This window comes from Exiguobacterium sp. s130 (assembly GCF_018619055.1).
Classification (GTDB): domain Bacteria; phylum Bacillota; class Bacilli; order Exiguobacteriales; family Exiguobacteriaceae; genus Exiguobacterium_A.
Window position 1 is genome coordinate 1 of record NZ_JACSNI010000009.1, and the last position, 57,671, is coordinate 57,671.

The window sequence follows — 57,671 nt, forward strand, 5'->3', positions numbered from 1 at the left end:
CCGGGGACTCCACAAAATGTATCTCGAATTTTGGAATATTGCAGGGAAAGAAGGCTTCCAGCGAAAGTTTTCTGTTGCTAGCGTTGAACAATTAATGCAAGAACACATACGTGAACTAGAAGAATGGGCTGAAAACAATAATCTCTTAATCCATACGTATCCACATTGGGGACAAAAGACTAAGAATCAACGAACAACGACCATGCGAACTGATATCCTCATGGTTATTGGTGAAGTGGCTAAGGAATTAAAACGTGCACAACCAAAAGCACATGTAGCGACGTCTACCTCGATCACCGTACCGTTCTTCGGTCTAGCAGATCGTATGAAGAACACGACCGAGAAGTTTAACCAAGGGGAAGGAACTTTGACGGACCTTTCACTAGACTTGCATGATTACTCAGCCGTCGTACCTAAATACAAGCAGGGTGTACCAAATAACCTCTCCGTCCTCGTTAGCAACGAGTTCCTTGCCGAACTAGATGGAAAGGTACCTGATCTTGATTCACGTGATTTTGAAGCGTTCAACGAAATTCTTTCTTATCGCGATCTGACTTTCCAAACGAATCGAAAGATTGTGTTCCCTATCTCAAAGTTGGTCAAGAAGATTTATGGGAATGACAGTGGGAAGAGCTATACCCTTACAACGCAGCGTCTCGTTAAGTTAGGTTACTACCGGGTCGCCGTACGTAATGAGGATGGTGACCTTTCCATCTTCGGTCTATTTTCGTCCGTCAAAATCAGTGGAGCATCTGCTATCCAGCGCGACACGCAAATCACTGTGACTGTCTCGGAAGAGGTCTATGACGATCTGCTCAAGCAACAGATTATCAGCATCTACGGAGAGCAAATCGAACGATTGAAGGGCACGTTCGCTTATCATTTGTCGTTCGTCTTACAAAAGGAACGTCTCAACTCCTTCCAACTCAAAGAGGAGATGCCTGCGAAGCGGCACTGGCGACAGTTCACGCACTCTATCCGGTTCAATAAAAGTCGGAAAGCAGAAAACTTAAAAGAACTCGAAACGAATCTTGATCGAATTAAAGAACTCGATTTTATTATTCAAGACTGGCATCGTTCAGGAGATTACTACTTTCTTTACTTCCACCCCTTAGAACGATGGGAACTCGATGATCGCAGCAATGTTCTTTCACTGTAAAAATAGAAACATTAAAATAGGTATAGAACAACTTAATCTAATCGTATTGTTGCCAATAGTACATGGGCAGTAACGTATTGACTGAACGTCAATACGGAGAGGACTATGCAATCATTAATACAAGCAGGACTAATTTTTTTAATTATACTTTTGATTCTCAGAATGAAGAAAAAGGGGACTTTGAAACTTACAAGAAAAAAGGTATTCGTTGGAATATTAATTGGTCTATTAGTTATAAATCTTGTAGTAACTATCCTCTCATAAAAAATAAATGGATACTTAAAGTCATTAGATTCAGTTCACAAGAAAGAAATAACTTATATAAAAGATTCAAAAACGCTTTTATAATTTTGGAGATTTAGTCTTATCAAAATTATAAAAACGTTTTTTTGTATGAAAAATCTTCATACCATTTATCTTGTATACTAACTGATCAATTCAAAATGTACCTTTATATCGAATTTTGTCGAAAAACGACCATTTTTTAATTTTGACAATAGTTTTTCGTCATAGATTTGCATATTTCTAATAATGAATAAGTAGTTTGGTCGTTTTGAACCGTACTGAAACGACATTTATAGTATTTTGGTCGTTTTGAACCGTACTGAAACGACATTTAAGTAGTTTGGTCAAAAATTCCCGTACCAGAATGACCTTTAACAAAAATTATCACTTTTTTTTAATTTATTTTTGAGCACTATTTTCTTTAAATGGTCGCTTTTTACCGTACCGAAGTTACACTTTTATATGTTTTGGACGAAATATCCCGTACTAGAACAACACTTTATTAGTTTTGGTCGTTCTTTACCGTACCGAAACGACATTTACTTAGTTTAATATCATGAAAAATTATGATTCTAGGTGCCATGAGTGGCGCTACGAAGGGATTATTGATGTTTTGGTCGTTTTAGACCGTACTGAAATAACACTTTTTTTGTAGCTGAAAATGGCTTCATATCAACGTTTTTTATAGGTTGGTCGTCATTTACCGTACCAGAAACGCGTTTTGACAGTTCTTTTACGGAAATGGATACTAGGTGTAGTAATTCATAGTAGAGGAGGTGTAGGTATGTCAATGAATCAAGAGAATCGACATGTATTAGTCGCAAACAAATTACTCATTGCAATGAGCGGATTAACTCGTTGGACAAAGCGACAAGAAGGTTTTTTGTATGAGCAACATCACTATAATATCCCTAAGCCCTTTTTAGATTTGAAATGGACAAAGTCTCGTATTCGCCATCTTTTGACTCTTCTATCTCATTGCGATGATCGAGGTGTTATTTCACTTGTTGAGAATGATATGTTAGCTAACTATGCTCGAACTTCAGTTCGTTCATTACATAATAACCTACGCCTTTTTGAATCAGTTGGACTCATTCGTTACTCCGTTCATTTCTCTGGCGTTGTGACAATTGAACTCATTGACTATCTTGAAAACTATCGTGATCTTTTTGAAGAAGCCGGTACATATCGCTCTAAGACCGGCTATACTTCACTTTGGTGTGGAATGGTTCGACAACTGATGGATATTGATCATGTCAATATTCTCCGAGTAGCATTACGTGCACTCGTACAAGTAGAACGAGATATCCATGTTCAGTCGCAAGACAGAGCGACACTCACGTATGATGAAGTTCGTGGGTTCTTACCACGCTATTGTGGTCATCGTCTCGCGGTGAAGAGTATGCTTGATCAACTGTCGCGCTTCTTCAACGTTCATCTTGTTGAAAATACAAAAGACTTCCTATCTGCTGTGAAAGAAAATGCTACACTTAAACGCCGGATGCATACCGTTACTCGTCCGCTTATGTTCCACGTGAAACTAGAAGCTCAAGTGGATAGTAAAAAAATCCGGGAAACTGAACGTGCAAGTACACTCATTAGCTGGTTTGATCTTCGCGAAGTAGCGCGTGACTATATCGATTTTGATCGACTTGAAGTATCTTCTTCTTCTCTTCAGTCGCTTAGTGACACTTATGGTTTCGCAGCATGCGATGAAGTATTGCGCGCAATTCGCAATGACTTCCATCAATACGGTGAGCTTCTTCAAGAATCAGACATTTATCAGCTGTTTTTTGAATCACCTATACTGTACCTCAATGAGCATTTGCGTAGACGTACAGAAAAATTGGCTATCGCATGATAGTCTATTTGTCGTGTTCTTTTATGAAAAAAATCATGAAAACCACTAATTTTTCATTGATTTAGCCTAAGATAGGATTACATGACCATATTTTTTTTCAATAGTTTTATATTTTTACTTAATAAGACAACGTTATACCTTTTAAGAAAAAAAACAAATTTATTGAACAAATAAAAAAGTAAATTAGCTAATTAAACAAGAGACTTTGAAGTAACTCAAATTTAATACTATCAAAAACAAATAACAACGAATTAATGCAAATTATTCTACTCGTTTCTAAAGTATTAAAATATCCGATATTTATTGCTACAACAGGCTTTCTGGATGTTTCACTTTTTCTAATTCTTTTAATTCTTATTTAATTTCTTTAATCATTTTTAATATATAAAATAATAATAATTTGGAGCGATACTATATTTTCACATAAAGCCATCTATCGTTTAAACAGGTATAAATACTTTCAGTTGTTATAGGATGAATCCAGATCAGATTATTTGAATACATCTGAAAAGTATTTAATGAGAAAATACAAATAATGTTATTAAGTAAAAAAAACTTTACTTATAGTAAAAAAAACTTTACTATGAAATTAAGAAGACAACTAAATTTTTTGAAAGGAGGATTCATTTGGGGATTAAGTCAGAAAGTAAAATCAATAATCGTTTATTAATTCTTAGAATGGAAAAAAAGTTATCTCAAAAAGAACTTGCTGCTAAAGTTGGAGTTAGTAGACAAACCATCATTTCACTTGAAAATAATCGCTACAGTCCCTCTTTAATTTTAGCCTTTGAAATTGCATATATATTAGAAAAAGATATAAATGAAGTTTTTCAATTTATTAAATCGGAGGAATAATTTATGACACTACTTAATATTCTAATAATCCCAGTTTTTTTAATATGTTTATATAGTTCATTAAAATTTATTTGGGGAAATGAAGGTAAGGATGAAAGAGGAAAAACAATTTCTACAACTTCATATTTATATTCTTTTCCTATATTCCCTATAGGTTGGCTATTAATTGAATTTTATCATAAGTATATTAATGCTTTTGATTTTGATCTATATCGAAGTTTAATTGGAATATTAATACCCCTTACTTTTATTGTTCAAGGTATTATAATAGCTACATTAAAAAGAAAAATTTAAATTTTTCTTTTTAGACTGAAGACAAAGTGCAATTTTTCTCTAACGAGAAGAATTGCGCTTTTTTGTTCGTCTCGAATCGTTTTCCTGGGACAAGCATTACTTCACTTCGCTGCAGGGTCGCTCTTGCTTGTTTTCCCTAGGAAGCGATTTCAAGTGAACAAAACGCTTCTCTGATCCTTCTTCCAGGTATAAAAAAGTAGAAAAGAAGAAGGAGGATTTCCTATGATGGGTAAGAGAGATCACCATTATCGCTCAGAGAATGTCACCATCATATTGGAACAACTGGTCTCGCAGGACCATCTCGTCCGAAAAATCGATACAGTCATCGATATCGACTTCATCTATAGTGCCGTAGAGAACTTGTATAGCGAAAACACAGGAAGACCAAGTGTCGATCCCGTTCTGTTAATCAAGATGGCGCTTCTTCAATATGTATTTGGTATTCCCTCTATGCGGCGTACCATCAAAGAGATTGAAACCAACGTGGCATATCGTTGGTTTTTAGGTCTTGGTTTGGATGAGAAGGTGCCGCATTTCTCTACGTTCGGCAAAAACTACGTCCGGCGTTTTCAGGATACAGACGTCTTTTAGAGTATTTTTTATCGGGTCCTCACGCAAGGAGTCGAAGCCGGATTCGTGGACCCATCGGTCCTCTTCACTGACTCCACCCACATCAAGGCAAATGCGAACAAATGGAAGTATAAGAAGAAGTTCGTTCGACGCGCGGCACAACAGTACAAAGAAGAACTAGACCAAGAAGTCAACGAGGATCGGATTTTGCATGGAAAAAAGCCTTTCACCCCCAAGATGAAGAAAGTTGAAGAACACGAGACGAAGGAGAGTACGACAGATCCGGAGAGTGGCTATTACGTGAAGGGGGAGCGTGAAAAGCAATTCGCCTATTCGTGCCATACCGCCTGTGATCGGCATGGCTTTGTCCTCGGGATGATTGTAACGCTCGGAAATGTCCACGATAGTATCGTCTTTCCTGCACTTCTTCAAACTGTTACGCACCATTTCGGACAACCATTCGCAGTCGTCGCCGACTCTGCCTATAAGACTGTTCCAATCGCCCATCATCTTCTCAAACCCCAGAGGGGTGAAAGGAATGTTAAAAACAAAAGACTTTTACTATGACGAACATTATGACTGTTATTTATATGAAAACAATCAAGTTCTCCGTTACCGAACGACGACGCGAGACGGGTACCGTGAATATGTCTCGAATCCTTTTGTATGCAAGACATGTCCTCTCCTCTCTCAATGTACGCAGAGTCGCGACCATAGAAAAGTCATCCATCGACATCTTTGGCAAGAGGCGATGGATGAAGTGGAGCACCTCAGACATACAGTGATGAATCGTGCGTTGTATCGAAAGCGTCAGGAAACAATTGAGCGTGTCTTCGCAGACACCAAAGAGAAGCATGGCATGCGTTGGAGCCGCTATCGAGGGCTGAAAAAAACAACACCTTAAACCTCAAAAAGCTTGCGGAACGGTCATGGGATTCCCCAGGGAATCCATGTCTTCACTACGTTTTAATAGGGAGTATATACAACAAACCCTCATTCAATTACGAAATGAGGGTTTATCTACAATCTAAAAAGAAAAATTTAAATTTTTCTTTTTAATGTATTTTTCCTGTTTTAAGTATTAAAAATTGATTTTACACTCTTGATCACATTGATTTACTGGAATAATCGTTCTTTTACTAGCAATATAATTATAAGTTTTATCTCCTAATCCTAATAGCTTCAGAGTATACATTAGAGGTGCAAAAGGAATAAACAAAGGTAAGAAAAGAGTAAATCGAATAAAGGAATCAAATCCTTTTAACATTTTACCATTTTTTACGTTTAAACTATGCATTTCTAAAGCTACTTTGGAAGCATCAAGCTTATATTTACTCATAACTTCAGGATCTCGAAATGAAATAAATTCAAATTTTCGTAAAAAATCAAACTTAGTAATGGTTTTTTTTGTTTTTTTACATAGAGGACACCATCCGTCATAAAATACGATTATCTTATTTTTTTCCATTAGAATACCTCCCTTCAATAGTATTTAATTTAACATAAAATCTATCAAAGGTTAAATATACTATAAAATATATAATAATCCTAAAATGGTATTAATATCAAAAACGTTTTTTAATTTTTACATAAAATGTAGATATGATTACACTATTCATGCTATTAATAAGGGGCAACACAAAAAAACTTTTTGGAGGGAATTATTTAATGAAGAAAACAGTTATTGGAGTAGTACTTGGAACAGGTGTTTTATTAACAGGAAGTTTTGTAAATTCTAACATTGCAAGTGCAAATACAAATCACTATGTTAGTAATAGTCAAAATAAAGCTGTTTCTCCTGATGGATTAGTGAAACCTCAAAATGCATTTGCTGCTGGAGTACTTGCTGGAGTTGTGTCAGCTGCAGCTTATGATGCAGCGAAAGCATCAGGTGCTTACTTAGCTAGTCAATATAACAAAGCTACATCTAGAGGAGCGTATAAAGCAGCGCCTAAATCAAGTTATGCTTCAGCTGGAGGACGTGTTACTGCTAAAGCAATTACTATTGACCAGATTCCTGTAAAAAATATTAAAGAGTTTGGTAGATAATTTACTTATTAGAAATGAAGGGGAGTAATCCCCTTTCTTTTTTCAAAGTAAATTGAGGAGGATAGAAAAATGAAGGTAAAGAAGAGTATAGCGTTATCTTTAATTTTAATTTTTACGTTATTTCATTGTGTAATTACATTTGCTTATAATATGCCAATCAATCCAATCAGTCATAAATCAGCTAAAATAATAAATAATTACATGGAACCTTTATTTTCGCAAAATTGGCATTTATTCGCCCCTAATCCTGTAAGTACAAACAATTGTGTAATTGTAAAAGGTACATACTTTGATGAAAAAGGAAATAAAAAAGAGACTGGATGGCTAAATTTAACCGAAAAATATATTAATACATATCAAGTAAATAGATTTGATCCTAAACGTCCACATCTTAGTGCAATTAGAACTGCAGAAGGTGAAATAACACCTCAATTAATGGACAATCCTGACTACTTTAAAAATAAAGATAAATTATCAAAAGATGTAAATGTGAATATTTTGAAAAATATAGCTCTAAAAGAAATGAGTTCTGATTTTGATATATCTAAATTCAAGTCATTAGAGATAAAGATTTCTATAGAGTCATTCCCTGAATTCGGGAAAAAAGAAAAATCTAAATTTGCATACTTACTTTTACCTAAATTACAACTATAAAAATATAGGGGAATATATATGTCAAATACATTTAATAGTCTATTAAAAGTTAATGATTTTTTATTTAAACAAAAACACTTTTTAATTGGCACCAGTATTTTAAGAATAGTTGCTGGAATACACATAATGTTTACTTATGTAATCTATTTTTTTGAAAGAGACAGTATATGGGGAAATAATTCATTTATTCCGCATGAAGTAAAAATGGATTATATTACTTTGTATTCTCTAAATACTTCTTCATTTTATTTTGAGAGTATTTTTCTCTTAGGTCTTGTAATTAATGTATTGTTTACAGTTGGATACTACACAAAAATGGCATCAATCTTTAATTTTATTTTTGTCTATTCGTTATATAATGCGAACCCGTACATATTAGATGGAGGAAATAATATACTAATGATCATATTATTTTTTATGATGTTCATTAAATTAGATAGTTATTTTTCTGTTAAACCATCTGTAGAAAGAAATAATGAATACTTAAACTTAATACATAACTTTGCTGTTTTTTTATGCTTATTTCAAGTATGTATATTGTATTTTTTTGCTGGATTATTTAAAGCACAAGGAGATATGTGGATACATGGGACAGCGATTTATTATATATTGAATGTTGACGAATTTACTCAACCGTTCCTAGCTAAATACATATTAATGTTTCCGTCCATAGTCGCTATATCATCTGTTAGCGCTGTATTCTTTCAGATTTTCTTTCCGTTTTTAATTTTTAATAAATATACTAAGATACCTATGCTTTTCGCATCTATATGCTTTCATTTAGGTATAATATTTATTATGGGATTGATTCAATTTGGTTTAATAATGATTGCATTAGATTTATTATTTGTAACTGACAAAGAACATAAATCTGCAATAAAGTTTTTAAAGAAAGTATTTAAAAAAGATGTTATCGATGATAAGCAAGAGTCTATAAACTATAAAGAGATCATATAATAAAAAGGACTTGAAAAGATATTGAGTTGCTATATATGATATTGATTATTTTGAGTAGAATTTAAACCATTTACAAAAATTAAAATTATTTATGATTGATTCCTCCAATTGAAACATACATTTGTTATCGATTAGAGAACTATAATCTAGTAGAACTGTTTAAAATATTTTAACGATGATTTCGATATCGTATCGAAATCATTTTTTTATATAAATTTCTTTAATCTAGATTAGGAGTGTTTTTTTATGCTCTAAGATACTTTACGTTAATCTCGATAGTCTTTCTCTGTAATTATTATTGGATAATCAACATATTTTATCTATTTAATTGATAACGTAATCATCTAAAAAAATGATAATAACTCAAGCGGGATGACTTACTTAGAATAAACGTGAAGTATCTTTTCGAACTTATACCAATCTTCCGGTGAGTTTCTTAACCACTGTATGGGTAAGCCATAGTTTACATTAGCATCTAAAGTTCCTCCAATGTATTGCTTAGCCCCTCGAGTAGGATTCTTCAAGATGTTAAGCAATTCATGTTGAAATTCTGAATGACTATATTTTTTATTATTTAGATTGTTACTTCTGTTTTTTCCTTCAAGATTTTCAAGGATCCAAGGATTATATAACTTTTCTCCTTTTTTATACTCGATCCATCCTCGTCTTGTTATTGGATCTACTAAATCTCGATTCAATGCGTAACCGAGTATACTTACTTTCCAATCGTGATCAATGAATTTATATGGATTTTCTTCAAATTCTTTTCCTTCAGGTATTCCTTTTAATATGCCAATAACATAAATTTGCGTTCCGAAATCCGTTATTTTTTGTTTTTCAACTAAAAGCCATTGTGAAGAACTTCGACTACCTTTAATATCTGTTTTAAATTGAAAAGTTCGTTTTTCTTTATTTACTATAATAGTAGACATATCATGTCCATTATCGTGAATGTGAGGATCGTTCCAAATTTCAAAATCAACGCGAAAGCTAATATTAAAATTTTCTTCTAAAAAGTGTTGAAAACCGTATTCGACTACTTTGCCAATGACATGGTCTGCAATAAAATCATTCTTATCTCGAATTATGTCTTTTCGTCCAAATTGCTTCGTACTTGCTGCTTTTAGAGTATATAATTCGTGAGCAAAAGCAAAACAATTGTTTACTTCTTCTCTAGAGATATCAAGTTCCTTTTTAAAAGGATTAGTTTTCAAAGGTAATATCCTCCGCTTTTTTATTCGATTATACAATAAATACCATAGGGAAGTGTTGATACTTGATGTGATCGGATAAGATTACATTATTTTTGAAAGAAATATTAAAAAGGGCTGAAAAACAGCCCTTTATTCTACTACTTATTTGTTAAATGATCTTCATGTGTTTTGATTAAAAATGTTATGTTCGTCCCTGCCAAATTAAGTGCATACTGCGTCAAATGATCAGGTATTGCAATGATGCTCATACCCTGACCATGACTAGCTTCTTTATTCCTAATTGTAGGTAGTCCTTCTAATGTTGTTTTTAAGGAATTAAGTTGTGTTTGATAATAACTTGGTAAGAAGTCATTAGAGAACAACGCATTAATTAAAGCTGAAGCAGTTCCCTTTCCATAATCCCAATGATTGAAGTCACAAATACTCTTCATCGTACTCTCAAATGCCTTTGCTACGGAGAGAATAGTTGCCTTGTTATCTCTATTTTTATAATGGTTATACGCTTCTTGGTACTCGTCTAACGCTCCGCCAAATAAAGGATTATGCATCAGGATCAAAGCAGGTTTTACAGCCTCGTTATAAAGTACTGTTGAGCTAATAGGAAGTATTCGATCTTTTACATAATCTAAGCCTATGCCGTTTTCTTTAAACCTTGTATTTAACTTATCAATTACATATTCTTTTGAGACTCTAAATATATATTCACGCTTTTCGAGCTGAATATTTGTTGTAACTAGCAACTCAATGATATCTACTATCCAATCGTCTTCCTCACAATTTAAAATAAACTCTAGGCAACTTTCGACCGGATCATACTCATGTTCAGTACAACCTGGAGCGTTATCAAATGAGTAAAGAGCATGATCCGAACAGATTATGTCATGAACCCACTTAAATATATCGGTTATATATCTAGAATTCATTGGATTATTTGTAGAATATACTTCTTTAATTAAATGATATGCTTGAACTCTAAATCTCTCTGAAAGCCCTGAATAAGGAAGTATTTCGATTTCTCGTGGATTATTTCTTTGTGAAAAAAGCATGATATACCTCCACTAGCTTAAAGTATTAAACTGTTTGAATCTTAGGTAGTTGCTTTGTTGTCTTTAAATTCTGAAGTTGTAATTTAGCAGTAGGATCGATTGATTCATACTCGATCCCAGCAAAAGTTTTTAAGATTGCTTCAAAAACAATTTGAGCACCCGCTGGAGGAACTGCCATTCCAATTTGCTTCCGAACCTTTTCTTTACTACCTACAAAGTAAAAATCATCTGGGAACGTTTGAAGTCTTGCCCGCTCTCGGTTTGTGAGAGCTCGCGGTTCTTCCCAATGGTACATATGAGTACCACCACCACCGCTACCTGTCACCGTGTATGCTGGACGATTTGGATCGAGACGTTTGTAGATTGAGCTCAAGCGCGCACCTTTAACGTTCAATCGGAGGTGCTCCGGAATCCCCATAAACCAAGCATTTTCACCTGCTGGAATATGCGTTAGCATCTCTACCACCTTAGCGTTGTGTCTAGTGAGTTCATTATTTAATGCATCTTCTGGAATCGGTGGATTCAAAATCGCTTCACTAGATGTTTTCATATTATCTAACGTATTGAGTGGAGCCGGTACTTTAAAGACAATACCTTCTTCTGCTAGGTCATTTCGAATTCCAACGATAATGATACGATGACGCGCTTGAGGGACGCCGTAAAGTTCAAATTTATAAAGGTGAGGTGTGAGTACATATCCGCACTCTTCTAACTCCGTTAAAATTTGAATAAACGCTTTTCCTTCATTAGCGCTTTGTAGACCACCAACGTTCTCAGCTACAAAAAACTTCGGTTGGTATTCTTTTAAAACCTTTACACCATAAGAATATAAAGGACCGAACGTACCGTTTAAACCTTGTTTCTCGCCGACTTGGCTATAGTCATTACAAGGAAAACCGAATGCAAAACAATCAATTTCTCCAAGAATGGACTTATCACCAATCGGAAGTTGTTCTACTGGTCCGTGATGAACAGACGAATCTTCAATGTCTTCGCATATATTGTATCGATAGGTTTTACATGCTTGTTCGTCATAGTCATTTGACCATTCGTGAACAATCCGAAGTTCCTCTTCTGTTTCTGGGTGAATCACTCTAGCATTCTTAGCCCCTAAAGATAATCCACCAGGACCGTTAAATAATTCGCCTTTTTTAAATATCATGTGAAAACTCCTAACTATAAAATCGAAAGTGTGTTCTGGCATACTCCTATGCTAAACATTGTACACATGTTATTCAAAAAATGCAGCAACTAATACTCAAAAAAACAAAGAGCTATGAATAATAAATCATTCAATCTTGAATGATTTATTATTCATAGGCTGTTGTAAATTAAATATAGAGGTTGAAAGGAGGAAATAAATGGGGGATGACAGTCTTAAAAATTTAAAAGGCTTAATGGAAATGTACGTGAGCTCCATGCTGTTAAATAGAGAATTTATAGATCCTTTACGATCCTACCTTCCCGACAAAACAATTCGGAAGCGTTTAGCTGAAGAAACAGGTAAGGACATCAATTCAATTTATCGAGATGAACGGACTGGAACGATTTATAACGGAATCATGCTCTTGCGGTATTGGAGAGCATTTCTAGTAATTCATGAGGAAGTAGCACAAGGGAAATCGGAACCGAAACGGATCGAATCCATTCTTCAAACATATGAAAGTCATCTCAAGATGATTTCTGAAATCGAAGGAGAAGTGGATGTTCAAAACGCAATCGAACGACATCTCCCGTGTATTTTAGATGTCATCCAACATTTTGAACGACATCCACTTCCTCAAAATCGAATAGTGAAAATCAAGTTATTAAAACAACTACAAATGAATGAACAAGTAATAGCGGGCTTGAAGCACCGTAGACGAGAGAGGATGACAAGCATTGACTGAACGAAAAATTTGGTTTATCACACGTCCGGAACGAGATCCGCGATATCATGCGGAAGCAATGAGCGCTTTGCAAGAAGCAACGAACAACTTCACATTGAAATGGGAAGGAAACCGGGAGTTGCATAAACATTACGAGGCAGTTCTTGCTTCGCACAAATTGAAGCGAAACAATATTAGTAACGATGGTTCAGGAGGACGGACATGGTGCGCCTTACTTAAGACCTTTGCGTACTGTTACATTGATAAAAATGGTGTTGTTAAACCGACTAAAGTAGGACAAGCCCTTGTAGATGGTATCAAAGAATACGAGAACGTAAAAAAGCAAATTCTCACCTTACAAATTCCGAATGCCTATTTTTTAGAGCGAGGTTTTCGACCTAAATTTGAAAGTAGCTTTCGTATCCGCCCTGCGCGCTTTTTAATCAAACTTGTACAACGAGAAGATCTTCAGTACTCGATTAGTAAAGAAGAGATTACCTACTTTGTCTTAACAGCTCAAGATGATCGTGAAGTAGAAGAAATTGCAAAAAAAATTCTCCTGTATCGTCAGTCGTCACCAGACGAGCAAGAGCAACTGAAGCAAGAAATTGCGGTTCAATACGATCATCGCGCGCGCAATGATAAGGCAGCACGTGACTACTACCAGGCACATTCTGATGTCGCGCACACCTTTATGATGTTGTGTGAGTATACCGGATTAGTAGAGTATGTACGTGGAGATAGCATTTTAACGACACAGCCCGACCTAGTAGAAGAGGCATTACGTGTACTGAATGAATATGATCGTCGTTATCCGTTTAATACTCGTTATCGTATTTCGATTGAACGAATGGCACAAAATAATGGATTAGATGTGGATAGCTACAAATCGAACGATTATGGCGACGTGAAGCCAGCCAACAATCTAGGGAAGCGACAAGGGAAGATCGATGCGATTTTAGGGAAAATGCCAAACTGGACCATGCAATCCGATGAAGAGTTAATTCAAGTGTTCACAGAGTCTTTTGGTCCTAGGGATGCAACTCAATTGGTTTCTATTCTACGAAAAGAGCAACCTGCGCTACTAAATGTTTCGGAGCAGTTTGTCGAGTCTTACTTGGGGCAAATGACACCCTTAGAATTTGAGAAACTAACAGGAGATATTTTCAAAGAGCTTGGATTTGATGTAGTGTATCAACCGAAGGTGCAAGGGACGAGAACAGAGATTGAATTATTGGTGAAGTACGGAGACCATTTTGGAATCATTGATACAAAGTATTACGAGAGTGGATTCCCGTTATCACAAAATTTAGCGAACTACATGGGATCGGAGTACATTCCTAACTACTTAACCTATGGTGATGCTCGGTTATCTTTCTTCGGTTACGTCACGTCAGCCGGTTACTCAGGAGAAAAAAAGCTACACTCCATTACGAAGTTAAGTGAAAAGTTAGTGGGAGAATCGATTGAAGGATTCATGTTAACGCGGGAAGTACTTCTTGGCTTCCTTGATTACTGTATCGAAAATGAAATTCCCAAAGAAGAACGGATTCAACTATTCATAGATCGTATTCAAAATAAAGCATTTAGTGATCTGAAGCTCTATCTGTGAATCGAAATGAAGGGGGCTATCTATTTATATGATAGAAACAGTACTAAGTGAATTTCGAAGTCTCTCTAAAGAGTATTCCAAAACACATTTTCGACCTACTCAAAGGACACTTTCATTTAAGGTTTATTGCTGCTCTATGCTTTCGTTCTTTGTTTTATTATTGATTACATCATGGGCACTTTTTCACGCATATAGCTTCAATATAATTGTAAGCTATTTTGTAGTTACCGTTATATTGTTGGGAATTGCCTTGATATCAGAGAAATTTTCCAACAAACATCTTGCTACGTATCGCCTCAAAAAAAATCATTATATAAAGTCTCGCTTAAAAGAGTACTTAAGAAATGATCATCGTATAGTTCAAGCGGAGCAAATGAAGCATTTGTCTGCTATGATTTCGAAAACAATTCAAATTCAAAAAAAGCACTACAAGTTTAATCCGAGCTATTTTTCGATAGTGTTGGCAATGATTTTTGGATTTTCGAAGTTTTGGGACGATGGAACTCTTTTAGTTGCTCTTGGTCTTTGTATTTTGTGCATGTTCCTTTTTGCTATTACACATTTCTTCCTTACTGCCCGAACTAATTACCTCAATTTTAAAGTCGAAACATGTGAGGAAATGCTAAGCCTTATTGATGAAATTACACTCGAGATGCTAATTGATCATCAAAACGAAAAGTCAGTTGTCGCTAAGAAGAAAAGATTCCGCTTGTAGTAGTATTATCGGTAACGAAAAAATCAGTAAAGTACTGGAGGCGCACGAGATGTCCATTCCTTTTATAAAAAATCAAATTTATCAACGAAAAGCGATTCATGATGAGTTTGGTGGTAGTCGTGAGCGTGGAATCAGTATGTCTGCTAAATCTCCGATGATTTTTATTTTTTCGAGCGAAGCAGGAGCAGATTTTGGTTACAAAAATGGATGGAATAATGAGCGTGATCTTTTTTACTATACGGGCGAAGGACGCAAGGGTGATCAGGAATTTAAGATGGGGAATAAGGCGTTACGCGATCATGTTGCAAATGGAAAGGACATCTATCTTTTTAAAAATGTTTCAAAGGGAATGTTTCGTTTCGAGGAACAATTAACTTTAGTAGACTACACCCTTTCTCCGGTTTCGAATGAATCAGGAGAGGTACGAGATGTAATCATTTTTGCTTTTACCGTTTTTGAGAATGCAGTAAATACGAATACCATCGAGTTAGGAACGTCAGGTACGCTACAAGAATTACGAGAACTGGCATTAATGGATACCTCTAACGGGGATGAAACTATTCAACAGAAGAAAGTGCACGTTCGGAAGCGTTCAGAAGCGATCAAAGCATATGCGCGTAAAAGAGCATCTGGTATGTGCGAACTGTGTGAGATGCCTGAGCCATTTCAAGCAAAATCAGGAAGTGCTTTGGATGTCCATCATTTGCTACGACTATCGGATGGAGGTCCAGATCATCCTGAACATGTTGCTGCGATATGTCCTAATTGTCATGCTCATATTCATCGTGGTGTAGAAGGATATAACTTGAATCAAAAGCTGATTGCTAAAATAAGAGGAAAAGAAGAGACACATATAAAAGGTTAAAAAAAAATTAAAAGAGTAAAAAGATCTATCGCATATAAAAACGATAGATCTTTTTACTCTTTAGTTCACTTCTTCATCTACACCAAATTTATCGGCAAAACCATCAACAGGGCGAAATTGAAGGACAGTAGGGATATCACGGAAAAGACAATCGAATGTCCAATAATTCGAAACATCATCAAAGTCGACTTCTGTTAATCCAAATTGATGAGATAACTGCTCCACAACGTTCTCCGTCATTTCAAATACGGAAGTTCCAGTTGCCGTAAGACTACCTTCTTCAATAGTTTGTCCATTTTGCTTAATGAAATAGTCCATTTTTTGTGTACTCAATATGATTTTCTCCTTTGAAATATAGGAAATGCACGCTTACTTAAAATTTACTTCGTATTCGTGAGATTCTTTAAACCAAAACGTAATCAGGCATTACACCCAAGTCGTCCGCCATTGGACCCATCCATTTTCATACCTGCAAAAAAGCTAATCCCAAAAGCCCAAAGTGTTTCTAAAATGATTGAGTTTAAATGTTTTAACAGTGTTTGCATATGCATCGCCTCCCTAATTGTCTCTTCCTCTAGTTGGATACTTAAATAACGCAAAAAAACAATTAGAATAAATGCAGGTAATAGGATGGCAAAGTATCGAAACTTTGGATAATGCCTCATTACGTTTTGTATTTATATACTTATTATGTCACTTAATTTAATCAGTAACAACTTTTTCTGGTTCTAGTTAAAGGATCATCACTCTCTATATACCACTCACTTATTCAGATACTTGAATAGATAAGATTTGCTTGAACGGGACGATCTCGACGTCGAGGTTGCGTTTGACGAGATGGACCTCCTCTTGCACATAGTCGAGCTTCTCAACGAAGGCATCGAAACGATGCGTCAACGGACCATTCATTGCTGTCACCGTGACAATGTCTCCGCTGAAGATGGCATCGTTCAAGGCGTTCTCGATCGTCCCATCGATTGGTCCCTCCGTATCCTCGAACTTGAGATGATGTACCTCTTGGTAATAGCGTTTCAGCAATCCTTTGTGTTCGGGCATGAGGAACGGGATCCACTTCTTATTGCCTCGGTCTTCATAACTCATTAAAACCACTCCTTTTCATAATAAGAACATTTGTTCTTATTATGTTCCTCGTTTCTCTTGTTTTCAATCCGCTTTTTCGCCGTCTCATCAATGCTTTCGTTTCTAACGACGAAAAAAGGCACGACGAATATCTCGTCACTGCCCTAATATGTTTCGACTGTTCGATTGGATGGAGGATTCATTCTCCGACCATGCCGTCATGATCATTGTCCCGCATATATTGGTACAACCAGTGTTATATTTAGGTTAGGAAAGCGAAACTGTTGACACTAAAAGGACCACACATATTAGACATGTCTAATGTGTGGTCCATCTTTATTACATTATTCAACTAAAGCCTTCGTTAGCTTAACAATTTTCTTTCATAGACATGAAAATAGTAGTTATAAGGATTTTCTCCATCCATAACACCTTTTTCAACGGATACTTCATCCCATTCATTGAAATTTACTTCTGGAAAAAATGTATCCCCTTCGAATTCATGATGAATTTTTGTAATATACATCTTCTCGACGTAAGGTAAGAACATTTTATAAATTTGTTCTCCCCCAAAAATAAAAATCTCTTTTTCATTTTTACAAATCTTAAACACATCTTCGATTGAATGGACAATTTCACAACCCTCAAATTTATAATTCTTATCTCTCGTTAAGACAATATTCCTTCTTTGAGGTAAAGCTCTTCCAATTGATTCAAGGTTTTTTCTACCTAATATAATCGGATGTCTCTTTGTAGTATTTTTAACATACTCCCAATCCTTTGGAATTCTCCAAGGGATGTCATTCTCTTTGCCAATCACTCTATTCTTACCCATCGCAACAATTAAAGAAACTTTCATATTTAACACAGCCTTTTTTAACTATTTTACCATGTAATTTCTTATTTCAATTGAAATTCCTTGTTCCACTATCCTGCCCCGTTAATTGAATATCAATGTTTTATTCCGATACCTGTTATGATTAACCTTGCACCCTTATAACATCGGCTAAAAATATAATGTCTTTTTCACTTTTGATTTTGGCACTGTGATTAATTTCGCCTTTGCAGTGCCTTTTTTGAACTTTACATTATTTAACCATTCTATAATTGCATCTGAATCATAATTTGGACAATACTTTTCTCCGTTTTCAAACGCCCAATACTTTTTATTCTTGTTCTCATCAAAGATCCAATTTTCAAAGTCTCTTCTAATTTTGTTAATCTTTCTACCCACTTTAGTTGCACAAGAGATGTATTGTATATGTTCATTACCAAAATTTAATTTAATAATCAAAAAGAGTTCCTCCCATTCTACAATTATCCTGACCCGTTACTTCAAAAAAGCGACCCCTCATTATTGAAGAATCGCACTTTAGTTAAAGAGGGAACTAACGATTTTTGTAATATTCCTCTGGATTTGTTATTCCATTTTCAATAAAAAATTCGGCTTCGTTTTTAATTATTTCAATGTAGTTTCTCTTTTTAAAAGGTTTGGTTATTTTGGTAATGCCTCAAATACTTCCTTTTACTCTTAAATGATCTTGGTATAGAGGCAATCCCCTTTTCTTCTCAATACTAACCATCAATTTGGTATCTTTCTTGTCCATAAAATGCAGTCTAAAATGGAAGAAGTGGTCTTTTTCCCCCAGGGATAGGTTTTGATTTCTAACGTACAATCATCGGGAATCTTTTTAGGAGTTAATACAGTGAAATCTAATTTGTCCATTTAATCCGAAAATATCAAATGATAAAAGCTATTTCAAGTTATTTTCAAAGACGAAACCGTTTGACCATGTACCTACGAGTAAATATTTATCATTTTTGCTAAATTCTGCGAAACAAGCATCTGGAATCTCTTCTACAAAGATTGGAGATAAATCATCAAACCTTAAGATCAAAACCCTTTGACTAAATGTTATTACAATAAAATTCCCATCATTCGATACATGAATATGATAAAAGATTTCCATCACATTTAATTTTTCTTTATCTATAAATTTTTCTTTCCTCAGAATAGTTTTTAAGTCGGACTCAAAAAATATGAGCTCATATCTATTAACCATAATATAAACATTATGAACTGGGTCGTAGATAATTGAGTCCCATAGTAATATATCAGGAAGTTTCCAAATTGAGATTAACGGGTTCGTTAAAGGATTACTTACGAAAAGTATACTTTGTTCTACATTATCATTCTCATCTAGATTTGATACCGTAAATAAATAAGAATTTTTATTTTGAATAAACTGATGATAGGTTATATGTGTACTATCTAGATCAGTCAATACATGATATTCACCAGTTTCAATATTAAAAATCGCAATCTGTTTAGAATTATTAATATTAATCGTATCAAGAATTATTAAAGGATTTTCCATTATCTCAAAGTTTACCTCAACAGTTTGGAAGGATTTTCTTGATTGTATGGTTCTATATAGTTGAAAATCACTGGTATTATACGCACAAATAGTTCCAGTTGTATTTTTAATGTAGAACCATTGACCATCTTGCGAGAATTTTATATAACCAGGATGTTTAGGTTTAGGAAGTTCTATCACCTTTTCCCAAGAATATGTATCATAAACAATAGTCTTACTGCCCATTGTGTGACATAAATAACGATTATCATTTGACATCACTATTTCATATGATGTCTTTAATTTTTTGATAAGCTTCATTTGAAACATGTTGCCCGCTCCGTTCGATAATGCCAATTAGTAATCATTTATAAATGTATTGTCCTGTTATTATGTACATATTCTTAAGATACTAGCCTGCTCGGTTAGTTGAATAAGAATTATATCTTCATAAAGTAATCAGTAAGCTTCTCATTTTCTTTTTCGCGTAATCGTTTATTTTCTTGTTCAAGTTCTTTATTCTTTTTTTCCAACTTTTCAATCTTTCTCTTTAGAGAAGCGATTACTGCATTTTGATTGTTCTCGTCACGTTTAATCCTCGAATCCACAAAAGCATTTTGTTGTTGATTTCGTAAGAAATCGATACGTTCTTTGAGCTCAGTATGATTGTAAAGGGTTGCTTTACTCACTCCAGCTTCTTCTGCTACACTATTAAAGTTAATAGCCTTAGAACTCTTTGTAAGGCGTTTAATAGCTTCTTCAACCTTTTCTTTAGTTTCTTGCTTTCTCTTTTCATGTAGCCGCCTTAATTGTTCCTCACGATCAAAACTAGCCATGTTTAACACCTTTCTTTTTCTCACGTTCTAATTGTCTCTTCATGCGGTCAAATCGACCAAAAATAACATTTCCATCTTTGATTGTTTCGTAAATATTTTGGTACCTTTCCAAGTTCTTTTCGTTTGCTTTAACCATATCTTCACGACCATATTCTTTCGACGCTTCAATCCACTTTGTAGTTGTTTCTATGAGAAGCTCGTACTTCTTAACGTCAAAACTTGACATACCTACTGCTAAATCAAAACAAGGTTTTCCATCGTTTGCAGTAAGACAAGGGGGTTCTGCTGCTAATGGGCAATTCCCGTTGACTCTTGCACGACAGGTCCCATAAGGGTTATCTAAGGCGTTTAACTTCTCGTCTTTCCACAACATATCAAGAATGTCTTTAGGGACATCTTCACTTTCTGAGAGTTGGTTAATTTCCCCATTTATGTCAAAGATAAACACACCTTGTTTCACAACCTTCTCGAACTCTTTACGTTTCGTATCATCTAATAGACGAGCATATTGCAACGTCATTTCGGGTGATGCATGGGCTAATAACTCCTGCACCGTTAAAATATCAGCTCCACCATTTATCATTTTTACTCCAAAAGTATGTCGAAACTGGTGAGGTCTGAAGTGAAACAAATTGCCTGATTCATCAGTAATATTTTTTTCTAACGCTAATTTGTTTAGTTCTTCTCGAACAAAATTCTGACTAAAGGGTCTTCCCTTACGGGAACCTCGGTAACGAACAAAAAGGTATCTTTCAGGATTGTTATCATCATTGCTGTTTTGCTTAGAACGGTCAATTAAAACTGCAATTATATCTGCTAGATGATCATCAATGGGTATTTTGTGACCTATTACATACGTCTTTTCAATATCTGTTGTAAGATTTGATTTTCCGTTTATTTTACCTAAACAATCCTGCGTCAATTCCAATGTATCGCTTAAGCGAAGCCCTGTTTTGAAAGAGATCCAGACAATTGGCTGTACATCTGGATGAAGGTCATTTAGATTATTAAACAGTTGTTCCAATACATAGTCAGGTATGTAATCAATTTCATCCGATGATTTTTTAGGGAGATTAGGAAAGTCTTCAGGATATATTAAACGAAACACCATTTCTTCAGGTGCAAAATCTTCGAACTTCTCTAAAATTTGAAGATCTCTTATAAAAGCACGAACACACTTTAATGCTTGACGAACATATTTTTTAGGGTTTGAATTTTTCTTATTTAATTTGGTTTTAGTATGCTCCTTTAACTCTTCTATGTACGTTTCTATATGCTTTCTTTCAAGTTTTTTAAAATCGTTCCATTTAGGATTTTGTTTTGCAATTGAGTTTAAAAAACGAATAGTGTATGTTCCATAACTTAGAGCTGTACCCCAGGTGAAGTTTTTGCCGCTGATTAGACGACCTTTTATATATTCTTTAAATATTTTACTAAAATTTTTATTCTCTATATTTGAAAAATCAATACGATGACAACTAGTTGATTCATTGAAATCTATCCCGTATTTTTTGTTCAGTACCCGTACATCCCATCGATCCTTCTCCCATTCATCACGGGTATCGGTTAATTGAAAAAGTGTATTATAAATCCTTGCTAAAAAGCCATCTATTTCCGTACGGGCAACGATTTCTTCCCCTCTCATCTTCTTGATGTAAATTGTCTTTTCTCCTTTACCATTCAACCAAAAGGTCCAAAGCTTTTGCTCTCTCTTGATGTCTAAATCAAGAAGGGAAGTGAGATTTGGATGCCTTTCGTTTAAATATTCAGCCAGTTTTCTTAGCGAGCCTGATATACTTTTAAATATAGACAATATTCCCCAACGGTCTGAAAAAATTTGATTGTAGTAAACAAACTTAATCTCCATGTTGACGTTTGGATTTACACAGTTGAAGTAAATGTTATTTACTATTCCTTTTCTCTTGTTATATTGCTCTTCAAAATTAGGGATTTTACCAATCTCATGTATATTCCAAACATCATTGACTAAAAAGTAATCATCATTCACAACTCTTCTTGTTACTTTTCCATCGTTGGAAATATCTTTAACCTCGTAAGTGGATAGGGTGGAAGTGATTAAGTCCCAATATTCACTTTTGGGGATTGAATTATTTGGTATGATTTTATCCAATGTTTGTCCTCCTAAAATACTAATCTACCTCTTAAAAAGGAACTACCTCGTCAGGAATACCTGATTGAAAAATTTCCTCTTTGTTCTCTATGCCTCGCCCAATTTCAAAGGCAAGAGAGGCTTTCTCCCAATCCTTACGAATATCATCTTCAGAAGGGTGAACATATAGGTCAATGGTTGTTTGTATTTGTGCATGACCTAGACGTTCTTGTACTGCCTTTATATTCTTTGTTTGAAGATAAAATATGGTTCCATGTGTATGACGAAATAGGTGAGGAGTAATATATATGCCTGTTTTCCTTTCTATCTCTTTAAGAGTTGCATAAACATCAGAATATGTTAGAGGTTCTCCAGCGTTCTTACCCCAAACCTTTACAAATACAAAGTTATGGTCAGGATTATATTCATCTAGCACTTCGAACAAATAATCATCATACAAGTCCATTAGCCCTTGAGAGATGTCAATCTTTCGTTCTCCAGTCTTCAACTTCCCCCCGTTTGGTAACTCCCCTCTATCTGTTAGTTGGATTTTGTGCTTCCTTTGTATTGCGTCAAATTGAAAGTCTTCAAGAAACAAGGAGAGAACCTCACCTATACGAAAGCCACTTTCAAAAAGTAACCTTACTAAAAATCTATCCCTAATATTAGTAGTAGATTTATAGATTTCATTAACTTGCTCCTTTGTAAATATCTTTACTCTTACTCTAGGTTCGTCTAATTTAAGCACATTTTTGAAACGTGGCTTGTCTTTATTTACATGATATAAAAAATCCTTATATCCATTTCCACCTGCACCTTGAAACATCTTCTTCATCAACTTTTCAACAACATTTGATTCAACAAATTCTTCTCTGTATAGATAATCATAAAATGATGTCACTACCGTAAGGTAAGTGTTTACTGTTCTTTCACTACGTTTAGCCTTAACTTCCTTTTGGGGTACTACTTTATTGCTTTCATATGGATTTCTGAGCCAAGCAACGAAGTCAGATATTATTTGAAAGCTAACTTGCTGATAATCAATTCCTCTTTGTTCTAAGTATGTAAAGTAATATTTCAAAGCCGTACAGTAAGTCTGTAAAGTATTGCTACTACTCTCCTTGTTATAGTGAAACTTCATATACTTCGCAACGGGTTCAATGGGCGATCCATTTGAATCCATAAGCAGAAATACTTTTCTATTACCAATCAATATTTGTTCTACCTTCATAAAAGCATCTCCAACCAATTGTAATTTACGATAGTGCTGCTACTTGTAATGTTTACCGTAATTGTTGTTTCATTAAGGTCCTCGAAACTATCGTTTCTGCGGAGTGCTGTCCTCGCACCGAGGCTACGTCCTCCTTAAAACAAACAAACGTTCGTTGTCTATATTATCCATATTAAACCTTCTAAACTATATTTTCAACCATTATTTAATTAATCTATTATGTTAATAAAAAAGGATAGTTAGTCCCCATATTAGACTAACTATCCTATGAATTATCACCTATATTTAACCAGTACTTCTCCGTGATTGGCATCGCAAAGCCTGCGTCCTTCGCTTCCTGGATTGTCACTTGACCATTGCCGTCGGTATCGACGCGCGAGACATCCTCGGTCGCTGTGGTATCGGCAGAGGACGTCGCTGACGATTCTGTTTTCGTCTCCTTTTTCTTTGTCAGACCGAGTGCAACATTCGTCTCGTCCGGATTGCCGTTCTTGAACCGGTCGACGACGGTGTTTCCACGGACCGTGTAGGTATACTGATACGCGGATGGAATCATCGTCGACGTATCCGGATAGGTAATCTGAGCTTCGAAGTTCGTCGCGCCACCTGCCTTGCGGATGACGTCCTCCATGTACGCCTGATCACCATGACGGTTCAAGGTGCTGTCCTGCGGAGTGATGTTGTAGGCGTTCGAGACGCCACCGAGCGAGTCGGCGATGATATGTCCTTCATCGAGATCCGCGCGTTCGACGCCTGGCACTTTCGCCTCATCAGAGTAATAGCGTCCATCATGCGTGACGTCTTCCGTCGCATCATTTTGGAGGACGATCTTCTTCGCGATGACTCGGACCAACTGTCCATGCTCATTCGTGAACGCCCAGTATCTCCGGTCACCGAAGCCGATGTTGACGACGACGTTCGCCTGCCGACTACCGGACAGGTCTCCGCCATCGACCGTAATCTTTTTATATCCTGTGAAAGAATCCTGCAGAGTCGTCGTTTTTGATTCCGTTGATGCATTCGTCTCCTTTAGTTGCTTGGTTGTACGAGTATCAGCCTCTTTTTCTGGATGTTGATCGGAGTTCTTCTTCGCTTCGGTCTTTTGTGTAGTCGTGTCGTCTTGTTGCGCTACTTGTTCTGTTTGATCTGATGGAGGTGAGGTCGTCTCCATATCTGTACATCCTGCCATCAATAAGACGGCAAGGGGAATCGCTATGTAAGAAATCTTCATGAGTGTACTCCTTTTTCATTCAGTCTATCGTTGCGTCCTTCATTATAACGCTACTTACCAGTTCTTGCTGTCTTAATTGAAATCGGTGGTGCGGTAAATGATCTTTTCAAAGGCATGGAACAGAGCGGTACCGCTCTGTCTGATGGAAAGGGACTGCAAGCCGTCCTGTTTCCGTACTCTAGCTCGCTCCTCGTCGGCGCAAGGGCCATCAAAAAAAGCCGCTGCCGTTCCTCGTCTTCCTCCGCGTTTTGGCTCAAAGCAAAGCTTTTCGCTCGCGGGCTCCGGAAGCCTTCGTCCCGGTGCGCTGTCCGCTTTTTTTGATCTTTCCCTGCGGTCACCCTTGCACCGTCTCGCAACGCTCGCTGCGTTCCCGTCAACAGGACGGCACCGTGTCGGACTGCATCCCACTCGCGAAAGGAGCTTTTCCATGAAACTGACTACACTCGTTGAAATCACTCGTATCCGCCAAGAGGTCCGAGAACCGGACGTCGCGCTCGAGACGACGCACATCACGTCCCCCGAGGACGCGTTCTGTATCGCCAAGCGCTTCATCCAGGACGATGACCGTGAGGTGTTCCTCGTCATCCTACTCAATACGAAGAACCGCGTCATTGCCGTCCATCGGGCACACGTCGGTAGCATCAACTCGAGCGTTGTCCATCCCCGAGAAATCTTCAAGTCCGCCATCCTCAACAATGCGACGTCACTCATCGTCAGTCATCAGCACCCGAGCGGTGACCCGCATCCGTCACGTGAAGATATCGAGGTGACCGAACGGCTCGTCGAGGTCGGACGCATCGTCGGTATCCAGCTTCTTGACCACATCATCGTCGGTGCCGGAGAAGAATACGTCAGCTTGAAGGCACAAGGTGTTCTTTAAAGGGGATAATAGAGCGTAGACGGACGGGACACCTCCGTCCTGTCTGCGTGTAAGGGCATGGATGAAAAACGACGACGTTTTTCTTTTGAGAGAGCGCAAGCGAGTAAGGGATGGATTCGTCCCGAATCCAAGGGCAATGAGAAACCCGCAGTGGACGGATCCACTGCGGGTGTTGGTTTAAAATAAAGTTTGATCAAAATGAAGCGACAAAGGCTTATCTTACGTTAAATTTAAAGAACCCGTTTTGAAAAAAGTTTGATCAAAACGGGTTCTTTCTTTATGAAGTATTACACTATTTTTATAAAAAATTTTGATAATTCTCTACTGTATTCTTCAAAACAGTACCCAATTACGAAAGATCTTATTTTGATAATAACCCCATTATTTCTCCTTCATCATTAATCAACCCCTTAATTTTAGCTGTTGATCTTCAATGAAATATATACAATCTGCTACACAATCAATAAACCTGCGATCATGTGATACGAAGATAATAGTGCCTTTATATGCTGTAATAAATCTTTCTAACGCTTCAATAGCATAGATATCTAAAAAATTGGTTGGTTCATCTAACAATAAAATATTATACTCTCCTAAAAATAATTGACATAATTGTAGACGAATCGCTTCACCACCACTTAATGATTTTACACTTTTTAATATATCTGTGCCGACAAACAACATGGAATGTAGAACGCTTCGTAAAAATCTCTCATCGTATTCAGAACGATTTTTCAGAAATTCCAATACCGTTTCATCCCTTGTATATTGATAGCTCATTTGACGAAAGTATCCAATTTTTGCTTTTAGTGAAATTGTTAAACCGGGCGCATTGATAGCAATATGGTGGAGTAAAGTACTTTTGCCAGCACCATTTTTACCCGAAATTGCAATTTTTTTACCAAGCGGCATTTGAAAACTTACTTCATTTAATAATACTTTATTATCCACTTGAAGAGTAAATCGGTCTGCCATTATCGGAAATTTATTATGCAGCTCTAAATTTCTCGATTGATGGAAGTTTATTTGCCTATCCTCTTTTACAGCATCGACTTCCTGAAGTTTTTCCATTCGTTGCTCAATGGCCTTTGCTGCACGCTGCATAGCTTTTTGGCTCGTACCTTTGGATTTTGTCATAAAGGACTTATCCGGCTTTGCATTCGCATCTTTTTTTGACAATCGACCTGCTTGTGCAACTTTTTCAGCTTTCTTCATTTTTTCTTGTGCTGCTTTTTCTAGCCTGCTCTTTTCTTTTATGAACTGTTCATGTGCTTTACTCTGCTGTTCACGTTCTAACTTCTTTTGTGCCATGTAGTCGCTGTAATTTCCTGAATAGATTCGTACCTTACCTTCATGAACTTCCCAAATTGTCGTAACTAGTTCATCTAATACAGAACGGTCATGACTAATTAATACAAGCGCTCCGTAGTAATACCTAAGTTCATCGAGCAAAAACGAAATCCCCTCTTGGTCTAAGTGAGTAGTCGGCTCATCAATTAATAAAGCTTCATAATAATGAGTAAACAATTTAGCGAGTTTCATCCTTGTTTGTTCCCCACCGCTTAGCTGATTAGAGTCTTTTGGTACGTCTAATTTTCCAAGTAACACTGGATCAGCATCACGTACTGATGGAGTTTCAAGTTGCTCAAAATAGCCATTCTCAACAAGCCGATTCACCTTTCCCGTTGTTGGCTTAATGATACCCGCCAGTAATTTTAGTAACGTGCTTTTACCTGCACCATTTTTACCGACTATGCCGATACGGTCAAATTGGTGTACAGCTAATCTTTCAATCTTTAAAACCTCTTTATCTAGATATGTCACTTCTACATTTTCTAATTCAAAACAGATTTGTTCCATCTTTCGCTACCCCCGAAATATTTTTATTCCGTATCGATAGCTAGAATCGATACGAGCCTCTTTCTCAAAACCAAGCTCGTATCAAAAGAATAGTAAAAATTGCATGAAATTCCCCTCCTATTTTGCTTTTCTTACGATAACAGCATTTAATACAATTAATATACCTGTAATCAAAAATAATACGGCCACATTTGTTAAGTGGATCAGAACCCCAGCAAATGCGTAACCCAACGGTGTTGCAAGTAATGCCAAACTTCCAACAAAACTAAACACTCTCCCAAGTAAATGAGGTTCAATTTCGGTTTGGATAAGAGCATAAAACGGAGCTGAAAATAATGGACCAGACAATCCCACTAGACCAGCCATTACGATAAATCCATAGAATAAAGTTGATGGAAGTGTGCCAGAAATGAATAAGGCAATCCCCATCAGTATCATTCCGCTAACAATGAGTTTCAATTTTTCAAATCGATCTCCGAAAATCCCCATTAATATACCACCAAAGATGAGGCCAACAGCAAAAACAATTTCGATTATTCCAGCTTCAACTACGCCCTTCTCGAAATGATTTCGTGTCATAAGCGGAAAGTAAGTGCCTAGCGGAATATACAGCACCGAAACAATCGTAATCGTGACTGTTAACCTTAATAAAACAGGATGTTTTACAAGTGCATGATATCCTTCTTTCATATCGCTGATAAAACTAGAAGAATCAACAGTTTCTGAACTCTGTACATTTGGAATGTGAATAAATAGCAAAATACTACTAGCAATTACTGCCCCAAAGACATCTAGTAATAGAACCCACTCAACGGAGCTTATCGCTAGTAATGACATCCCCGCTGCTGGACCAACAATATTTGATATAGAAGCCACTGTCTGTCCCCATCCAGAAACTTTTGTCAAATGCTCTTTTGGGGCTATTAGTGGAATAGACGCTTGCATAGCCGGCATATGGAATGCAGTTGCTAATGAACGAACGATCAATACAATTATCACCAATATAATACTCGGATCATAAAAATACATTGATACAAATAAAGCTAAACTTCCAAGTGCAACCGTCATATCTGCAATTATCATAATCACTTTTCGTGAATAACGATCAGTAATAGTTCCTGCAAAAGGACCTAACAATGCTTGTGGCATAAATCCAGCCAGTCCTGCTAATGTTAAAATCAGTGGAGAACCTCCTGATGTATCTGTTAACCACCAAATGATACTAAATTGAACAGCAGCACTGCTTAATAGTGAAAAGAACTGCCCTGTAAAAATCGCAATAAATTTCCGTTTCCAATTCATATTATCCATTTTCCCTACCTCCAAATAATAAAAAAATCACAAGCATCTGCTTGTGATTTTAGAGTAAAGGGAAAGAGATCCATCCTTATTTTTTGTGACTTGTAGAAAGTCATCACTAAACATACCTAGCTCTAGCATGAGCATGGCTAAGAAAGTGAAAAAGATAAAAATAAAGAAGGGCAGAACAAGTCGCCTTTCTCATCATAACATCTTTCCATCCCAAATAAATCAAACAGTATATTGCCTACATCAAAATAGTTAGACAAACCACAAGTATGGATTGGGTGGATTTTTGAAATGAAGATTATTAAAAAAGGACAGACTACTCCCGTTTACTCTGTAAATACAAACAGAGCCTTTGAACGTATTTAATTACTTGTTCAAAGATAGGGAACGTAGTCTCATAGAATGTGTCATTTTTAATAATCCTCCTAATAGTTTATAAAATACATTAGTAATTATATATTTTTAATAAAAAAAGTCAAGTTAACTAAGACTATTTTTCTTGCACTGTACTGAATACCCTTTGGCATAAATACCAATATTTCAAAACTTAATATATATTTATCATAAATTTCTTCTGTTATGTGGTATTTTGGATAATGGCCCGTTTGCAGAAAAAAGATTACGGGTAGAAACTATAATCTCCCTTTCCATTTACTATTTTATAGATTGTTCTGCCTTGTATCAAGTGTTTGCCGTGCTTGCATAAAAAGTTGCATAAACAATGTTCCACTAAAAAGAGACAAATGGCCGTTATATCAATGTTTGTCGCTTTTCCCTATGCCCCCAAACTTCCATTTGGGAACGTTATTATATTTATTGATGTATACGTTATAAATCCTTTTTAAACTACAGCACTTTCGTTTGTTTAAGTAGATTACTTCACAAATATAATAAATAAAATCTCATTTAACTATACTATCTACCAAAAAACAGGGTAACAGCGAGCTGGATTTAGGTCAAGGTTTCGGACACACAAAAGTTAAGTTTTTGTTTTGTCGCAACCACCATTTATGGAGTGTTCCATTTAAGTGTATTAAAAGGATTATTTATTAAACGTCTGAGATTTTACTGAATACCAACTTTTTAAAGTTACTCGTGTGCTTTACTTTATAAATCGCTAGGCTCTTTTCCCATTTAACTAAACCTTCTTTTAACCAACTACCTGAGCTGAATATAATGTATTTTAGTAAAGGCTCAATATGCAATTTAATATTTGAACAATCTAAGGATGTAATAATTAAAGTAGAAACACTACGCCCAGCGCGTTCAACTTCTAACAATGCAACTTCTTTTCCATTCCTTATAGACTTGTTCCGCCAATATCCCCCATTGAACGGCTGTTATTAACTGCTTTGACAGTCTTTTTAGTGTTGTGATCAATTCCCTCGCGTTGTTTGGATGAAGTTATTCTTTGTTTAGTAATTACTAGAGCATCTACGTATTCATGAGTTAAAGTATCAGTCATTACTTCATCAAATTCATTTGTACGTCCATCAACTGTTACATCCGCTTCATAATCGCCTAAAGTTGAAAGGGGGAGAATTATACGTTTTCTTGGTTCATTCGATTTTTCATGACGAACAAGGCTAGGGTGAGTAATTTCCAAATTAGAAACCTGCAATTCTTTATCTAGCATCGCCTTAATATATAGAACTGTATATCCTGTTGGTGTTTTTTTCACACGTAGCTTTAGTTTGATTGGTGTTTGAAATGGCCATTCAAACTTAAGAGAGTCATTAAAATGAAAATTACTAGCTATACTTTCATATACTTTACGAGCGTTATTGTTCATTAATAGCCACACTAAATGATGTAAATACTCGTTCTTTAAATACTTTGCATTGTATGAAGACGCGAAGTGTAATCGTAATAAATCCGACTCATATTGTTCTGTGAAATATAACGGGAAAGAGTTCATTTCAAATAAACAATTCAACAGGAATGCATTCGGTGCAATGATTCCTCTAAGCACTTCAATTAAAGGTAGGTAGAAACGCTCCCCATTGTATTTGATAACGAAAGTTTGCGATATTTCTGTATATTTTGTCCCGCGTATTGAATAGTTTTGTTCAAAATAGCCAACGTAATTTGGATCTATTGTAATGATAATTTCTTCAGTTTGGTTAGGTGAGATAGGTTGCGTAATAACCCCATCTACGTAATAATGCTGGATTCTTAAAGAAGCTAATACAGTCCAATCAACTATTAACTTTTCAGTTGTATAATATCCATTAACTTTTCCACTAAAATAAACTGGCAGCACAATCTTTTTTTCGTATCTAAAAGGTGCACCGATCCATTCTAATTTCACGCGTGCACCTTGATCAAACGGCCAATTCTTAAGCTTTATATCTTTGCTTTTCATCGATTCCACCTTCCTGTAAATACGCCTCTAATATTGACCGAATCGTTTTAAAATCCTTTGACTTTATCCCTGCCAATCTTTGAACACGCCACAATTTCACATCGCTTGATTCATTTTTCAAATTATCAATGATTCTACAGCATCTGCGAATTTGAAATTGTTCCACACTTTCCGTAATTTGCTCAAGTAAACGCTTTGTAATAGGCAGCTGTTCTAAATGTCTTTCAAGATTGGCTATTATCCCTAAACGTTTACCTAAAAGAGATGTCGTAATTCGAATAGGCTTCTCAGACGCCCATAATTGCTCATATAGCGTTTTTATTGCAATTGTATAGCGGGTAAGAAAGTACATCTATTCTTTTCTATATAGATAGAAGGGTGTTATGGAGGATGCAGTAGTGAGACAGTAGTGGAGTGTACGAAGGTTTGAGGAGAGATAGCTGATTGAAGTGAATCGATCCTCTTGTAGATAGGTAGTGATGCTCTTTCTACTGGATGTACAGCATAAGAAGATTTTTCGGGCTCATGCGTGAGGCTGTAGGCTGCACGCAGCAACATCCTCATCGCACCGCTACCCTCCTGCCGGACCGATAACGAGAGCTGCGACTCGCCTGCGCGAGGCATCTCTACGTTCCTGTTCCTTGCGACAGAAGGCACGGAGCGAAATAGAATAAAATATGGATTTTAAATGAATCTTTTATTTTAAAAAAAGATGAAGCTTTTGATAGATTTTTTGAGCATTTTCGACGGTTCTGTTGGAAGGCGCAGAAGTCAAGACTTCAAGAGAGAACTCTTTCCGCATCTCTTCAAGCACGTGTTCGACTTGCTGTCGCTTCAGAGGTGAGTCTGTTGCATGTAAAAGTCGTGAATACATCTCGAGAAACTCTTCTAAAGCAACTTGTCTACAACGGTCTTGAAAATCAGACGAGTGCATGAAATGTTCTCCTTTCCATCATTTTCGCTAGATGCGGTGAAAAAATAGTAAGTAAAATAAGATGATTTTTTTGATGATGTTCCTATTGGCTGTTGTTATGGCTAACAAAGTATAACGTCCACCACACGTGTGATTAGCTCTGTTTCTCATAGTAGTTTGTCGGGACATACTAGATGAATCAGTCGATGATATGAAGCAAAACTGATCAGATAGAAGCGGTTTCGACACTTGGGGTGGAAGTGTGAAGAAGTTCGACAAGTTGATCTCGATTATCGAGTAAGTCCTCCAAAGAATGTTTCGCAAGTTCTTGATGAAAAGCGCGCAGTGCCTGTCCGAGAATCCCTTTGAGACGACAGGCAGGGGCGATGAGGCATTGCCCGTTCGGACTGAAGCATTCGACAATATCGAGCGGTTCCATCTGACGGACGACTGTTCCGATGTTAATCTCTTTTGGAGCATGCGTCAGTCGGAGTCCTCCGTTTCGTCCTCTGACAGATTCAACATAGCCAAGCTTCGTCAATTGCTGGGTAACCTTCATCAAATGATTCGGGGAGATTGCATAGTGTTCTGCGATTTGTGGCATCGGTACGATTTCATTAGGATGAGCAACGAGGTATATCAAAGTACGAAGTCCGTAATCGGTGTATTGTGTGATGCGCATGGTTATCACTCCGTTCGAACAAGGAATGCTTATTTTACTTTCGTTTATCAATTGCAGTCAGTAAAATAGTCAGCATCCTCAGTCATAAATGTAATTCAGGAATTCCGTAGAATCTCTTATTTTGGTGACGCTGTATCTTGATAATAAGTGGAAGCACTACTGAATTCAATACTCGTAGAAAATAAAGATAGGATGAATGATTCAAGTGAAGTCATAAAGTGATGAGTAGTCGCATAGAAACGAGAAAACTGTAGGGGAGGGCAATCAGTCGGAAATCTAAAAAATTCTTCAGAAAAGTGATGGTCAGGCAAGGAGATACTCCACTCGTGAGAAGAGAGGTTTATACATAAGACAAGACGCTGCCTGACATCCGGATGGACGAAGTTTTGAAAATCCAATTGCTCTTGATCGAGAAGTGAATACAGTCGTCGATACTCGACCAGTGAAACCGCTCTTTTCTTTTGAATGATCCGGATCGATAGAAGTCCAACGTTTTGTAAGATGTCATGATGTTGGAAGTGTTGAGACAATCTTGGCATGAGGGTCAAACATTGTGGTCCCGATGAGGTCGACATAACGAGTTTTCTCCTTTCTATCACAGCCTTAATACTGTTTAACAACAGCATAAATATGTTATTAATACCTTGAATCCAAGGGATATAAACTTCTTATACCCTGATAATTTATTAGTACTTTTGATACTAGTTTTTAGAGGGAGAAAATAATAAAAAAAGACTAAAAACATTGATACTTATTTCAAAAAAGATGTATTTTAAATAGCCCTTTATAACTATATTTATATATACATAATGAGGAAATACAAATTGTGCATCTAAAAAAATAGACGTCAAGAGGGTGAAGATAATGGATTCGGATACAGTCAATCTTTCTTCTGGTATAGTGTTGGATTCTTTAAAAAATCATGTAGCGATGATTCGATTTGATTTGCAAAGAAAAGTAGTCGATGTAAATGATCTCTTTGCGAAGACGATGAAATATCGGAAGGAAGAGATGATTGGTATGTATCATCACCTGTTTTGTCCTCCCTCCTTTGTCAATAGTAATGAGTATAAGGAATTTTGGGAGAAGCTGTTTTTCGGATTAAGTACTTCTGAAAAAATCGAACGAATTGATTCTCTTGGAAATTCCATCTGGTTAGAAGCGACCTACATGCCATTGATTGAAGACGGTCAGGTCGTCGGGGTCGTCAAAATTGCGACGGATATTTCGGAGCGGCAACAATTAGTCGAAACGTATGCGAAGACGTTCGATACAATCGCAGAGACACTTGACGAAAGAGCACTCTATGGGATTAAAGAGAGTGGATTATTGAAGAAGACGATTGAACATATGGCGAACGAGACGTTAGCGAATTATAAGGTCGTCCAAAACCTACAAAAACAGGCGGACGAGATTACACAGATTACTGCGACCATTAAAGGGATTGCTTCTCAAACCAATTTATTATCTTTAAATGCATCAATCGAGGCGGCGCGAGCCGGTGATCATGGTAAAGGGTTCAACGTCGTCGCAACAGAAGTCCGAAATCTATCGAAACTTGTCGAACGTGCTGTGGTGGATGTTCGGACAACGACTGAAAAGATGAACGGAGAACTGCAAAAAGTATTAAAGGTAATGGACCAATCAGCAAAAGATACGACGGACAGTCTTCAAGTGATGGAGAAAACCGTCGACAGATTCAATAGTATGGGAGAAACGGCTGGAGAGTTAAACGTGACCGCTAAAGCCTTTACGTCGATTGTTTGAGTGGTGCGATGACTCACTCGATGCTTTATCATACGATTCAAGTCCTTGATAGTAAGAGGATTTGAGTCGTATTTTTATGTATAGTCATTTCTATGCCGCGTTCAGCTCAGTAATATTTGTTTCTATTTCAAACAAGGGCACACTTACGTAAAGTAGCATGAGTCGTCAGTTCCTGATGTTTCGATGTATGATCTAGTCAAGAAATCAAATGAGAGGTGGAGTATATGAGTATAGTCGAGATGTTTGAGGTCATGGATCAAGCGAAGGGAAAACAGACACCAGATAAAGTGACATTGATTGATGCACAGCTTCGATTCGTTCGAGAAGTGGATGGTTCGATTGAGCACGTGACATGGTTCGTCGATATCGATCGATTGACAGACTTCATGCAGACACACTTTATCAAACAGACCCATTGAGGTCTGTTTTTTGTATCGATTTTACTTATAGGCTAACTCCTCAATAAAAATAGTGGTGTGGTAAATGTAACCAACTTTCTCCTGGTATTCACTGTATACTGAAGATAACTTATAAATCAGGAATGGAGCGATGAAAGATGAAACGAAAATGGATGGGTGCGAGCTTAGCGCTCGCAAGTGTTGGGTTACTCGTCGGACCACAGCAAGGTGCAGAGGCAGCGACACCGAAAATCAAGGTCCACTATATCGATGTCGGTCAAGGTGACGCGATTTACATCAAGATGCCAAGTGGTGAGGATATCGTCATCGATGGTGGCAACAAGGGGAAAGGTGATGCACTCGTCGCCTATCTAAAGAAACAGAAGGTCGGTGATATTGAGGTACTGATCTCGACGCATCCGGATGCCGATCATATCGGTGGGCTTGATGAGGTCCTCGACTCGTTCAAGGTCAAGAGCGTCTACGCACCGAAGGTCAAGCACACGACGCAAGCCTATAAGGACTTCTTGTTGGCGGTTAAACGTGAGAAGCTGACAATCAAGACGGCAAAGGCTGGTGTCTCACTTCCGGTCAAAGGTGTGAAGGCGCAGTTCGTCGGACCGGTCAAAGACTATGCGAAGAGTGATCTGAACAACTGGAGTGCGGTCTTACACGTCGCTTACAAGAAGAACACGTTCTTGTTCACGGGAGACGCGGAATTGAAGTCGGAGCAAGACATGATCGCGAAGAAGAAGACGCTGCGTGCGGACGTCCTCAAGGTCGGGCATCATGGGGCGAAGACATCAACAAGTGCGACGTTCCTCAAGTACGTTAAACCGAAGTACGCCGTCATCAGTGTCGGGAAGAACGCGTATGGACACCCGACGAAGGAAGTCGTGACGAACTTGAAGCGTGCGAAGGCGACGATGCTGCGGACCGATAAGAGTGGCACAATTGTCTTCGAAGGGAATGGATCGTCCTACACGATCAAGAAGTCGAAATGAAAAAGCGAAAAGGGATTATCGACCGAATTGAAGAGAAGTGGGTCGTCGTCGAGTTCGATGATGGGATGCGCGACATTCTGATTTCCCGCTTTCCGATGACGGTGGAGTCCGGTGATGTCATCTGGATGGATGAGTACGGTCATATCGAGAAGGACGACCGTGAACGGCAGCGACTCTCGAATGAAATCGATGAGCTGATGGAAGAACTATGGGAAGACTAAAAAAGAAATGAGCTGAAGCAGATGAATAAGTTAGGACAAGCGGTCGTCATCGTTGGGTTAGGGTTATCACTCGTTGGATGCGGCACACAAGAGACAATAGAAGATCCACCAAAAAAAGCAGCGAATCCGACTGAAAAGGTCGAGGTGGCAGAACCGAAAAAAGAAGATGTCTATTTCAAAGACGACACGTTAAAGATCGACATGGCGACCGTCAAGATTCTTTCGACAGAAGTACTTGAGCCGAGTAAAGAGTATTTCCGCGAAAAACCACAACTCGTTTTCACATATGAGACGACGAACGACAGCAAGAAGCCACTCAATGGGATGAATGTTTGGATTGCTTGCTTTGAAGCGACACAGGAAGGAACCGATACAATTAACAAGTTAGAGGTAGGGATGACGCCACAGGAAGAGAAGTATGCCTCTTATTTAGAGCATCAGTTGGATGATATTAAACCGGGTGGTACTGCAAAAGGGATTATGGCTTATGACATCGAGGACCCGAAGGCAGTCGTCACCTTGAAAGCAACCCAAGGATTATCAGGAAAAGAGTTGGGTGAGAAGAAGATTGAACTGAAATAAGAAGATGAATTGATAGAATCATATCTGGTGAAGAAAGGGAGATGACTATGAATCAAACATTTACAGAAGCGCAAGCACTCATTTTAGAAATGGGAGAAAAGTTTAAACCATATATTGTCGTAGGTCTTAAACAACGTTTAGAGATGGAAGAAATCATATCTACATTTGAAACGTATCTTCAAACACGAAAATTCGATCGTTCGGGACATCGGATCATTTCAAAATTTAGCTTTGAACAATTTATTTTGCAAATGAAATATTCTTAATTAAAAGAAGGCAATATGACTTCGCTTCAGGAAGCCATATTGCCTTCTTTTTTTGAAGTTCAAGCGCAAGAATATAATCATTTTTACGTTCAGCTATTTAAGATGGCACTGGCTTTCTTTTCAGCTGTTTTTTCATCTGTCCAGTCCATTTCAGACAGCATACTCGCTTGAACCTTTTCAATCTGTTCACGTGTGTAGCCGAGCTGCTCCATCGCGATGGCAGCATAAGCAATTGCTTGATTATTAGTCATGGTCAATCCTCCGTCTTGTCTGTATTGTCAGTTTTATCCTACTTTTTTATAGTACTTGATTTTAAAAGAAGAGAGGACATCTTTTTAACGGCTCCTGAAGTCCTGCTCCGGTACATTGAAGTGACGCGTCACGATTTGTCGGACCTTTTCTAGATCACGGTCTTCCGTCGAAATCATCTCGTCGTACCATGCTTTTTCGAGTACTTGTTCGGTCTCCTTACTGACGACTTCTGTATTCAGGATGTGATGGTACGGTCCCATCGCATCATCGAGGATGCGGAAGTGTTGGCTGATTGGTTCTTCGCCTGGGATGACGAGCGTATAGGCAACGGTCTCATGTTCGTCGAAGTCACGGTCGTTGGCTTTCGCGAACGGTTCGAAGAAGTCTGTCGCTCCATGAACCAGCATCATTGGTTCTTCAAAAGACGATAGATCTTGCTGCGTGTCCTGCTTAGCGATGCTCGTCAGGTAAGCACCGACGTCCTCCGATGAATGTTGCATGATTTGCTCCAATCGTTCGGTTAACGGTAATCCATGCTCGATGATCTGTGCTTTCTGTTCGATGTACTCAATCATTTTAATAGGTGATGCTTCGCGTTCCAAGACTTGCTCCTGCTCGAGTGAAGCATGGATCTCACGGATGAAATGACCGGATGTCTGATGGACTTCGTGCAACAGGTCTTCTTTATCGCGCAAGTCTCTCCCTTGCGTCCAGTTGGCGAGATACGACAAGGAAAACTCGTCCGTTGGAAAACCGAAGTGTGCTGCGACCGTGTAAGCGACCATCTCCGCTTGGAATTCCTTCTCATGTGGCTTTAACTCGATTCCACGCTCTTCATTTCGTTCCACGTTGTGCAGATTGGCATGCGCGAGTTCATGAATCAGGATGGTCAGGTTCTCAATATCCGAGTTCCGCGGATTGAGGGCAATCGCGTTCAGTTCCGGATAGAAGCATCCTTTCGCGGTACCAAGCTCGCTTAAAGGCTGATCGAGTATTTTCACGTCTTGTGTCTCAGCAATCCCGTTCAACGCGCGGCGAAACGATTCCGCCTCGCGAAGCGATCCATTTCGATGATAGGAAGCGAAGAGCTCAGAGACTTCAAGTCCCTTTTCCCGTGCATCGGTCTGTGTGTACTCGAAGACATGACCAATCTTGTAGTACATCGCTTTCCGCGTCGGAAGAGAACCTTCCTTGGCACGCTTTTGCTCCGTCTTCGTCGCGTCCTTCCACGCCACCCACTCCGTCTCTCGTTTGATGAACGTAACAGGGGAGGGAACGAAGATCTTGATCCCTTTCTCTCCTTTTTGGACATGGACACCTTGCTTCTCCCAGTACGCATAGGAACCGACGGCACGGGCACCTTGGAACTGTTCCTCGATCAACAGCATGTTCCGCGTCGAGTAGCGATGGAACCGGCTCATGAAGTCGAGGTGTTCCTTGATGCTCTCCTGACTGACGAAATGGGAGGCGAGCTGTGTCTCCATCTTATCGGTCAACGCTTGGACTTCCTTCTGGTAATCCTCACGCGTCTTCTTCTGGTATGCCATACCACTCACGCCCCTTCCGACGAAACGGATGAATCAGCAGCACCTTCAAAATCGTTCAACTCTTCTAATACCATCGGATCGGTAGCCAGTCGATCGAGTAGTAGATGATGGCGATTACGTGATACCGGGAGTAATACCATGGGTTCTTCCTGTAAGAGTTGCAGTAGCGCGTGTTCCTCCTGTGAAAAAGGAATGTCGTAGCGCGCTTGATGAATCATGACGGTGACGTGGGTCGGATGCAATTCGAGAAATGTCGCGAGTGTGAAGGCTTCGAGTCGTTTCATTTGTGAATCATCCTTTCTTCATCTGAATGCTTATGTTGCTTTCGTTGGTCGATTCGCTTTCTTACAGCCGTCTCTGCCGTCTCAAGAAACGAGGGACGGTATTCGGTCGTCGGAATGATGTCTTCGATGCTTTCCGTCTGCATCAAGGCTTGTACGAGTTCGATCAATACCTGTGTCTGAAGGTCTGTTTGTTGGACGCTCTTTCGTAACGGAGAAAGACTTTTCGTGATCTGTTCTTCCCAGAACGACGTCAACTCTTGCTCGATTTGTTTCGAGACGGAACGACTGACATAGTTCAAATCCCATTGCTTTTTGATCATCTCTTGATAGTCGCGGATGATATGATCGATTGCCGGACCGATCCCGGACAACCGTTCTCTTTCCCGGTATTCCTCTAAAAATTCAGCGGTCACGGCACTCATCTTGATCCGGACTTGTTTTGTTTCCTCCATTGCCGGTCACCTTACCTTTCGTGTTGGACTTCCTGTTCAAGTTGTTCAAACGCACGCTGATTCTTGATGTGGTCCCATTCATCATTCATGTGTCGTCCGATCCGATAGAGTGTCTCTTGCATGATCCGTTCACGTCGAAACGCTGATCGGATTTTTTGTTTAGGTGAGGATGTATCCCCCTTCGTAGGCTTCGGGAACGACTTATCTGATTCACGCATCTCGGACAGGATGGCGTTTCCCATTCGTGTATAGAGATCCTGTTCTTTCGTCTTCCGATAAGTCGCTGCTTGCGATGCCGATCCGTAACTTCGCTCGTAGAATGCGACTTCCGTATCGAGTCGTTGCTTGAACGTGGCGTGTTCTTTCTCGAAGTGCGTCGTAAGGTACGTGTCAGTCAATTGATTGAGTGAAGGACGCAGTTCTTGCATGCCGTTCAGGTTGTAATACCACTGGCGCTTATCGTCCGGTAGTCGTTTCTGAATCGCTTTATACTGACGTACAAGTTCCGGATGTAGCACGCGATTTGAAACGGATAGTGTTGCATGATTTCGTTTGTGCGCGAGAACTTCATCACGGATGAAGGCATTCAACTTCTCCTGTTCCCGTGTCCGATTGGCAAGCGTATGGACGACTTGTGCCTTCATCTTCTCAATCGTTTTCGGTTTCCGTTTGCCACGTTCGCGTGGATGCATCGTCTCGACTGTCGCGACATGGACATGGATGTTGTCCGTGTTGTAGTGGATGGCGGCGGTCCATGTCGCATGCATCATCTGTTCCTTTTCAATCATCAGCGCGGTCGCGTTCCGTGTCGCCTGCATCAACCGTTGTTCATCGATGTAACGATTTTCTTTGACACCGACTTCCTGTAACCACGATTCATCGAACGAGATGACGTCCTGCCAGAGGATGCTACCGTTCTCTTGTGCCCGTCGGAAGATATCGCGTAACTGCTCTCGTTCCCTCGCATTCAATCGGTCTTGCGTCGCTGTGAAGAGACCACTTGATTTCAGTTCGTCTTCCATATAGTCGTGGTAGTTCTCGAATTGATGCGATTGTGCTTTCGTCTCCGGACGATCGATGTAGCTGAGGTAGGTCGTGTAACGCCGCGCACGTCGGTTTGCTTGCGGCAACTTGAACTTCGACTTGATGATGACGCCGGGAATGTTACTCATCCTGCATCACCTCACGGAAGAGTGTAGTCAAGAGTTCGAGTTCGGTTGCACTCCGCTTGAGATGCAAGGTATTCGCTTCGAGCTGTCGTTCGAGGCGCGTGATTTGAGTCGATTGGACACCGTCCGAGCACCAAGTGGTCAGCAATCCTTTCAATAATTCTTGTCGAGAACACATCTGTTTCTCCGCCTGTTCGTCGAGTTGTTTGACGAATCGGGGGTCGATGTCACGAATCAAGAGATCCATTCGTCTTCCTCCTTCCATTACAAAAGTGAGTCTCAATGTTCTAAAAAAGTTAAATGACTTTCGAACAATTGCTTTGTTCCTCCTGTCATTAGAAGTGAGAAAGGTTATCCTACTTAGACAAAGAACGGAGGAAACATATGCAATCCATCATCGAACACGGTTACGCATTTGGAGAAGCCGTGAGCGTCTCCTTGATCGTGGAACTTTTAAAAATCCTGTATGCGAAGACACGCACACGTGAATCTGTCTCAGTTGATATGAGTGACGCTTCTAGTGCAAAGAAAGAATCACTCGGTATGAATTAATAAATTTTTCCATTTGTTGAAACCTCACTCTTTTGAATGCTGTATAAGGATGAGAGGAGGGGATGGAAGATGTCGGTTTGGGTGCTCGCGCTGTTCGGATTAGCTTTTAGTTTTGGTTCGTTTTATGTCATGTTGAAAGTATTTGAGTCGTTAAAAAGATAATCCTAGAACACATTCAACGAGCCGAGATGCTCGTTTTTTTATTGGACTCGATAGAAGAACGATCAAGTTCTCCAGCCAAAAATCAGAAGCAGTAAAAAGCAAATGGATCTAAAATCATGAAAAAGAGCATAAGGGGAAACTGCTATCACTCAGCGTGCTAGCCTAGGCGGAGCCTAGTGTTTCCCTGATATCATCAAAATCGCCAAAAGGTCACACCGCGTGCCACTAAAAACCGCATTTTGGCACGGTGTTTGCCACCTTACCATTTCATTTCACGTGCTTTAATGCGCAGCTGATCTTGTCTTTTTTCTTCTTGCGTGAGTTGTTTTTTCAATTCCATTTGTCGTAACAGTGCGTCTTCTTTGTCTTGCTTCAGATTGAAGATTTCATCCTCACGTTCGACTTGTTCATCGAGTGTCAGGTCGGGTAAGGTGGCTTGTTTCATCTCAATGTCTTGTTCAATCTGTTGGATGAGAGAAGCTAGTTCCGTCTGTTCGCGCTTCATGTTCTTGATCCGTTTTTGACTTTGTAGGTGCTCGTCAGCGAGAAAAAGTTGTGCATAATCGTCCGCTTGTTGTTTAGAAAGTGACGTCTTTAGTACACGTCGTTGATCCATATAGAGTGATTCGACGAGCGCATCTTCTCGCTTCGTCACACTCAGCTTCTCGAGTGACTGTTCAGGTTTAATGACATACAAGCGGAGTGCTAGTTGATCAAAGTCACGCGGTACATCTTCGATTTCAAAGATGTAGTGCTCGTCCTGCTGATAGACGACACGGACGCGTTGCTCATCCGTCGGGCGTTCCTTATAAGCGATACGCGTGACAAGTCTCGTCGCGTAATCTTGAGGTTGATCGAACCGGAGACGGATGCGCATTTGTTTTCGCTGCACATCATGGGACCAATCGAGAAGCGTGACGGTCTGTCCATTCGTTAACCGTTGTTCTTCGCCGATGGGTGTCGCATTGATCGGTTGTTCCTCGGCAAAGAAAAGGGAAGAGAAGCCGAAAAACAGAAAGCCGATCAGGAAGAACAGACCTGTTCCGAGGTACAGTCGTGACCAATCACGGGTAAGCGTCTTTCGCTTTCCTGGATGCATTTAGACACCTCCTGACGTTTGAAGGCTCTTCATCTGATCGACAACGTAACGTTTATCTTGATGCGTAAAGGTCAGTTCAACTAATTCTTCAGACGTCTCTTCATAACCATTGGCATCGATCGTCAATGTCCGTTTGAAGCGGACGAGACAATGCTCTGGATCGTCCCGATTTGGAAAGACTTCGATGTCCGAGACGGAGGCGGTGAACTTGTTATCGCTTCCGCTACTCGCGAACAACGTTTGTTTGATGGACTCCGACATATACTGATCGGCTTGTCGTTTGCGTGTTGGATAGGTCCCATCCTCCCATGTGAAGGCGAACGTGATAAAGCGTTCCGCGCTCTTCGAAATGATTGAATTTTGTTCTTGCTCTTGTTCATTAGTTGAGATGGACGGATCTGACACCGTCGTTTTTGGTAACACATTCTTCTCGTCTTTCTCGACGATTCGATGCGATTCATCTGCTGCCATCGAACGATATTGATAGACATTGGCACTGATTGACAGCAGCAGACAGAACAACACGAGCCATAGGAGATGACGACTCGTCAATGCCATAGTTCATCCCTCCCTATAGCGAAAACAGTGGTGCCGGATCAATGTGACCGGACCAATCACTCGTCTTAAATTCGATGTGCAGATGATTCCCGGTCGAACGTCCGGTCGAACCACACATCCCGATCGCCTGCCCAGCCTCAATCTTCTGACCCGTCTTAACCTGACGTGCGGAAAGGTGGGCGTAAGCGGTAATCCAGTCGCCCTGTTTGATTTGAATCAACTGCCCATACGGTCCGCGTAGACCACTATAGGTGACGGTACCGGAACGGACGGCGTGGACGGTATCGGTATCGTGACAACTGAAATCGATCCCCGTATGAACGTCCGTCTTTCCGAAAACAATCCGTGATCCGAACCCCGACGTCATCTGCAGCGGGATGTCGAGCGGAGCATGAAGTTTTCCTTTGATGGGTCCCGTCTTGCCTTCTGCCAGTACCGTCGGTGTCAGATAACGGAGGACGGCATCGACATACTCGATGTCACCGTAACAGGCTTGATGCTCGATTGCGCTCGGACGATGGCATTGATAGATGCCGCTCTTCTTGACGCGTTGGTACATCATCTGGGAAAAAGAAATCGCGAGTTGTTTCGTATAGCGTCCTCCGTTTTCTTGAACGTAATCAATGAAACCACCGCCGAAGTTGTAACTCTGGAGCGTCAGCTTGACGTCCTTGTTCGCTTGCCGGAAGACAGATGCGAAGTGCTTCACGCCGTAACGAATGCTCTCGTCAGGAGAGGTGATGCAACCAATCCGTCCGCACTTCGATTCACTCGCTTGCATTGGATCGTTCCCGCGTCCACCGCTTTCTTGCATCATCAACGCAAGGACGACGTTCGTCTGTCCCTCGAGTTGCTCCTTCTTCAATTCACGCGAAATCGCTTCCCGGTATTGTAGAACATCATCACTGACTTGTAGGCTTGCGTCCGAGTAAGCGATCGGTGTCTCCGTTGCTTGTTCGTTCTCGATCCCGGTCAACGTATCGAGAATCCCTGCGACGATGATGATCAGTAGAAGGAGCAGAAGCGCGATCCCGAGGGCAATCAGACGATACTTCAAAGTCAGGAGTCGCCATTTCATCCGGACGGCGACACGTGCCGACTGCCGGACCGTACTCCACATCAGGCACCACCTCCGAACAAGGTCAACTCCTCGGGTGAGACATCGACATCGAAAATCAGCGTCTTCACACCGGAGATACTGAGGACGATCCGTCCCGTCTCGAGCGACGGGATCAACCGCGTCTCACTCTCCGTCAACTGTCCGTCGAAGACGGTCTGGATCGTCGGGATGCTCTCGGCATCCTGTTCGCCGATGAACTTATACTGCGTCAGCTGGAACAACGTCTTGACGTTCTCTGCGTTCTCCGACTTCGAGCCAGTCGGGACGAAGTCCGTAATCAAGTGGGAAGCGAAGAAGATGCCACCGAAGTATTTCCGTGCTTCGCGCATGAACTGTTGTAGGTACAGGATTGCGGGTTGGGCGATATCGCGTGTATTGATTAGATGATGCGCCTCATCGATGACAATCAGATACTTGAAGGCATCCTCGATCAACAGCTCGCCCTGGTTGTAACTACGGAGTTGTCCGGCACCGTTGAGGATCATCCCGTCCCAGAGCATGTTCATCAGATTGAAGACCTGTGCCTGAAAGATTTCGTCCTTCAGATTGGTCAGGTTGCGTAGCGGGAACGACACGATCGCTTCCTCATCGAACCGCTCGATCGAGGAATGCCCATCGAAGATATTGCCGTAGTTGTGGACGAGATTCGTGATCGCGAGCTCGATGTTCTCAAGACGACGGATACGGTTCGTACTGATTGTCTCGCGGATCGTCGTCCGCGTAACGTCCACATACAATTCAGAGCGGACGAGCGCTAGGAAGTCGGAGAAGACAGGATAGGTGTTTGCCGGATGCGTCGTGATCGGTGCGTCACCGTCCTCATTCCAGAGCCCTTTCTCGAGGTAGAGTTGCCGGAGCAGGATTTCGAACTCGTTCGCTTCTTCCTGCGTAGCTGCCGGATTGATGTAGTGATAGAAGACCGCAATCTTCGACAGGTGTTGCATGAACGAGAGCGCCTCATCCGCCGATCCGTCGGCATGCGTCACCGTCTTATAGACATGGAGTGGATTGATCCGTCCGGCGGAACCGTCAAGTGCGATTTCCTTCCCACCGAGCTGTCGTACGAGGTCGGAGAACTCGCCCGTCACGTCTAAGATGCGAACATGGTTGCCTTTGATGGCTTGATCGAGAACCGTCTTCTTGAGCAAGGTCGATTTCCCGGATCCCATCTTGCCGATCATCAAGGCGTTGTAGAACTTCCGTTGCTTGTCCTTGTGGAACAAGTCGAAGATGACGCTCCCGTTCGTGTCGGTCGTCCCGTAGTAGGTCCCGGTCGGATCCTGTAGCGACGTGAAGTGGAACGGATAACCTCCTGCAATCGAGAGCGATGGAATTTCTTTGCCACGACGTCGGTTCGGTAGTTTTTGTTGTTGCTCGTAGCTGAGGAACAGGCTCTGCCATTCCCATTCCTGTTCGTTCAGGAAGACGGTTGCGCGGAAGTTCCGCGCCTCCAGTTCCTCCATCACGTCCTGGACTTGGCGTTCGAGTGCTTCGAGCGTCTTCGCTTTGACGTAGAGACGGAGATGCAGATACTTCATCGTCTCGCCTTGTGTGATCTGTTCGTAGAGTTCATTCAGTTCCTTGTAGGTCTCGCGTGCATCAATCCGGTCGACATTATCCTTCGCATTCTCGTAGCGCGTATTCTGCTCGGCCATCGATTTGTTGATGGTCCGGATCATCTCCCGTTTATCCGCCGTCCCGATGTCGAGCGTCGTCAGGACACCGGGGAGGTTGAGGATCGGCTCGAGCCAGAAGTCGTAGACGGTCGATTGATACTTATAGACATGGAGGCAGGCGAGGTACCCGTCGCCGGTCCGGACATAGTTCGGCTCGAAGCGAATTCCGCCTTGCGGTTGGATGGTTTGGACGAACGTCGGATTGTAGCCATTCTGTCGTTTGATTGTCTCCGGGTCCTGCTTCCGTAGGAAACGTGTGCGCCACATGACATCATCACTCCTTTCCGTCCTGAGTCGGTTTCGTATTCGGGTTGTGCAGCTGGAACAACACATGCATTTTCTGTTCGAGCGTCAGTTCGACCATCGGGTTGCTGCGTCGAAGTAGTTTCGTCAATTGATGCTTTCGTTCCCGCAGCATCGCCTCATCCGGGGCATAAAAAAAGAGGAGATAGTCGCGATTGGTGCGATGCTCCTCGAGGTAGATCAGTTCCTGTTTCTTCTTCTGCAGGAACGGGCGATAGGCGGTGTTTTGATTCTGCCGTAGCTGTCGTTCGATACGCTGTTTCTGTTTCTCCAAATTAAGTGGTGTATTGAGCGGAATCACCTTCAACGGATGAATATATGCCTGCAACAGATAGGCGAGGGAGAAGATATCATGGTCCTTCTCCGTCTCGGACAACCCGTAGATATCCTTTGAAGTCAGCTGAATGATGTCGCAGAATGTCCCGTCCTGCATCTCGAACCCATCGAGCGCCGTGGCATCAATGATTGGTAGCAGAGAGGCGACAGAAGGCGGGATCCGGATGCGTTTTTCCTTCCGTGTTGGAGGTGTCGTCAATTGCATCTCATCGAGCCAAGTAATGTCTGTCGTCGGAATTGTTTTAGATCGTTTCTCTTCCGATAAACTCATGCCATCACGCTCCTTTCGATCCGTCCTTACCGTCTGTCAATGCGATATACGTGTCTTTCTTCTTCATCAGCGCGTAATAGAGCACGTGAATCATCCGTTTCTCTGGATTCGTCGTCGGTCGGATGACGAGGAAGAGTCCGAACGCGACGAGGAAGAATGTGAATGGCAGATGTAAGGCGTCCGGGATGAACGGCAGGGCAATCAACCGGACGATGATCAAAGCGACGAGAAACAGTAAATCATAGAGATAGAGCATCTTATTGATCTTCAGCTCGGTCGTGACTTCGTTCGGAATCCGGTACTGGCGCTGTTGCATGGTCTCACTCCTTTTTCGGGTCTAGACGCGGGACATCGGTCGAGTACATCCGGGACGATTCTGACGTCACACGTGTCTGCGTTTGTTCGACATGCTTGAGTTCTTTTTGTGTCGTCGTCTCCAGTGTCTGATAGATCGACTTTCGTTGCCGCTGTGTTCCGGATGATATCTCTTGCGACTCAGTGATAGAAGGTGAAGAATTGCTCGCGCCTGAAGAGGGTAGAGTATGTGCTGTCTCTTTAGGTGTCGTGTTAGATGTTGATCCTGAGTGAATAGAAGATGGATTAGGTGCACGTGTTCCAATAGGTTGTTCCGACGGTGAAGTAGGTTGCGATGCGACAGTTGTTTCAGAGGTATTGAACGCATCAGATGAAGTAGTTGGTTGTGCCTTCATCGATCCATCGGGCATCTTCGGTTGTGAAACAGGTATTTGCGATGATGACGGAGTAGTCGCAGGTGATTGTGGTGAGACGGAGTTCGAACGGCTTGGCATGGACTCTTTTGATGTTGTTGCAGTCGGACTCTCCAAATTCGTGTCGTGCGTCGATAAATCAGTGGATTCAATGCGCTGGTTCTCTTGTCCGGTTGATCGTGAAGTGCGCTCTTGTACTTGCGAACGAACTGGCAAACTGTCAGACGAACGATCCGGACGACCCGTCGGTGTGCCACCACCTGATGGCGGATTCGGTGGTAACTTTGTACTGGCAGCTTCTGAGGCGGATGGGGTAGTTGGTTGTGATGTCCTCTTCATCGTCTGTCCAGCGACACGAGCCCCTACTTTTGCCGTTCCTTTCCCGACAGCATACGCACCAAGTGCGACACCCCACCCGCGTTTCAGACCCGCATCGATCCCGAAGAGGCGTTCGACCATGTTCGGTCCATCAATCAAGGCAGCAGAGAAAGCAATCAATGCGATCAAATAGGCAAGACCATCGAGTGTATCAGCAAGATAAGCCGTCCCAATTGTGTAGAGCTTAATTGAGACGAAAATCAAGATAATGACGAGGAACGTATTCAGGATGCTTTGAATGACCTTCTTCGTCTTTTGTCCGCTGTGTAAGTCAGCAGGGGCGACTAAAATCGCTAAAACATAATTAAAAGCCAACTCGAACGAAAGTCGAGCCAGCTTGTAGGCAATCGAGAAAAGAGTGAAGCCCATCACGCCAAGCGTGACAAGGATCGTCAGCCAGTTCGGATGATACCGATAGTAGTACTGGTTGTTCCATTCAACACCGCTCTGGTCTAACTCGGTTTCGGTCATTTCTTTCCCATTCCAAGCAAGTTTGTTCTGAGAAATATCTTCACCTTCTTTACTCAATCGATACTCATCGCTATCAAATACATCATTGATGTCTATATTCTTGATTTGGCTTGCTGGAATAGAGTTTGGAATTTTAATTTTTGTATCTTTGAAAGCAGTTTTATCGTATTCGACTAAATCATGTATATTTTTTTGGAGCACTGATTGTGATAGAGTATGATCCCGATTTTCATATACTCCATCTTGATTGATGCTTGTAATGGCTTTGTCTGTGAACTCACTTGTCTTTATCATTGTCGGAGATAACAACCCTAAAACTAACAAAGTGATAAACAGATTGATGAGAAACCCTTCTCGATCAAATTTTTTCTGAAAAATCATCAAGTAACCGGTGAATAAAAAGCTCCCGGCTAAAATGACATATAAAAAAGGTTGAATCGTCTGAACGAATTCAACCACTTGAGGATTATTAAAGAATGATTTTATGAGGAGGATGTCGTCTGTAATCTGTTCAAGACCATCGATGATGAAGGAGAGACCTCTAACGAGAAGCCAACCAATAGAACGAAGCGCATCTCTCACTAAATCACTGATGCTCAGTAAGTCTTGAAATTCCTCCAGTTTGGATGCTAAATCTCCATTAGCCATGATGGTCCTCCCTTCTCTGTCTGCTTTTAATTAATAAAAGAGGCTACTTCATCTTCGATTGCCTTGTCATCTAACGTAGTAAGGTCGAGAGAACGAACTAATTTACCATTCTCTAGTTTGTACAGACGACCACCCTTTAATTCTCCATGTTCATCTGTAGCACGATTTTCTAAATCTTTTCCGTTAGGTTGAAAAGGATTAAACAAGTTTACTTGTACATCTTCTTTCTCAGCGATGTCCTTCACTTTATCTACATAAGGCTCAAATTCTGCTTTACTGTCGCTATCGACAAGTAAGAAATTGCTTTGATCACTATCTTTTAGTTGATCAATTTCTTTTACAGAAACTTGTTTAAGAGACTTTGCTTCACTATTTTCACTACAACCGACCAAAAGTAACGCAGAGGAAATCAATAGTCCGGAGAGTACTCGTTTCGCTTGCATGCCTCCACCCCTTTTCCTATGATGACACCTGTTTCGAATCCGTTAGATCGCCATTACTGACGTGAACCCGGAAATCGAATGTGTCTATAAGCGTAACAGTTTTTCGGTCGCCTGAATCTGGGTCTTCTTCCTCAAATATAACGAGGAATCCGTCCTGGGTCTGGATGTTTAAGACTTCTCCGCGACGGAGGCGTTTCTTATTCTCCTTGATGATGGTCGCGATGACGCGGAGTTCACGCTGAACGCGTTCCGTGCGTGTCAGTTCTATCATATGATGCCCTCCTTAGGTGCCATGCCGAAGTTTCTCGAGTCGTTTACTGATGATTGTCTTCAAAAAGTGACGCTGGTTGTCCGTCACAGGTATTGTTTTATCAAGAATGCCTTGTTCGAACAGATCAATCGATAACGTATCGTATTCGGTCGTCTCAAAGATCGAGCGGAGAATTTTCGGCTGCAGGACATCGCAAACGCGCCATTCTGTTGCGTCAAGTATGTCCTTATCCGTCTCAACCGTTTTCGATGCAACTGAGGCGTCAAGATGGAAGGGGACACGAAGCGTATTCAGATCGAGGTGGGCATGCGCGCAGGGAATGACGAGGTCGTTGATGGAACGGTCCGTGTTAAAGTCATCCGCCAAGTATTCATAGCGGTATTTCATCGCCGTTCGTCCGGTCAGGAAAAGAGGATAGGACTGGATCCGTTTCTGTTGTTTGTCTTGCCGCTTGATGACACGGATAATCAATATCTCTCCTTCCTTCAATCCCATCACCTCGGTTGCCGTCAGCAAGCGCCGACCATCGACACTCTCCGTCTTTGACTTTGAAAACGAAAAGGTCTGTCCGGAACGCGACTTCGTGACGATCGTTTGCTCCCCGAGCTTCTTCGAAATCAATTCTGCCGTCGACTCATCTGCTGTCAATAAGTAGTGCGTGTTCCCGCAGTTCCCGTCGATCGTCTTCCAATCCTCCCCGTAGAGGTTCTCGAGTTGTGCGTAGGACTGGATGACGAGGTTGAAGCGGATGTTCCGGCCGAGACAGACGGTGATGATGTTCGCCATCCCTTCAATCGCTGGCATGTTCCCAAATTCGTCGAGCAGGAAGATAACCTGGCGTTCACAACGTCCGCTCGTCGCTTGCGAGGCGACGCGAGCGAGCGAGGTATAGACTTGTTTGACGTATAGTGAGGCGATGACATTCAGTGTTGGATCATAGTCCGGAACGATCAGGAACACGGCGACGGGGCGCGGATGCTGACGAATCTCCCGGATGTCGATCGGTGCATCCGTCGTCCAGTCGAAGAGACCGACCGTCTCGGCTCTCCAACCTGAGAGTGACACGGTATACTGCTGTCCCTCACTTTCTACGGTGATATCGGTATCCACTTCGAGGATTTCTTCGTGATGGAGTACAAAACTCCCGTCGTCGTCCGTCGTCAAGGCGAGTTGTTTTCCACTTGGAAAGTAGAACGTCAACCGTGACAAGGGAAGGGCACGTCCACGAATCCAACGATTGAAACCGATCAGTTTCATATCAAGTGAGTTCTGTGCCGTTAAACGTGCCGTCGCATCAAGCGTGAAAATCCCGAGCTTAGCATTCGTATTGGCGAGGATACTCGCGCGCGTCTGCCCACCGGAGAAGTGAAGCGTCGCGTATTGCATACGTGCCGGGTGATTCTCCGGAAACGATGCGAAGAAGGCGTCGAGTGCCGATTGTTCCTGTCCCATTCCATCGATGATCGTGCGTGAGCCGAGATCGGATAACATCAAAGCGACGTTATACATCGTGATCTTCTCCGGTTCATATTTTGCTTGTTCGCATAATCCGAGAATCAAGGCGGTACAAAGGTCCGTCGAAGAGTTGCTCCAGAACGGATCCTTTGCCTTCGGGTCATGATAGAGCATGTAGGCGACCGAACGGGCATACTGTTGGGCGAGGGAGTAGTTCTCGTCCAAATAGGCGTCGATCGTCAGCTGCAACAGGTTATAGGACATCGATTGCGACGGATTCATCAAATTCAGGACTTCGACTTGATAGCCGCGTGCTTCGAGTGTCTCTTTGGAAGCGGCAAACAGTTCGCCTTTTGGATCATTGATAATCAAGCTCGCTTGGCGTTCGGCACGACTGTAGAGATCGATCGTCGAGAAGACAAACGTCTCACCCTTCCCGGATCGTGTCGTCCCGATGACGAGATTGTTGACAGCACTATCATCGATGTAGAGACGATCACGATAACGACCAACCGGGACACCACCAGATCCGCTATAGGTCTCTTTACGGTCCGGAACATCGCGATACTGCTGTTTCAGCTCTTGGAACGTCGTGAAGCGGGCACTACCTTTCTGTGCTGCCTTGAGATCGCGGAAATTGAGCCAATACTTCAATAAGAGAAATCCTCCTAAGAGGAAGCAGACACCGAACAAAGCGAGAGCGAAGGAGGTCGACCAGGCGAGCGTCGTCCACCAACTCGATTCGTATCGTAGCGGGGAACCGGTCGTTAACTTCCCGTCTTGAAAGAGATTTTGGATTGTTTGTTGTAAGAACTGAAATGCTACGTTGAGTACTAAGAACAACACAGTCGGTAAAGCAATCAAAAAGGCAACACATCGCCACAGCCAAGCGGATGTAACGAGAGAACGAAGTGAGAAATTCATCATTATTTCAGTCACCACACTTTCATTAAAGAAGTGAAGACGCTTGTCGTTGCTTCGCTTCGAGCGACGCATTGAGCTTTTCGAGTTCTTCCTTGTCTTTCTTCTCTGATAACTGGCGCTTTTGATCTTCGAGTGCTTGAATCTCTTCGTCCAGTTGGATGAGTGTTGCTACTTGCTGTTTCAATTCTTCGTTGTGGACCGCCTTGACGCTCTCTTGTGCTTTCGTCACATCTTTTAATGCGATGTAAGCGCGTGTTTTGGCTTCCTGACGAGCTGTCGTCATCTCGACGTCCGGAAGCGAGACGGCGCGTTTATAGTCTTTCTGCAAGATAGCAAGATCGAACGTTCCTTCGTCCGTCGGATAAACGGCTTGGAAGGCTTGTAACGTCTCCTGACGCTTCGTCGCGAATTGTTTCGACTGCATGATGATCATCTCGACATCGATTGGATCCTTCGTCACGGAGACCGCTTGGTTGTAGTCCTGTTTTTCGACATACTGCGTAATCAGGAATTGCTGTTGTTCATCGTTCAACGACTTTCGTTTTTCGAGTCGTTCGACGAGTGGACCCGTCTCTCCCATCAACGCTGCTTCATACAACGGTTGCCAATCTGACGTTGCCGCTTGGACGCCGCTCGGTGGATCCGGCTGCACGAGTTGGACAACGGACAACGCACCGAGGAGCAACAGACTCACACCACTGACGCTGTAGACGAGACGACGTTGTCCGCGACGTAAACGGGAGATGTGTGTCGCATCCGGCTGTTGCTGAATCGCTGACGTCGTCATCGTCTTGTAGGATTCCGGTGTTAAACGTTCCAAGTTCTCGAGCAACAGGATCTTTTTCGTCGCATCCTCCTTCCGGATTCGGATGCGTGGAATCCGATCCTTCAGCTGCAGATAAAGATTTGAATAGGTCGGGTCACCAAACTGGAACGTCCCTTTGTAGACGAGTTGGTCAGCATCATCGAAGATCCGGAACTCACTCGCAAACCGTTCGTTTGCTTGCTGAGCTTCTTGATGAATTTGGATCGATAGTAAAAGCGCCTCCTCATATGGGAGACGCTCATAGTTCGGAAAGGCGTCTTTCGGTACCTCCGTGAAACGAACAAAGAGCATACATTCTCCTCCTTTGATGCGAGACATCGCAACGAAAGCAATAAAAAAAAGCCATCCATTTTGGAATGACGGTCTGTGGGATCACTTGTCCAATTAGAATTTGATGTTGTCGTTGACCATCTCCGCCAGCGTGAATGCACCCATGACGATAATCAGACCGACGGCACCACCGACGAGCCATCCGACCGCTTTCGAGCGTCCACGATCTCCTCCAAAGATGAAGTAGAAGCCACCAACTGCGAAAGCGATGGCTGCCGCGATGACAGCGAGTCCTTGAAAGAACTGGAGTAAGCTGAGTCCTGTTTCATTCAATCCCATCTGTTTTCCTCCTCTCAATCCCGTGACGCGGATGCAGACGATGTGAAGTTCAGTTTCGAGTCGAGTGCTTCCAAGATCAGTTCCTGGTTTTCTTGGATGACGAGCTGATGCTGAGCGTCGAGCCACTCCTCATAGTCTTTCCCTTGGATCCGGAGCAACTTCTCAGCAAAGGTCTTGTTCTGCTTCTGTTCACGTGTCGGCATAACATACACTCCTTCCTTGAGATTGATGCGCAGCAGCACATCCTTAAGGACAGTCGGAGTCGAGCAGGGCGGTGGGTTTGGAGCACGTTATCCCACGAACTCTAATGCCCGGTATCAGACATCTGTCTAGGGTTTTTCGCTGACCCTCAACGAATATGTGACCTGTGGGCGAGTTTTAGGCGACTCTCGCCAAACCATTTCTGCGTATATCCCGCTCATCCGGTCACTCGTGAGGGACACGCCATTATATGATTGTGTGGACTGTCCTTAGCGATATGCTGCTACGGTCATCAAATCATATTCCTATTATCATTGGTTTGTGATATTTCATAAGTAGATACTTATTCATAAAGCGTTTATTACTGGTGAACTAGTCTGCGACGTGATACGTGAATCAGTTCATCGTTCGGATGCTTTCGTTTTGCAATCACTTGATTCTCTCCGACGACGGTCCGAATACGGTAATAGAGTTGCGAAATTTCTTGCGTCTCTTTACTCTCTTGTTCGATCGCAATTCGTCCGTGCAGCTGATAGATCTTACCGTCAAACGTGCGGACGGAATCTGCAAGTGGCAGTTCTGCTAAATCGAAACGTTCTTGCTTTAGGTTGGACCAATTTCTCTTCTTCTCCATCCTTAAGTCGAACTCATCCCAAGGAATAGATCCTAGCGTCTGCTCACAGGCTGTCGCAAGGATTTGGACATCCAGGATAGAAGGAAGTGAACGATTCCGCTCATAGGCGCTGATGGCTGCCTGTGATACTTCCCCGTATGTCTTTTCAGCTAACTCTACCTGACTCCATCCATGTTCGAGACGTTCACGTCGTAACCACTCTCCGAATCGGTACATAAACATGCTCCTTTCCTTCGAGAACCGTCATGTGACAATGTTTTCCTGGTTATAGTTAGAATATAGCAGATTATTCTGTTTATACAATGCATAATTTAATATATCAAACATATTACGTAATTTAAGTATTATTAAAACGTTTTTATATCAATGTTTAATGAATTTAAAGTACACTAATAAAATTGAATATGTATTCAAAATGTAAAAATAATCTTTTAATTTTCGTTAGTGTTTATGTAGGTAAAATCTTTAAATGAAAATGTTATATTATGTAAGATGCTTTCTTTTAGTTTTTTTTTAGTTATAATGTATTAAGAAGTACTTTTTAAGTGAGGGTAGAAAATGACTAAAAACTCATTCGGAAATCAAACGATATTGATGAGAGCATACCATGGAACATCTTTAACAAACGTAGATTCCATCGTCCAGAAAGGCTTCATTCCCTCAACTGGAGAAAATCAGTGGATGGGTGAAGGTGTGTATTTTTTCAGAGAAGATTTAGAACAAGCTAAAGTTTGGGCATACCATGAAAAAAGTAGACTTTTAAAAAGGAAACAATACACAAAGGCAAGAAAATATAAAGGGTGCGTTTTTGAGTGGAAAAGTGAGTTCCCGGAAGAAAATTTCTTAAATTTAGATACACGTGAGGGAGCTATATATTATCATCAACATTTAAGTGAATATCAAGAAATGATTGAATCAGAAGGGCTAGAAATTGAGGGGAATTGGTGGTATCATAACTCATTGTGTTATGAAGGAATTGATGATAAATATAAAGCTATTCAAAGAACCTTTTCAGTACCAAGTAAATATGATGAGCACGATACAATGATATTTAATACTCTAATGTTTTTGCCTATCAAAAAAGGGAAAGATACTAAAGAAATAGAAGTACCCAATATAGAAACCCACTTGTTAAATGGTTGCCAAATTGTTGTAAGAGACTCGGATCTCATTCAACAAGGGCAATTAGATTGGTTAGCTTGTTGATATTAACGTAAGACCTTGGAGGGATTACAAATGAATAAACAAGAACGTATGATGAAAATGAAAGAAAAAGTACTAAGAAAGCTTGAAAGAGACGGTGTGAAATACAATGTAAAAGCAAAAGGTGAAGGGAAGTTAATTGTTGTTGAAAATGGAGAAGTTATTGGTGAACTTGGATTACCAATACCGCAAAAAGAATTTCTTTCTGTTCTAGTAAAGGATTTGTCAGAAAATGCACATAATATGATTCCTGATAAAAATGTTTCTATAGAAAATTTTAATGATTTTCCAGAAACAGATGTTCCTGATCTTGACAGTAATATAAAATATTCTATTAACTTCAAAGAGTTTAAAATTAGTCCATTAAATAAAACGATTATTAGTATTTCCAACAAAAATTCTAATATATCGAACAATGATGTATTAGATACTAGTGACTCGATGATGATGTTAGGAGCAGCATAATAAATATGAAAAAATTGAAATTTGAGCGCTATAGAATCGACAACTTGTCTTTTAAACAAAATAATCAGTCTCAAGATAATAACAACATTAATGTAGCGATGGCATCAAATGTTGAACAAATAAATGATAATAGCGCTATTGTATCACTAATATGCCATCTGAATTCTGAAGATGAAAAATTTGAATTATCGCTTCAAATTTCTGGTGATTTTGTAGTTGAAGAAGATGAAAAAGAAGAAAATATTCATGGAGTAACAAACGAGATCTTATTTAATAGAAATAGTTTATCTATCCTATTCCCCTACTTAAGATCAGCTGTGTCTCAAGTAACCTCTATTGGTTATCAAGAGCCTATTATTTTACCCCCAATAAACATTCTAGATTTTATAAAAAAAAGTGAGTAATAGAATTGAATCGTTAAGAATTTGTTCATTGGATTTTACGAGCACATTTTTTGTATTACTAATCAAATTAAAAGCGATTGCTTTTATTTAAAAAAGCAATCGCTTTTTGTATACAATGAAAAAGGAAAGTAAAAGTGAATAAATAGTGTTCTGTCTGCTATTTAAAAACTAGTTAAATTAAAAATTGGATATAGTGAAAAATAATCCTGATCATTTTTTTCAAGTTGAGAATAGAAAAACTTCGCTGATGTATCTTCTCTGAGTAATATGCTAATAGCGAGTTGAATAAATAAATTATCAAAATAAGCACTTTTAAAGCTTATTAAGCTTTTCTTAGTGTCATCTGTTAAAATGCCCTCATTAAATCTATATTCAATTTGTGCACTATTAATTATAATTTCTGGACTATTAGGATTTTTACGCTTTAACTCGTTTCCTAACCCATTTGCTATTTCTAAATATCTTATATCTTTAGATAGATCATATTTTGAGATAGTGTTGAGAACAACGTGATTCATAATCTCTGAAAATCTTTCATCACTAAAATCTGATTCCTTTACAAAAGAACGTACAACTTTAACCGAGTCCAAATCTTCATGAACTATAAAGTCAGAAGGCATCTCTTTAAAGAGTAAATAATAAATTGATATTAATAACGGGTTGCCATTATTCTTTTCATTGTCATACCAGATAAAGTGACCTTTACGATTTTCTACTTCGTCAGAAAATCCAGGAAATACTACTTTTTTTTCTAAATCTACATATGTCAATAATTGAATATCTCCGAACGCAAAAGAGTAAAACCCGTCGATATCAATTTGTTTAAAAAACTCTTTAGAAGCTTTAATTACATATAGTAATTTTTGGACAGTTTCATCATCAATAGTCAAATTAATTCTTTTTTCTTCATTTATTGAAAAGAAATCATATATTACTTGATGATTTGTAATAACCGTTTCGAGCAGTAAAATCATTTCTTTGAAAATATTTATTTCTCCGGATTTTTCTAATTCCTTTAAAAAAAATAATGTTATTTTTTTTTCCCTTAAGCTACTTGCTTTAGTTTCAACCGTAAAGTCTACTTCATTAGTATTTTTAGATTTAATAACAATATGAAAAACATTATTTAAAATTA

At 40.2% G+C, this 57,671-nt stretch carries 63 protein-coding genes and 1 pseudogene (1 of these 64 running past the window's edge); 23 read left to right on the top strand and 41 right to left on the bottom strand.

All coding sequences use genetic code 11. The features are described from left to right. The 5 genes and pseudogenes from HZS85_RS15435 to HZS85_RS15455 form a co-directional block, all read left to right on the top strand. The coding region (locus tag HZS85_RS15435; RefSeq protein ID WP_214856789.1) for a hypothetical protein at positions 1–1,159 on the top strand (1,159 nt) is incomplete at its 5' end. A gap of 1,069 nt (positions 1,160–2,228) precedes the next feature. Continuing rightward, positions 2,229–3,305 (top strand): hypothetical protein, encoded by a 1,077-nt coding sequence (locus tag HZS85_RS15440; protein ID WP_214808596.1) that lies wholly within the window; start codon positions 2,229–2,231, stop codon positions 3,303–3,305. A 633-nt stretch (positions 3,306–3,938) separates the two neighbouring features. After that, positions 3,939–4,160, top strand: coding sequence for a helix-turn-helix transcriptional regulator (locus tag HZS85_RS15445; protein WP_214808673.1), 222 nt, complete (start codon positions 3,939–3,941; stop codon positions 4,158–4,160). 3 nt (positions 4,161–4,163) lie between these two features. Further along, entirely contained in the window at positions 4,164–4,454 is a 291-nt protein-coding gene (locus HZS85_RS15450; protein WP_214808599.1) for a hypothetical protein, read from the top strand. A 222-nt stretch (positions 4,455–4,676) separates the two neighbouring features. Further along, positions 4,677–5,966, top strand: a pseudogene (locus HZS85_RS15455) (IS1182 family transposase); the annotation flags it as partial. 139 nt (positions 5,967–6,105) lie between these two features. Here the strand turns inward: HZS85_RS15455 and HZS85_RS15460 are convergent. Next, positions 6,106–6,492: a thiol-disulfide oxidoreductase DCC family protein gene (locus HZS85_RS15460; RefSeq protein WP_214808601.1), complete on the bottom strand. Its 387-nt coding sequence runs from the start codon at positions 6,490–6,492 to the stop codon at positions 6,106–6,108. Positions 6,493–6,692: 200 nt separating this feature from the next. Between HZS85_RS15460 and HZS85_RS15465 the strand changes: the two genes are divergently transcribed. The 3 genes from HZS85_RS15465 (at position 6,693) to HZS85_RS15475 (ending at position 8,684) form a co-directional block, all read left to right on the top strand. Then, complete coding sequence (locus tag HZS85_RS15465) at positions 6,693–7,073, top strand: hypothetical protein (protein ID WP_214808604.1); 381 nt, start codon at positions 6,693–6,695, stop codon at positions 7,071–7,073. 69 nt (positions 7,074–7,142) lie between these two features. Beyond that, complete coding sequence (locus HZS85_RS15470) at positions 7,143–7,727, top strand: DUF5819 family protein (protein ID WP_214808607.1); 585 nt, start codon at positions 7,143–7,145, stop codon at positions 7,725–7,727. Between the two features lie 18 nt (positions 7,728–7,745). After that, complete coding sequence (locus tag HZS85_RS15475) at positions 7,746–8,684, top strand: HTTM domain-containing protein (RefSeq protein WP_214808610.1); 939 nt, start codon at positions 7,746–7,748, stop codon at positions 8,682–8,684. 377 nt (positions 8,685–9,061) lie between these two features. Here the strand turns inward: HZS85_RS15475 and HZS85_RS15480 are convergent, their stop codons facing one another. From HZS85_RS15480 to HZS85_RS15490, 3 genes are all read right to left on the bottom strand, one after another. After that, the gene (locus tag HZS85_RS15480) at positions 9,062–9,898 is read right to left on the bottom strand and encodes a hypothetical protein (RefSeq protein ID WP_214808613.1); all 837 of its coding nucleotides are present in this window, start codon (positions 9,896–9,898) and stop codon (positions 9,062–9,064) included. 137 nt (positions 9,899–10,035) lie between these two features. Further along, on the bottom strand, positions 10,036–10,944 hold the full coding sequence (locus HZS85_RS15485) for an STM4504/CBY_0614 family protein (RefSeq protein WP_214808616.1): 909 nt from the start codon (positions 10,942–10,944) through the stop codon (positions 10,036–10,038). 25 nt (positions 10,945–10,969) lie between these two features. After that, a complete protein-coding gene (locus HZS85_RS15490; protein ID WP_214856790.1) occupies positions 10,970–12,106 on the bottom strand; it encodes a DNA cytosine methyltransferase in 1,137 nt (378 codons plus the stop codon). A gap of 199 nt (positions 12,107–12,305) precedes the next feature. Between HZS85_RS15490 and HZS85_RS15495 the strand changes: the two genes are divergently transcribed. Genes HZS85_RS15495 through HZS85_RS15510 form a run of 4 tightly spaced genes read left to right on the top strand, consistent with a single transcriptional unit; the run spans position 12,306 to position 16,004 of the window. Beyond that, a complete protein-coding gene (locus tag HZS85_RS15495; protein ID WP_214808622.1) occupies positions 12,306–12,833 on the top strand; it encodes an SH2 domain-containing protein in 528 nt (175 codons plus the stop codon). Then, the gene (locus HZS85_RS15500; RefSeq protein ID WP_214808626.1) at positions 12,826–14,424 is read left to right on the top strand and encodes an AlwI family type II restriction endonuclease; all 1,599 of its coding nucleotides are present in this window, start codon (positions 12,826–12,828) and stop codon (positions 14,422–14,424) included. Before HZS85_RS15495 ends, HZS85_RS15500 begins: the two co-directional genes overlap by 8 nt. Positions 14,425–14,452: 28 nt before the next feature. Next, complete coding sequence (locus HZS85_RS15505; protein ID WP_214808640.1) at positions 14,453–15,139, top strand: hypothetical protein; 687 nt, start codon at positions 14,453–14,455, stop codon at positions 15,137–15,139. 49 nt (positions 15,140–15,188) lie between these two features. Then, positions 15,189–16,004 carry an HNH endonuclease gene (locus HZS85_RS15510; RefSeq protein WP_214808643.1) on the top strand — a complete coding sequence of 272 codons (816 nt, stop codon included), beginning with the start codon at positions 15,189–15,191 and terminating at the stop codon, positions 16,002–16,004. A 60-nt stretch (positions 16,005–16,064) separates the two neighbouring features. Here the strand turns inward: HZS85_RS15510 and HZS85_RS15515 are convergent, their stop codons facing one another. From HZS85_RS15515 to HZS85_RS15555, 10 genes are all read right to left on the bottom strand, one after another. Continuing rightward, positions 16,065–16,337 carry a hypothetical protein gene (locus tag HZS85_RS15515; protein ID WP_214749455.1) on the bottom strand — a complete coding sequence of 91 codons (273 nt, stop codon included), beginning with the start codon at positions 16,335–16,337 and terminating at the stop codon, positions 16,065–16,067. An 86-nt stretch (positions 16,338–16,423) separates the two neighbouring features. Next, positions 16,424–16,549, bottom strand: coding sequence for a hypothetical protein (locus tag HZS85_RS16920; RefSeq protein ID WP_256442769.1), 126 nt, complete (start codon positions 16,547–16,549; stop codon positions 16,424–16,426). A 220-nt stretch (positions 16,550–16,769) separates the two neighbouring features. After that, positions 16,770–17,105, bottom strand: coding sequence for a YolD-like family protein (locus HZS85_RS15520; RefSeq protein WP_214808647.1), 336 nt, complete (start codon positions 17,103–17,105; stop codon positions 16,770–16,772). Positions 17,106–17,448: 343 nt separating this feature from the next. After that, positions 17,449–17,943, bottom strand: a complete 495-nt coding sequence (gene dfr / locus HZS85_RS15525) for a DfrD/DfrG/DfrK family trimethoprim-resistant dihydrofolate reductase (RefSeq protein WP_154750356.1) — start codon at positions 17,941–17,943, stop codon at positions 17,449–17,451. A gap of 147 nt (positions 17,944–18,090) precedes the next feature. Continuing rightward, positions 18,091–18,378 (bottom strand): hypothetical protein, encoded by a 288-nt coding sequence (locus tag HZS85_RS15530; protein WP_154750357.1) that lies wholly within the window; start codon positions 18,376–18,378, stop codon positions 18,091–18,093. A gap of 460 nt (positions 18,379–18,838) precedes the next feature. Then, positions 18,839–19,771: a hypothetical protein gene (locus HZS85_RS15535; protein WP_154750358.1), complete on the bottom strand. Its 933-nt coding sequence runs from the start codon at positions 19,769–19,771 to the stop codon at positions 18,839–18,841. Positions 19,772–19,881: 110 nt separating this feature from the next. Continuing rightward, positions 19,882–20,277, bottom strand: coding sequence for a DUF6262 family protein (locus tag HZS85_RS15540; protein WP_154750359.1), 396 nt, complete (start codon positions 20,275–20,277; stop codon positions 19,882–19,884). Beyond that, a complete protein-coding gene (locus HZS85_RS15545; protein WP_214808478.1) occupies positions 20,270–22,408 on the bottom strand; it encodes a tyrosine-type recombinase/integrase in 2,139 nt (712 codons plus the stop codon). The genes HZS85_RS15540 and HZS85_RS15545 overlap by 8 nt, the downstream gene beginning before the upstream one ends. A 31-nt stretch (positions 22,409–22,439) precedes the next feature. Beyond that, positions 22,440–23,618, bottom strand: coding sequence for a tyrosine-type recombinase/integrase (locus tag HZS85_RS15550; protein WP_154750361.1), 1,179 nt, complete (start codon positions 23,616–23,618; stop codon positions 22,440–22,442). A 265-nt stretch (positions 23,619–23,883) separates the two neighbouring features. Then, on the bottom strand, positions 23,884–24,849 hold the full coding sequence (locus tag HZS85_RS15555; RefSeq protein WP_214856791.1) for a DNA/RNA non-specific endonuclease: 966 nt from the start codon (positions 24,847–24,849) through the stop codon (positions 23,884–23,886). Between the two features lie 427 nt (positions 24,850–25,276). Between HZS85_RS15555 and HZS85_RS15560 the strand changes: the two genes are divergently transcribed. Further along, the gene (locus HZS85_RS15560; protein ID WP_316500097.1) at positions 25,277–25,729 is read left to right on the top strand and encodes a JAB domain-containing protein; all 453 of its coding nucleotides are present in this window, start codon (positions 25,277–25,279) and stop codon (positions 25,727–25,729) included. 402 nt (positions 25,730–26,131) lie between these two features. On the opposite strand, the gene msr(G) is transcribed toward HZS85_RS15560, so the two are convergent. The 6 genes from msr(G) to HZS85_RS15590 all read right to left on the bottom strand — a co-directional run bounded on the left by msr(G) (position 26,132) and on the right by HZS85_RS15590 (position 32,857). Then, the gene (gene msr(G), locus HZS85_RS15565; protein ID WP_214808484.1) at positions 26,132–27,589 is read right to left on the bottom strand and encodes an Msr family ABC-F type ribosomal protection protein; all 1,458 of its coding nucleotides are present in this window, start codon (positions 27,587–27,589) and stop codon (positions 26,132–26,134) included. 117 nt (positions 27,590–27,706) lie between these two features. Next, complete coding sequence (locus HZS85_RS15570; RefSeq protein ID WP_101035418.1) at positions 27,707–28,900, bottom strand: macrolide efflux MFS transporter Mef(F); 1,194 nt, start codon at positions 28,898–28,900, stop codon at positions 27,707–27,709. 1,046 nt (positions 28,901–29,946) lie between these two features. Further along, complete coding sequence (locus HZS85_RS16995; protein ID WP_353048879.1) at positions 29,947–30,201, bottom strand: Tn7-like element transposition protein TnsE; 255 nt, start codon at positions 30,199–30,201, stop codon at positions 29,947–29,949. After that, the gene (locus HZS85_RS15580; protein ID WP_214808490.1) at positions 30,198–31,262 is read right to left on the bottom strand and encodes a hypothetical protein; all 1,065 of its coding nucleotides are present in this window, start codon (positions 31,260–31,262) and stop codon (positions 30,198–30,200) included. Before HZS85_RS15580 ends, HZS85_RS16995 begins: the two co-directional genes overlap by 4 nt. After that, entirely contained in the window at positions 31,237–31,614 is a 378-nt protein-coding gene (locus HZS85_RS15585; RefSeq protein WP_214808492.1) for a hypothetical protein, read from the bottom strand. The genes HZS85_RS15580 and HZS85_RS15585 overlap by 26 nt, the downstream gene beginning before the upstream one ends. A gap of 787 nt (positions 31,615–32,401) precedes the next feature. Beyond that, positions 32,402–32,857: an Rrf2 family transcriptional regulator gene (locus tag HZS85_RS15590; RefSeq protein ID WP_214808498.1), complete on the bottom strand. Its 456-nt coding sequence runs from the start codon at positions 32,855–32,857 to the stop codon at positions 32,402–32,404. Between the two features lie 864 nt (positions 32,858–33,721). Between HZS85_RS15590 and HZS85_RS15595 the strand changes: the two genes are divergently transcribed. From HZS85_RS15595 to HZS85_RS15620, 6 genes are all read left to right on the top strand, one after another. Continuing rightward, entirely contained in the window at positions 33,722–34,624 is a 903-nt protein-coding gene (locus HZS85_RS15595) for a methyl-accepting chemotaxis protein (RefSeq protein ID WP_214808501.1), read from the top strand. A 224-nt stretch (positions 34,625–34,848) separates the two neighbouring features. Beyond that, entirely contained in the window at positions 34,849–35,043 is a 195-nt protein-coding gene (locus HZS85_RS15600) for a hypothetical protein (RefSeq protein ID WP_214808504.1), read from the top strand. Positions 35,044–35,195: 152 nt separating this feature from the next. After that, the gene (locus HZS85_RS15605; protein ID WP_371742171.1) at positions 35,196–36,026 is read left to right on the top strand and encodes a ComEC/Rec2 family competence protein; all 831 of its coding nucleotides are present in this window, start codon (positions 35,196–35,198) and stop codon (positions 36,024–36,026) included. Then, positions 36,023–36,247: a DUF3006 domain-containing protein gene (locus HZS85_RS15610; protein ID WP_053451907.1), complete on the top strand. Its 225-nt coding sequence runs from the start codon at positions 36,023–36,025 to the stop codon at positions 36,245–36,247. The genes HZS85_RS15605 and HZS85_RS15610 overlap by 4 nt, the downstream gene beginning before the upstream one ends. Before the next feature lie 21 nt (positions 36,248–36,268). Continuing rightward, positions 36,269–36,829, top strand: a complete 561-nt coding sequence (locus HZS85_RS15615; RefSeq protein WP_053451908.1) for a DUF5067 domain-containing protein — start codon at positions 36,269–36,271, stop codon at positions 36,827–36,829. 47 nt (positions 36,830–36,876) lie between these two features. Further along, positions 36,877–37,095 (top strand): hypothetical protein, encoded by a 219-nt coding sequence (locus HZS85_RS15620; RefSeq protein WP_053451909.1) that lies wholly within the window; start codon positions 36,877–36,879, stop codon positions 37,093–37,095. A gap of 89 nt (positions 37,096–37,184) precedes the next feature. Here HZS85_RS15620 and HZS85_RS15625 read toward each other — a convergent pair whose 3' ends face one another. From HZS85_RS15625 to HZS85_RS15650, 6 genes are all read right to left on the bottom strand, one after another. Continuing rightward, the gene (locus HZS85_RS15625; RefSeq protein WP_160315907.1) at positions 37,185–37,346 is read right to left on the bottom strand and encodes a hypothetical protein; all 162 of its coding nucleotides are present in this window, start codon (positions 37,344–37,346) and stop codon (positions 37,185–37,187) included. 84 nt (positions 37,347–37,430) lie between these two features. Beyond that, complete coding sequence (locus tag HZS85_RS15630) at positions 37,431–38,894, bottom strand: ArdC-like ssDNA-binding domain-containing protein (RefSeq protein ID WP_214808507.1); 1,464 nt, start codon at positions 38,892–38,894, stop codon at positions 37,431–37,433. A 5-nt stretch (positions 38,895–38,899) separates the two neighbouring features. Further along, positions 38,900–39,178, bottom strand: coding sequence for a hypothetical protein (locus tag HZS85_RS15635; protein ID WP_214808510.1), 279 nt, complete (start codon positions 39,176–39,178; stop codon positions 38,900–38,902). Next, complete coding sequence (locus HZS85_RS15640) at positions 39,175–39,630, bottom strand: hypothetical protein (RefSeq protein ID WP_214808513.1); 456 nt, start codon at positions 39,628–39,630, stop codon at positions 39,175–39,177. The genes HZS85_RS15635 and HZS85_RS15640 overlap by 4 nt, the downstream gene beginning before the upstream one ends. Positions 39,631–39,641: 11 nt before the next feature. Beyond that, a complete protein-coding gene (mobP2, locus tag HZS85_RS15645) occupies positions 39,642–40,802 on the bottom strand; it encodes a MobP2 family relaxase (protein WP_214808516.1) in 1,161 nt (386 codons plus the stop codon). Further along, complete coding sequence (locus HZS85_RS15650; RefSeq protein WP_214808518.1) at positions 40,795–41,046, bottom strand: hypothetical protein; 252 nt, start codon at positions 41,044–41,046, stop codon at positions 40,795–40,797. Before HZS85_RS15650 ends, mobP2 begins: the two co-directional genes overlap by 8 nt. 137 nt (positions 41,047–41,183) lie before the next feature. Here HZS85_RS15650 and HZS85_RS15655 point away from each other — a divergent pair, with 137 nt between their 5' ends. After that, the gene (locus tag HZS85_RS15655; protein WP_214808521.1) at positions 41,184–41,351 is read left to right on the top strand and encodes a hypothetical protein; all 168 of its coding nucleotides are present in this window, start codon (positions 41,184–41,186) and stop codon (positions 41,349–41,351) included. A 421-nt stretch (positions 41,352–41,772) separates the two neighbouring features. Here HZS85_RS15655 and HZS85_RS15660 read toward each other — a convergent pair whose 3' ends face one another. The 14 genes from HZS85_RS15660 to HZS85_RS15725 all read right to left on the bottom strand — a co-directional run bounded on the left by HZS85_RS15660 (position 41,773) and on the right by HZS85_RS15725 (position 54,680). Further along, positions 41,773–42,612 carry a hypothetical protein gene (locus HZS85_RS15660; RefSeq protein WP_214808524.1) on the bottom strand — a complete coding sequence of 280 codons (840 nt, stop codon included), beginning with the start codon at positions 42,610–42,612 and terminating at the stop codon, positions 41,773–41,775. After that, on the bottom strand, positions 42,613–43,170 hold the full coding sequence (locus tag HZS85_RS15665) for a hypothetical protein (RefSeq protein ID WP_133208775.1): 558 nt from the start codon (positions 43,168–43,170) through the stop codon (positions 42,613–42,615). 13 nt (positions 43,171–43,183) lie between these two features. Next, complete coding sequence (locus HZS85_RS15670) at positions 43,184–44,290, bottom strand: lysozyme family protein (protein WP_251136731.1); 1,107 nt, start codon at positions 44,288–44,290, stop codon at positions 43,184–43,186. Next, positions 44,290–46,233 (bottom strand): VirB4 family type IV secretion system protein, encoded by a 1,944-nt coding sequence (locus tag HZS85_RS15675; protein WP_214808527.1) that lies wholly within the window; start codon positions 46,231–46,233, stop codon positions 44,290–44,292. Before HZS85_RS15675 ends, HZS85_RS15670 begins: the two co-directional genes overlap by 1 nt. Before the next feature lie 7 nt (positions 46,234–46,240). Then, entirely contained in the window at positions 46,241–46,876 is a 636-nt protein-coding gene (locus HZS85_RS15680; protein ID WP_214808530.1) for a hypothetical protein, read from the bottom strand. Positions 46,877–46,880: 4 nt separating this feature from the next. After that, a complete protein-coding gene (locus HZS85_RS15685; RefSeq protein WP_029343412.1) occupies positions 46,881–47,192 on the bottom strand; it encodes a DUF5592 family protein in 312 nt (103 codons plus the stop codon). A 4-nt stretch (positions 47,193–47,196) separates the two neighbouring features. Further along, positions 47,197–49,101 (bottom strand): pLS20_p028 family conjugation system transmembrane protein, encoded by a 1,905-nt coding sequence (locus tag HZS85_RS15690; protein ID WP_214808533.1) that lies wholly within the window; start codon positions 49,099–49,101, stop codon positions 47,197–47,199. A gap of 26 nt (positions 49,102–49,127) precedes the next feature. After that, positions 49,128–49,544, bottom strand: a complete 417-nt coding sequence (locus HZS85_RS15695; RefSeq protein WP_214808536.1) for a hypothetical protein — start codon at positions 49,542–49,544, stop codon at positions 49,128–49,130. A 16-nt stretch (positions 49,545–49,560) separates the two neighbouring features. After that, a complete protein-coding gene (locus HZS85_RS15700) occupies positions 49,561–49,815 on the bottom strand; it encodes a hypothetical protein (protein WP_214808538.1) in 255 nt (84 codons plus the stop codon). Between the two features lie 12 nt (positions 49,816–49,827). Then, positions 49,828–52,197 (bottom strand): VirD4-like conjugal transfer protein, CD1115 family, encoded by a 2,370-nt coding sequence (locus tag HZS85_RS15705; RefSeq protein WP_214856793.1) that lies wholly within the window; start codon positions 52,195–52,197, stop codon positions 49,828–49,830. 22 nt (positions 52,198–52,219) lie between these two features. After that, entirely contained in the window at positions 52,220–53,311 is a 1,092-nt protein-coding gene (locus tag HZS85_RS15710) for a hypothetical protein (protein ID WP_214808544.1), read from the bottom strand. A 93-nt stretch (positions 53,312–53,404) separates the two neighbouring features. Beyond that, positions 53,405–53,629 (bottom strand): hypothetical protein, encoded by a 225-nt coding sequence (locus HZS85_RS15715; protein ID WP_050678812.1) that lies wholly within the window; start codon positions 53,627–53,629, stop codon positions 53,405–53,407. 14 nt (positions 53,630–53,643) lie between these two features. Further along, positions 53,644–53,832: a hypothetical protein gene (locus HZS85_RS15720; protein ID WP_214808546.1), complete on the bottom strand. Its 189-nt coding sequence runs from the start codon at positions 53,830–53,832 to the stop codon at positions 53,644–53,646. 359 nt (positions 53,833–54,191) lie between these two features. Then, positions 54,192–54,680, bottom strand: coding sequence for a helix-turn-helix transcriptional regulator (locus tag HZS85_RS15725; protein WP_214808549.1), 489 nt, complete (start codon positions 54,678–54,680; stop codon positions 54,192–54,194). A gap of 342 nt (positions 54,681–55,022) precedes the next feature. On the opposite strand from HZS85_RS15725, the gene HZS85_RS15730 reads away from it, so the two are divergent. From HZS85_RS15730 to HZS85_RS15740, 3 genes are read left to right on the top strand one after another with little or no spacing between them, the layout of a single operon-like run. Further along, entirely contained in the window at positions 55,023–55,670 is a 648-nt protein-coding gene (locus HZS85_RS15730) for a hypothetical protein (RefSeq protein ID WP_214808553.1), read from the top strand. Between the two features lie 30 nt (positions 55,671–55,700). Then, entirely contained in the window at positions 55,701–56,132 is a 432-nt protein-coding gene (locus tag HZS85_RS15735; RefSeq protein ID WP_214808556.1) for a hypothetical protein, read from the top strand. Positions 56,133–56,137: 5 nt separating this feature from the next. Next, positions 56,138–56,536: a protein-export chaperone SecB gene (locus HZS85_RS15740; RefSeq protein WP_214808559.1), complete on the top strand. Its 399-nt coding sequence runs from the start codon at positions 56,138–56,140 to the stop codon at positions 56,534–56,536. 161 nt (positions 56,537–56,697) lie between these two features. On the opposite strand, the gene HZS85_RS15745 is transcribed toward HZS85_RS15740, so the two are convergent. Continuing rightward, positions 56,698–57,671, bottom strand: partial view of a hypothetical protein gene (locus tag HZS85_RS15745; RefSeq protein ID WP_214808562.1) — the 3' portion only. Its footprint extends 760 nt past the window's final position; the window shows 974 of its 1,734 coding nt (coding positions 761–1,734); its start codon lies beyond the right edge, outside the window; its stop codon occupies positions 56,698–56,700.

Coding starts and splice junctions, on each gene's coding strand:
- HZS85_RS15595 (WP_214808501.1), top strand. CDS start 33,722: ATGGATTCGGATACAGTCAATCTTTCTTCTGGTATAGTGTTGGATTCT.
- HZS85_RS15690 (WP_214808533.1), bottom strand. CDS start 49,101: ATGGCTAATGGAGATTTAGCATCCAAACTGGAGGAATTTCAAGACTTA.
- HZS85_RS15450 (WP_214808599.1), top strand. CDS start 4,164: ATGACACTACTTAATATTCTAATAATCCCAGTTTTTTTAATATGTTTA.
- HZS85_RS15460 (WP_214808601.1), bottom strand. CDS start 6,492: ATGGAAAAAAATAAGATAATCGTATTTTATGACGGATGGTGTCCTCTA.
- HZS85_RS15485 (WP_214808616.1), bottom strand. CDS start 10,944: ATGCTTTTTTCACAAAGAAATAATCCACGAGAAATCGAAATACTTCCT.
- HZS85_RS15640 (WP_214808513.1), bottom strand. CDS start 39,630: ATGGAGGAAACAAAACAAGTCCGGATCAAGATGAGTGCCGTGACCGCT.
- HZS85_RS15490 (WP_214856790.1), bottom strand. CDS start 12,106: ATGATATTTAAAAAAGGCGAATTATTTAACGGTCCTGGTGGATTATCT.
- HZS85_RS16920 (WP_256442769.1), bottom strand. CDS start 16,549: ATGCAAACACTGTTAAAACATTTAAACTCAATCATTTTAGAAACACTT.
- HZS85_RS15695 (WP_214808536.1), bottom strand. CDS start 49,544: ATGCAAGCGAAACGAGTACTCTCCGGACTATTGATTTCCTCTGCGTTA.
- HZS85_RS15720 (WP_214808546.1), bottom strand. CDS start 53,832: ATGCCGACACGTGAACAGAAGCAGAACAAGACCTTTGCTGAGAAGTTG.
- HZS85_RS15590 (WP_214808498.1), bottom strand. CDS start 32,857: ATGCGCATCACACAATACACCGATTACGGACTTCGTACTTTGATATAC.
- HZS85_RS15520 (WP_214808647.1), bottom strand. CDS start 17,105: ATGAGTTATGAAGACCGAGGCAATAAGAAGTGGATCCCGTTCCTCATG.
- HZS85_RS15620 (WP_053451909.1), top strand. CDS start 36,877: ATGAATCAAACATTTACAGAAGCGCAAGCACTCATTTTAGAAATGGGA.
- HZS85_RS15505 (WP_214808640.1), top strand. CDS start 14,453: ATGATAGAAACAGTACTAAGTGAATTTCGAAGTCTCTCTAAAGAGTAT.
- HZS85_RS15560 (WP_316500097.1), top strand. CDS start 25,277: ATGAAACTGACTACACTCGTTGAAATCACTCGTATCCGCCAAGAGGTC.
- HZS85_RS15680 (WP_214808530.1), bottom strand. CDS start 46,876: ATGAGTTTATCGGAAGAGAAACGATCTAAAACAATTCCGACGACAGAC.
- HZS85_RS15675 (WP_214808527.1), bottom strand. CDS start 46,233: ATGTGGCGCACACGTTTCCTACGGAAGCAGGACCCGGAGACAATCAAA.
- HZS85_RS15470 (WP_214808607.1), top strand. CDS start 7,143: ATGAAGGTAAAGAAGAGTATAGCGTTATCTTTAATTTTAATTTTTACG.
- HZS85_RS15730 (WP_214808553.1), top strand. CDS start 55,023: ATGACTAAAAACTCATTCGGAAATCAAACGATATTGATGAGAGCATAC.
- HZS85_RS15670 (WP_251136731.1), bottom strand. CDS start 44,290: ATGTGGAGTACGGTCCGGCAGTCGGCACGTGTCGCCGTCCGGATGAAA.
- HZS85_RS15710 (WP_214808544.1), bottom strand. CDS start 53,311: ATGCTCTTTGTTCGTTTCACGGAGGTACCGAAAGACGCCTTTCCGAAC.
- HZS85_RS15660 (WP_214808524.1), bottom strand. CDS start 42,612: ATGCATCCAGGAAAGCGAAAGACGCTTACCCGTGATTGGTCACGACTG.
- HZS85_RS15580 (WP_214808490.1), bottom strand. CDS start 31,262: ATGAAAAGCAAAGATATAAAGCTTAAGAATTGGCCGTTTGATCAAGGT.
- HZS85_RS15550 (WP_154750361.1), bottom strand. CDS start 23,618: ATGAAGGTAGAACAAATATTGATTGGTAATAGAAAAGTATTTCTGCTT.
- HZS85_RS15605 (WP_371742171.1), top strand. CDS start 35,196: ATGGGTGCGAGCTTAGCGCTCGCAAGTGTTGGGTTACTCGTCGGACCA.
- HZS85_RS15600 (WP_214808504.1), top strand. CDS start 34,849: ATGAGTATAGTCGAGATGTTTGAGGTCATGGATCAAGCGAAGGGAAAA.
- dfr (WP_154750356.1), bottom strand. CDS start 17,943: ATGAAAGTTTCTTTAATTGTTGCGATGGGTAAGAATAGAGTGATTGGC.
- HZS85_RS15740 (WP_214808559.1), top strand. CDS start 56,138: ATGAAAAAATTGAAATTTGAGCGCTATAGAATCGACAACTTGTCTTTT.
- HZS85_RS15685 (WP_029343412.1), bottom strand. CDS start 47,192: ATGCAACAGCGCCAGTACCGGATTCCGAACGAAGTCACGACCGAGCTG.
- HZS85_RS15555 (WP_214856791.1), bottom strand. CDS start 24,849: ATGAAGATTTCTTACATAGCGATTCCCCTTGCCGTCTTATTGATGGCA.
- HZS85_RS15465 (WP_214808604.1), top strand. CDS start 6,693: ATGAAGAAAACAGTTATTGGAGTAGTACTTGGAACAGGTGTTTTATTA.
- HZS85_RS15615 (WP_053451908.1), top strand. CDS start 36,269: ATGAATAAGTTAGGACAAGCGGTCGTCATCGTTGGGTTAGGGTTATCA.
- mobP2 (WP_214808516.1), bottom strand. CDS start 40,802: ATGAGTAACATTCCCGGCGTCATCATCAAGTCGAAGTTCAAGTTGCCG.
- HZS85_RS15625 (WP_160315907.1), bottom strand. CDS start 37,346: ATGACTAATAATCAAGCAATTGCTTATGCTGCCATCGCGATGGAGCAG.
- HZS85_RS15635 (WP_214808510.1), bottom strand. CDS start 39,178: ATGAAACGACTCGAAGCCTTCACACTCGCGACATTTCTCGAATTGCAT.
- HZS85_RS15650 (WP_214808518.1), bottom strand. CDS start 41,046: ATGGATCTCTTGATTCGTGACATCGACCCCCGATTCGTCAAACAACTC.
- HZS85_RS15540 (WP_154750359.1), bottom strand. CDS start 20,277: ATGGCTAGTTTTGATCGTGAGGAACAATTAAGGCGGCTACATGAAAAG.
- HZS85_RS15495 (WP_214808622.1), top strand. CDS start 12,306: ATGGGGGATGACAGTCTTAAAAATTTAAAAGGCTTAATGGAAATGTAC.
- HZS85_RS15725 (WP_214808549.1), bottom strand. CDS start 54,680: ATGTACCGATTCGGAGAGTGGTTACGACGTGAACGTCTCGAACATGGA.
- HZS85_RS15570 (WP_101035418.1), bottom strand. CDS start 28,900: ATGGATAATATGAATTGGAAACGGAAATTTATTGCGATTTTTACAGGG.
- HZS85_RS15510 (WP_214808643.1), top strand. CDS start 15,189: ATGTCCATTCCTTTTATAAAAAATCAAATTTATCAACGAAAAGCGATT.
- HZS85_RS15700 (WP_214808538.1), bottom strand. CDS start 49,815: ATGATAGAACTGACACGCACGGAACGCGTTCAGCGTGAACTCCGCGTC.
- HZS85_RS15665 (WP_133208775.1), bottom strand. CDS start 43,170: ATGGCATTGACGAGTCGTCATCTCCTATGGCTCGTGTTGTTCTGTCTG.
- HZS85_RS15655 (WP_214808521.1), top strand. CDS start 41,184: ATGCAATCCATCATCGAACACGGTTACGCATTTGGAGAAGCCGTGAGC.
- HZS85_RS15440 (WP_214808596.1), top strand. CDS start 2,229: ATGTCAATGAATCAAGAGAATCGACATGTATTAGTCGCAAACAAATTA.
- HZS85_RS15610 (WP_053451907.1), top strand. CDS start 36,023: ATGAAAAAGCGAAAAGGGATTATCGACCGAATTGAAGAGAAGTGGGTC.
- HZS85_RS15585 (WP_214808492.1), bottom strand. CDS start 31,614: ATGTACTTTCTTACCCGCTATACAATTGCAATAAAAACGCTATATGAG.
- HZS85_RS15475 (WP_214808610.1), top strand. CDS start 7,746: ATGTCAAATACATTTAATAGTCTATTAAAAGTTAATGATTTTTTATTT.
- HZS85_RS15535 (WP_154750358.1), bottom strand. CDS start 19,771: ATGTTTCAAATGAAGCTTATCAAAAAATTAAAGACATCATATGAAATA.
- HZS85_RS15705 (WP_214856793.1), bottom strand. CDS start 52,197: ATGATGAATTTCTCACTTCGTTCTCTCGTTACATCCGCTTGGCTGTGG.
- HZS85_RS15630 (WP_214808507.1), bottom strand. CDS start 38,894: ATGGCATACCAGAAGAAGACGCGTGAGGATTACCAGAAGGAAGTCCAA.
- HZS85_RS15715 (WP_050678812.1), bottom strand. CDS start 53,629: ATGGGATTGAATGAAACAGGACTCAGCTTACTCCAGTTCTTTCAAGGA.
- HZS85_RS15735 (WP_214808556.1), top strand. CDS start 55,701: ATGAATAAACAAGAACGTATGATGAAAATGAAAGAAAAAGTACTAAGA.